The sequence below is a fragment of the Amycolatopsis regifaucium genome (assembly GCF_001613935.1).
In the GTDB taxonomy this organism is placed as follows: Bacteria; Actinomycetota; Actinomycetes; order Mycobacteriales; family Pseudonocardiaceae; genus Amycolatopsis; species Amycolatopsis regifaucium.
Genome location: NZ_LQCI01000003.1, coordinates 562,952 through 618,624 on the forward strand (window position 1 = coordinate 562,952; position 55,673 = coordinate 618,624).

55 protein-coding genes and 1 pseudogene (2 of these 56 running past the window's edge) are annotated in these 55,673 nt (G+C 69.5%); 24 read left to right on the forward strand and 32 right to left on the reverse strand.

Annotated features, from left to right (window positions below):
• Both AVL48_RS06475 and AVL48_RS06480 read left to right on the forward strand, forming a co-directional pair.
• A protein-coding gene (locus AVL48_RS06475; RefSeq protein WP_061986355.1) for a hypothetical protein crosses the window boundary here: on the forward strand, positions 1-125 show its 3' portion. Its footprint begins 436 nt before the window's first position; only the last 125 of its 561 coding nucleotides appear in the window; its start codon lies off the left edge, out of view; the stop codon is at positions 123-125.
• A 471-nt stretch (positions 126-596) separates the two neighbouring features.
• Positions 597-2,483 (forward strand): acyl-CoA dehydrogenase family protein, encoded by a 1,887-nt coding sequence (locus AVL48_RS06480; protein WP_061986127.1) that lies wholly within the window; start codon positions 597-599, stop codon positions 2,481-2,483.
• Here AVL48_RS06480 and AVL48_RS06485 read toward each other — a convergent pair.
• The 3 genes from AVL48_RS06485 to trhA all read right to left on the reverse strand — a co-directional run bounded on the left by AVL48_RS06485 (position 2,440) and on the right by trhA (position 4,570).
• Positions 2,440-3,186, reverse strand: coding sequence for a potassium channel family protein (locus AVL48_RS06485; protein ID WP_061986125.1), 747 nt, complete (start codon positions 3,184-3,186; stop codon positions 2,440-2,442). The two genes, AVL48_RS06480 and AVL48_RS06485, sit on opposite strands and share 44 nt — an antisense overlap.
• A gap of 36 nt (positions 3,187-3,222) precedes the next feature.
• On the reverse strand, positions 3,223-3,672 hold the full coding sequence (locus AVL48_RS06490) for a pyridoxamine 5'-phosphate oxidase family protein (RefSeq protein WP_061986123.1): 450 nt from the start codon (positions 3,670-3,672) through the stop codon (positions 3,223-3,225).
• Between the two features lie 256 nt (positions 3,673-3,928).
• Complete coding sequence (trhA, locus tag AVL48_RS06495; RefSeq protein ID WP_061986353.1) at positions 3,929-4,570, reverse strand: PAQR family membrane homeostasis protein TrhA; 642 nt, start codon at positions 4,568-4,570, stop codon at positions 3,929-3,931.
• Between the two features lie 132 nt (positions 4,571-4,702).
• Here trhA and AVL48_RS06500 point away from each other — a divergent pair, with 132 nt between their 5' ends.
• On the forward strand, positions 4,703-5,479 hold the full coding sequence (locus AVL48_RS06500; RefSeq protein ID WP_061986121.1) for an isoprenyl transferase: 777 nt from the start codon (positions 4,703-4,705) through the stop codon (positions 5,477-5,479).
• A gap of 60 nt (positions 5,480-5,539) precedes the next feature.
• On the opposite strand, the gene AVL48_RS06505 is transcribed toward AVL48_RS06500, so the two are convergent.
• Complete coding sequence (locus AVL48_RS06505) at positions 5,540-5,788, reverse strand: hypothetical protein (protein ID WP_061986119.1); 249 nt, start codon at positions 5,786-5,788, stop codon at positions 5,540-5,542.
• Between the two features lie 713 nt (positions 5,789-6,501).
• On the opposite strand from AVL48_RS06505, the gene phoH2 reads away from it, so the two are divergent.
• Positions 6,502-7,794, forward strand: a complete 1,293-nt coding sequence (gene phoH2, locus AVL48_RS06510; RefSeq protein WP_143104851.1) for an RNA 5'-3' helicase PhoH2 — start codon at positions 6,502-6,504, stop codon at positions 7,792-7,794.
• Between the two features lie 71 nt (positions 7,795-7,865).
• Here the strand turns inward: phoH2 and AVL48_RS06515 are convergent, their stop codons facing one another.
• Genes AVL48_RS06515 through guaB1 form a run of 3 tightly spaced genes read right to left on the reverse strand, consistent with a single transcriptional unit; the run spans position 7,866 to position 11,976 of the window.
• The gene (locus AVL48_RS06515; RefSeq protein ID WP_061986115.1) at positions 7,866-9,464 is read right to left on the reverse strand and encodes an alkaline phosphatase family protein; all 1,599 of its coding nucleotides are present in this window, start codon (positions 9,462-9,464) and stop codon (positions 7,866-7,868) included.
• The gene (locus AVL48_RS06520) at positions 9,461-10,504 is read right to left on the reverse strand and encodes a glycosyltransferase family 2 protein (protein ID WP_244162419.1); all 1,044 of its coding nucleotides are present in this window, start codon (positions 10,502-10,504) and stop codon (positions 9,461-9,463) included. The genes AVL48_RS06515 and AVL48_RS06520 overlap by 4 nt, the downstream gene beginning before the upstream one ends.
• A gap of 32 nt (positions 10,505-10,536) precedes the next feature.
• Positions 10,537-11,976: a GMP reductase gene (gene guaB1, locus AVL48_RS06525; RefSeq protein ID WP_061986113.1), complete on the reverse strand. Its 1,440-nt coding sequence runs from the start codon at positions 11,974-11,976 to the stop codon at positions 10,537-10,539.
• A gap of 35 nt (positions 11,977-12,011) precedes the next feature.
• Here guaB1 and AVL48_RS06530 point away from each other — a divergent pair, with 35 nt between their 5' ends.
• Together AVL48_RS06530 and AVL48_RS06535 are read left to right on the forward strand one after the other, a co-directional pair.
• Positions 12,012-12,485, forward strand: coding sequence for a DUF309 domain-containing protein (locus AVL48_RS06530; protein ID WP_061986111.1), 474 nt, complete (start codon positions 12,012-12,014; stop codon positions 12,483-12,485).
• Positions 12,486-12,559: 74 nt separating this feature from the next.
• Complete coding sequence (locus AVL48_RS06535) at positions 12,560-13,789, forward strand: NADH:flavin oxidoreductase/NADH oxidase family protein (protein ID WP_061986109.1); 1,230 nt, start codon at positions 12,560-12,562, stop codon at positions 13,787-13,789.
• Here the strand turns inward: AVL48_RS06535 and AVL48_RS06540 are convergent.
• The 3 genes from AVL48_RS06540 to AVL48_RS06550 form a co-directional block, all read right to left on the reverse strand.
• On the reverse strand, positions 13,733-14,446 hold the full coding sequence (locus tag AVL48_RS06540) for a Pr6Pr family membrane protein (RefSeq protein WP_061986107.1): 714 nt from the start codon (positions 14,444-14,446) through the stop codon (positions 13,733-13,735). The two genes, AVL48_RS06535 and AVL48_RS06540, sit on opposite strands and share 57 nt — an antisense overlap.
• A gap of 184 nt (positions 14,447-14,630) precedes the next feature.
• Positions 14,631-16,148: an ATP-dependent DNA ligase gene (locus AVL48_RS06545; RefSeq protein WP_061986105.1), complete on the reverse strand. Its 1,518-nt coding sequence runs from the start codon at positions 16,146-16,148 to the stop codon at positions 14,631-14,633.
• A gap of 94 nt (positions 16,149-16,242) precedes the next feature.
• Positions 16,243-17,085, reverse strand: coding sequence for a helix-turn-helix transcriptional regulator (locus AVL48_RS06550; RefSeq protein ID WP_061986103.1), 843 nt, complete (start codon positions 17,083-17,085; stop codon positions 16,243-16,245).
• 140 nt (positions 17,086-17,225) lie between these two features.
• On the opposite strand from AVL48_RS06550, the pseudogene AVL48_RS06555 reads away from it, so the two are divergent.
• Positions 17,226-18,056 (forward strand): annotated as a pseudogene (locus AVL48_RS06555) (DMT family transporter); the annotation flags it as partial.
• Here the strand turns inward: AVL48_RS06555 and AVL48_RS40790 are convergent.
• Complete coding sequence (locus AVL48_RS40790) at positions 18,054-18,509, reverse strand: SRPBCC family protein (RefSeq protein WP_425266095.1); 456 nt, start codon at positions 18,507-18,509, stop codon at positions 18,054-18,056. The pseudogene AVL48_RS06555 and the gene AVL48_RS40790 sit on opposite strands and share 3 nt — an antisense overlap.
• A 44-nt stretch (positions 18,510-18,553) precedes the next feature.
• Here AVL48_RS40790 and AVL48_RS06565 point away from each other — a divergent pair, with 44 nt between their 5' ends.
• Positions 18,554-19,135 carry a TetR/AcrR family transcriptional regulator gene (locus AVL48_RS06565; protein ID WP_061986097.1) on the forward strand — a complete coding sequence of 194 codons (582 nt, stop codon included), beginning with the start codon at positions 18,554-18,556 and terminating at the stop codon, positions 19,133-19,135.
• On the opposite strand, the gene AVL48_RS06570 is transcribed toward AVL48_RS06565, so the two are convergent.
• A complete protein-coding gene (locus AVL48_RS06570; protein WP_061986095.1) occupies positions 19,132-20,529 on the reverse strand; it encodes a class II fumarate hydratase in 1,398 nt (465 codons plus the stop codon). The two genes, AVL48_RS06565 and AVL48_RS06570, sit on opposite strands and share 4 nt — an antisense overlap.
• Before the next feature lie 113 nt (positions 20,530-20,642).
• Between AVL48_RS06570 and AVL48_RS06575 the strand changes: the two genes are divergently transcribed.
• The gene (locus AVL48_RS06575) at positions 20,643-21,632 is read left to right on the forward strand and encodes an NAD(P)/FAD-dependent oxidoreductase (protein ID WP_061986093.1); all 990 of its coding nucleotides are present in this window, start codon (positions 20,643-20,645) and stop codon (positions 21,630-21,632) included.
• Between the two features lie 110 nt (positions 21,633-21,742).
• Here the strand turns inward: AVL48_RS06575 and AVL48_RS06580 are convergent, their stop codons facing one another.
• The 6 genes from AVL48_RS06580 to AVL48_RS06605 all read right to left on the reverse strand — a co-directional run bounded on the left by AVL48_RS06580 (position 21,743) and on the right by AVL48_RS06605 (position 26,235).
• Entirely contained in the window at positions 21,743-22,516 is a 774-nt protein-coding gene (locus AVL48_RS06580) for a S1 family peptidase (protein WP_061986091.1), read from the reverse strand.
• Between the two features lie 9 nt (positions 22,517-22,525).
• The gene (gene glpX / locus AVL48_RS06585) at positions 22,526-23,596 is read right to left on the reverse strand and encodes a class II fructose-bisphosphatase (protein WP_037306507.1); all 1,071 of its coding nucleotides are present in this window, start codon (positions 23,594-23,596) and stop codon (positions 22,526-22,528) included.
• Between the two features lie 86 nt (positions 23,597-23,682).
• A complete protein-coding gene (locus AVL48_RS06590; RefSeq protein WP_061986089.1) occupies positions 23,683-23,916 on the reverse strand; it encodes an exodeoxyribonuclease VII small subunit in 234 nt (77 codons plus the stop codon).
• Positions 23,913-24,314 carry a hypothetical protein gene (locus AVL48_RS06595; protein ID WP_061986087.1) on the reverse strand — a complete coding sequence of 134 codons (402 nt, stop codon included), beginning with the start codon at positions 24,312-24,314 and terminating at the stop codon, positions 23,913-23,915. Before AVL48_RS06595 ends, AVL48_RS06590 begins: the two co-directional genes overlap by 4 nt.
• Positions 24,311-25,576, reverse strand: coding sequence for an exodeoxyribonuclease VII large subunit (xseA, locus tag AVL48_RS06600; RefSeq protein ID WP_061986085.1), 1,266 nt, complete (start codon positions 25,574-25,576; stop codon positions 24,311-24,313). The genes AVL48_RS06595 and xseA overlap by 4 nt, the downstream gene beginning before the upstream one ends.
• On the reverse strand, positions 25,573-26,235 hold the full coding sequence (locus AVL48_RS06605; RefSeq protein WP_061986084.1) for a lipid droplet-associated protein: 663 nt from the start codon (positions 26,233-26,235) through the stop codon (positions 25,573-25,575). Before AVL48_RS06605 ends, xseA begins: the two co-directional genes overlap by 4 nt.
• 151 nt (positions 26,236-26,386) lie before the next feature.
• Between AVL48_RS06605 and AVL48_RS06610 the strand changes: the two genes are divergently transcribed.
• Positions 26,387-27,400, forward strand: coding sequence for a 4-hydroxy-3-methylbut-2-enyl diphosphate reductase (locus AVL48_RS06610; protein ID WP_061986082.1), 1,014 nt, complete (start codon positions 26,387-26,389; stop codon positions 27,398-27,400).
• Between the two features lie 90 nt (positions 27,401-27,490).
• Here the strand turns inward: AVL48_RS06610 and AVL48_RS06615 are convergent, their stop codons facing one another.
• Together AVL48_RS06615 and rmuC are read right to left on the reverse strand one after the other, a co-directional pair.
• Complete coding sequence (locus tag AVL48_RS06615; RefSeq protein ID WP_063054087.1) at positions 27,491-28,357, reverse strand: DUF6542 domain-containing protein; 867 nt, start codon at positions 28,355-28,357, stop codon at positions 27,491-27,493.
• A gap of 198 nt (positions 28,358-28,555) precedes the next feature.
• Complete coding sequence (gene rmuC, locus AVL48_RS06620) at positions 28,556-29,470, reverse strand: DNA recombination protein RmuC (RefSeq protein ID WP_061986047.1); 915 nt, start codon at positions 29,468-29,470, stop codon at positions 28,556-28,558.
• Between the two features lie 179 nt (positions 29,471-29,649).
• Here rmuC and AVL48_RS06625 point away from each other — a divergent pair, with 179 nt between their 5' ends.
• Complete coding sequence (locus tag AVL48_RS06625; RefSeq protein ID WP_061986045.1) at positions 29,650-30,801, forward strand: exonuclease SbcCD subunit D; 1,152 nt, start codon at positions 29,650-29,652, stop codon at positions 30,799-30,801.
• Positions 30,798-33,749 (forward strand): AAA family ATPase, encoded by a 2,952-nt coding sequence (locus tag AVL48_RS06630; RefSeq protein WP_061986043.1) that lies wholly within the window; start codon positions 30,798-30,800, stop codon positions 33,747-33,749. Before AVL48_RS06625 ends, AVL48_RS06630 begins: the two co-directional genes overlap by 4 nt.
• Before the next feature lie 81 nt (positions 33,750-33,830).
• Here AVL48_RS06630 and AVL48_RS06635 read toward each other — a convergent pair whose 3' ends face one another.
• Positions 33,831-34,331, reverse strand: a complete 501-nt coding sequence (locus AVL48_RS06635; protein ID WP_061986042.1) for a methylated-DNA--[protein]-cysteine S-methyltransferase — start codon at positions 34,329-34,331, stop codon at positions 33,831-33,833.
• A gap of 16 nt (positions 34,332-34,347) precedes the next feature.
• Positions 34,348-35,793, reverse strand: a complete 1,446-nt coding sequence (locus tag AVL48_RS06640; protein ID WP_061986080.1) for a DNA-3-methyladenine glycosylase 2 family protein — start codon at positions 35,791-35,793, stop codon at positions 34,348-34,350.
• Between the two features lie 116 nt (positions 35,794-35,909).
• Here AVL48_RS06640 and ychF point away from each other — a divergent pair, with 116 nt between their 5' ends.
• Positions 35,910-36,992: a redox-regulated ATPase YchF gene (gene ychF, locus AVL48_RS06645; protein ID WP_061986040.1), complete on the forward strand. Its 1,083-nt coding sequence runs from the start codon at positions 35,910-35,912 to the stop codon at positions 36,990-36,992.
• A gap of 229 nt (positions 36,993-37,221) precedes the next feature.
• Here ychF and AVL48_RS06650 read toward each other — a convergent pair whose 3' ends face one another.
• Positions 37,222-38,583 carry a M20/M25/M40 family metallo-hydrolase gene (locus tag AVL48_RS06650; RefSeq protein WP_061986038.1) on the reverse strand — a complete coding sequence of 454 codons (1,362 nt, stop codon included), beginning with the start codon at positions 38,581-38,583 and terminating at the stop codon, positions 37,222-37,224.
• A gap of 114 nt (positions 38,584-38,697) precedes the next feature.
• The gene (locus AVL48_RS06655) at positions 38,698-39,162 is read right to left on the reverse strand and encodes a DUF2716 domain-containing protein (RefSeq protein ID WP_061986036.1); all 465 of its coding nucleotides are present in this window, start codon (positions 39,160-39,162) and stop codon (positions 38,698-38,700) included.
• Positions 39,163-39,212: 50 nt separating this feature from the next.
• Between AVL48_RS06655 and AVL48_RS06660 the strand changes: the two genes are divergently transcribed.
• Genes AVL48_RS06660 through AVL48_RS06670 form a run of 3 tightly spaced genes read left to right on the forward strand, consistent with a single transcriptional unit; the run spans position 39,213 to position 40,149 of the window.
• Positions 39,213-39,416, forward strand: a complete 204-nt coding sequence (locus AVL48_RS06660; protein WP_061986034.1) for a hypothetical protein — start codon at positions 39,213-39,215, stop codon at positions 39,414-39,416.
• Positions 39,413-39,793 carry a type II toxin-antitoxin system death-on-curing family toxin gene (locus AVL48_RS06665; protein WP_061986032.1) on the forward strand — a complete coding sequence of 127 codons (381 nt, stop codon included), beginning with the start codon at positions 39,413-39,415 and terminating at the stop codon, positions 39,791-39,793. Before AVL48_RS06660 ends, AVL48_RS06665 begins: the two co-directional genes overlap by 4 nt.
• Before the next feature lie 17 nt (positions 39,794-39,810).
• Positions 39,811-40,149, forward strand: coding sequence for a winged helix-turn-helix transcriptional regulator (locus tag AVL48_RS06670; protein WP_061986078.1), 339 nt, complete (start codon positions 39,811-39,813; stop codon positions 40,147-40,149).
• A 383-nt stretch (positions 40,150-40,532) separates the two neighbouring features.
• Here the strand turns inward: AVL48_RS06670 and AVL48_RS06675 are convergent, their stop codons facing one another.
• Complete coding sequence (locus AVL48_RS06675) at positions 40,533-40,823, reverse strand: 4a-hydroxytetrahydrobiopterin dehydratase (RefSeq protein ID WP_061986030.1); 291 nt, start codon at positions 40,821-40,823, stop codon at positions 40,533-40,535.
• Positions 40,824-40,896: 73 nt separating this feature from the next.
• Here AVL48_RS06675 and AVL48_RS06680 point away from each other — a divergent pair, with 73 nt between their 5' ends.
• The 3 genes from AVL48_RS06680 to AVL48_RS06690 are packed head-to-tail and all read left to right on the forward strand — an operon-like array spanning position 40,897 to position 44,599.
• Positions 40,897-41,949, forward strand: a complete 1,053-nt coding sequence (locus AVL48_RS06680; RefSeq protein ID WP_061986028.1) for a thiamine ABC transporter substrate-binding protein — start codon at positions 40,897-40,899, stop codon at positions 41,947-41,949.
• Between the two features lie 11 nt (positions 41,950-41,960).
• Positions 41,961-43,574, forward strand: a complete 1,614-nt coding sequence (locus AVL48_RS06685) for an ABC transporter permease (RefSeq protein ID WP_208616249.1) — start codon at positions 41,961-41,963, stop codon at positions 43,572-43,574.
• Positions 43,574-44,599: an ABC transporter ATP-binding protein gene (locus AVL48_RS06690; protein ID WP_061986027.1), complete on the forward strand. Its 1,026-nt coding sequence runs from the start codon at positions 43,574-43,576 to the stop codon at positions 44,597-44,599. Before AVL48_RS06685 ends, AVL48_RS06690 begins: the two co-directional genes overlap by 1 nt.
• Before the next feature lie 59 nt (positions 44,600-44,658).
• Here AVL48_RS06690 and AVL48_RS06695 read toward each other — a convergent pair whose 3' ends face one another.
• The 4 genes from AVL48_RS06695 to AVL48_RS06710 form a co-directional block, all read right to left on the reverse strand.
• On the reverse strand, positions 44,659-44,970 hold the full coding sequence (locus AVL48_RS06695; RefSeq protein ID WP_061986025.1) for a hypothetical protein: 312 nt from the start codon (positions 44,968-44,970) through the stop codon (positions 44,659-44,661).
• A gap of 107 nt (positions 44,971-45,077) precedes the next feature.
• The gene (locus AVL48_RS06700) at positions 45,078-45,947 is read right to left on the reverse strand and encodes an ABC transporter permease (protein WP_061986023.1); all 870 of its coding nucleotides are present in this window, start codon (positions 45,945-45,947) and stop codon (positions 45,078-45,080) included.
• Entirely contained in the window at positions 45,944-46,939 is a 996-nt protein-coding gene (locus AVL48_RS06705; RefSeq protein WP_061986021.1) for an ABC transporter ATP-binding protein, read from the reverse strand. Before AVL48_RS06705 ends, AVL48_RS06700 begins: the two co-directional genes overlap by 4 nt.
• A complete protein-coding gene (locus AVL48_RS06710) occupies positions 46,936-48,027 on the reverse strand; it encodes a LolA family protein (RefSeq protein WP_061986019.1) in 1,092 nt (363 codons plus the stop codon). The genes AVL48_RS06705 and AVL48_RS06710 overlap by 4 nt, the downstream gene beginning before the upstream one ends.
• Positions 48,028-48,173: 146 nt before the next feature.
• Between AVL48_RS06710 and AVL48_RS06715 the strand changes: the two genes are divergently transcribed.
• The 3 genes from AVL48_RS06715 to AVL48_RS06725 are packed head-to-tail and all read left to right on the forward strand — an operon-like array spanning position 48,174 to position 50,636.
• Positions 48,174-48,902, forward strand: coding sequence for a response regulator transcription factor (locus AVL48_RS06715; protein WP_061986016.1), 729 nt, complete (start codon positions 48,174-48,176; stop codon positions 48,900-48,902).
• Positions 48,899-50,236, forward strand: coding sequence for a sensor histidine kinase (locus AVL48_RS06720; RefSeq protein WP_061986014.1), 1,338 nt, complete (start codon positions 48,899-48,901; stop codon positions 50,234-50,236). The genes AVL48_RS06715 and AVL48_RS06720 overlap by 4 nt, the downstream gene beginning before the upstream one ends.
• Before the next feature lie 10 nt (positions 50,237-50,246).
• Entirely contained in the window at positions 50,247-50,636 is a 390-nt protein-coding gene (locus tag AVL48_RS06725) for a (deoxy)nucleoside triphosphate pyrophosphohydrolase (protein ID WP_061986074.1), read from the forward strand.
• Positions 50,637-50,687: 51 nt separating this feature from the next.
• Here AVL48_RS06725 and trpS read toward each other — a convergent pair whose 3' ends face one another.
• Complete coding sequence (gene trpS / locus AVL48_RS06730) at positions 50,688-51,653, reverse strand: tryptophan--tRNA ligase (protein WP_061986012.1); 966 nt, start codon at positions 51,651-51,653, stop codon at positions 50,688-50,690.
• Positions 51,654-51,999: 346 nt separating this feature from the next.
• On the opposite strand from trpS, the gene AVL48_RS06735 reads away from it, so the two are divergent.
• On the forward strand, positions 52,000-52,299 hold the full coding sequence (locus tag AVL48_RS06735; protein ID WP_061986010.1) for a YciI family protein: 300 nt from the start codon (positions 52,000-52,002) through the stop codon (positions 52,297-52,299).
• 21 nt (positions 52,300-52,320) lie between these two features.
• Here the strand turns inward: AVL48_RS06735 and AVL48_RS39480 are convergent, their stop codons facing one another.
• The gene (locus AVL48_RS39480) at positions 52,321-52,479 is read right to left on the reverse strand and encodes a hypothetical protein (protein ID WP_007028942.1); all 159 of its coding nucleotides are present in this window, start codon (positions 52,477-52,479) and stop codon (positions 52,321-52,323) included.
• A 221-nt stretch (positions 52,480-52,700) separates the two neighbouring features.
• Here AVL48_RS39480 and typA point away from each other — a divergent pair, with 221 nt between their 5' ends.
• Positions 52,701-54,623, forward strand: a complete 1,923-nt coding sequence (gene typA, locus AVL48_RS06740; protein ID WP_061986008.1) for a translational GTPase TypA — start codon at positions 52,701-52,703, stop codon at positions 54,621-54,623.
• A 264-nt stretch (positions 54,624-54,887) separates the two neighbouring features.
• On the opposite strand, the gene AVL48_RS06745 is transcribed toward typA, so the two are convergent.
• Positions 54,888-55,673 carry the 3' portion of an MFS transporter gene (locus AVL48_RS06745; protein WP_208616247.1) on the reverse strand. The gene runs 588 nt beyond the window's last position, so only the last 786 of its 1,374 coding nucleotides appear in the window; the start codon falls outside the window, past its right edge; it ends in the stop codon at positions 54,888-54,890.

The following is a 55,673-nucleotide window of genomic DNA, read 5'->3' on the forward strand; positions in this document are numbered from 1 at the left end:
GATCGGAGGCACTGGCCTGGGCGGTCCGGCTGGTCGGGGAGCACGCGGACGCGTGGCTCGCCGAACTCCGGGAGGCGATGACGAAGGTCGACGATCTCCGTTCACAGGGACCGGGCCTTTCCTGAGGCCGGGGTCCGCGAGTGTGTGGAATCGCTGGTGGTGAAGGGAATCCCGCCGAAGAAGCGGATTGTGCCCCACGCGCTCCAACGCCGACGTGCCGTGCCGGAACGCGATCACTCGCGGCAGCGAGCAGACCGGCGGTATCCGCGACGTCTACGCGTACCGGCTCACCGTCACCGGCGAGACTCGGTCGCGTACGTCCCCCGGTTCGGGCCGTTCACGATCAGCCACTCGTCCAGTACGAAGTGCGGGCGGGCGGCCTTCGATGTCCGAGGGTTGCCCAACTCACACGTTCGGGGGCTCCGGGTGAGTGATTGCCGCTCCGAAGGCTTCGCGAACTCGGAAAACACCCTCAAGCACGTCGATGACCTGCGGTTCGAGGACACGACGAGCAACGGGAGACCGAGCTGATTCGTGCTGCGGCCCCCGATGCGGTGCGGCAGGCTGAACGCAGACCGCACCGCATCGGAGGAATCGTGGACACACCAGGACTTCCCGCGAAGATCGACCCGGACGCGCTGACCACCGTCCTCGATGGACGGTGGGCGGAACTCCGCCGCGCGGTGCGGGCACAGATGGCGGCGGAGGACTTCAAGGACCCCTTCCACCTCGACGTCGAAGGGCACCGCGCCCAGGTCCTCGAATGGCTGCGCCTGCTCGCCCGCACCGACCGGCCGGGACTCGGTTTCGACCCGGCATACGGCGGTGGCGGCGACGTCGGCGGCTCGGTGATGTCGTTCGAGATGCTGGGCTTCGGTGACCTTTCGCTGATGGTCAAGGCCGGGGTCCAATGGGGTCTGTTCGGCGGTGCGGTGCAGCTGCTCGGCACCGAACGTCACCACGAGCGTTACCTGCGCGAGATCAAGGATCTGGAGCTGCTCGGCTGCTTCGCGATGACCGAGCACGGGCACGGCTCGGACGTCCAGCACCTGCGCACCACCGCGACCTACGACCCCGCCACCCGCGAATTCGTCGTGCACACCCCGGATCGCGGCGCGATGAAGGAGTACATCGGCAACGCCGCCCGTGACGGCGAAGTCGCGGTGGTGTTCGCGCAGCTGATCACCGGCGGTGAGTCGCGCGGCGTGCACGCGTTCCTGGTACCGATCCGCGGCGAGCAGGCCCGTGGTGTCGAGATCGAGGACTGCGGGCGCAAGGCCGGGCTCAACGGCGTCGACAACGGGCGGCTCACCTTCGACCAGGTGAGGGTTCCGCGCGAGGCGCTGCTCAACCGGTTCGGTGACGTCACCGAGGACGGGACGTACACGAGCCCGATCGAAAGCGACGGCCGCCGGTTCTTCACCATGCTCGGCACGCTCATCCGCGGCCGGGTCAGTGTCGCGGGCAGTGCCGGCAGCGCCACGAAACGCGCGTTGACGCTGGCTGTCCGGTACGGCGACCAGCGACGGCAGTTCGCGCGGCCGGAAGGCGAGGAGGTCGTGATTCTCGACTACCGCGCCCACCAGCGGAAATTGCTGCCCGCGCTGGCGACGTCGTACGCGCTGCACTTCGCGCAGGAAGCGCTCGTGTCGAAGCTGCACGACATCGCCGAAGACGCGCCGGAGGAGGAACAGCGGGAGCTGGAGTCGCGCGCGGCCGGGATCAAGGCCGTCTCGACCTGGCACGCGACGGCGACCATCCAGGCCGCCCGCGAGGCGTGCGGCGGCTCCGGCTACCTGTCGGAAAACCTGCTCGCCGGGCTGAAGGCCGACACGGACGTCTTCACCACCTTCGAAGGTGACAACACCGTGCTGCTGCAGCTGGTCGCGAAGGGACTCCTGACCAGCTACAAGGACCACTTCGAGGACCTGAGCCCACTCGCGACCGCGAAATTCGTGGCCGAGCAGTTCGTCGAGGCCGTGATCGAACGGACGTCCGCGCGGAAGGTCGTCGAGCGGCTCACCGAAGCCGACGACAGCGAGGTGCTGTACTCGCGCGAGTGGCACCTGAAGCTGTTCGAAGACCGCGAAGAGCACGTACTCGGCGGCGTCGCACAGAGGCTTCGTAAGGCCGCTTCGGACCCCTTCGGTGTCTTTAACGACGCCCAAGACCATGTCCTGCGCGCCGGGCGCGCACACGTCGATCGAGTGGTACTGGAAGCGTTCGTCGACGCCATCGAGCGATGCGCCGACGCCGAAGCGCGCGAGCTGCTGGAGCGAGTCTGCGACCTCTACGCGCTGGCGAACATCGAGGCGGACCGTGGCTGGTTCCTCGAACACGGCCGCTTGACCTCCGGGCGCTCGAAGGCCGTCACCGCCGCGGTGAACGCGCTGTGCGCCGACCTGCGCCCGCACGCGCGGACGCTCGTGGACGCCTTCGCTATCCCCGAGCAGTACCTAGCGGCTCCGATGCTGTGGGACTGAGTCCGGCCCGCTGCTCGGCGAGCTCGGCCCGCAACGCCTTGACTTCGCGGGTCAGCTCGTCGAGATGCTCGCGGGTGACGGCCTGCGCGTTCTCGTCGGCCTCGGTCACCCGGCGGATCAGCCACGACGCCAGCGTCGCGGTGACCACACCGAGCAGGGCGATCCCGGCCAGCATCAACCCGACCGCGACGACGCGGCCGGTACCGCTGATGGGGTAGCGATCGCCGTAGCCGACCGTGGTGATGGTCGTGATCGACCACCACACCGCGTCGGGGAAGTCGGTGATCGGCGCGTCCGGCGTGGCGCGTTCCGCGTCGAGGACGGCGAGCGCCGAACAGAACACGATGAGCGCCGTCGCGCCCACCGTGTAGACCACGACGCGGCCGCGCAACGACAGACCGGCGTTGCGGTTGAGGATGTTGAGCACCGTGACCAGCCGCAGCAGGCGCAACTGCCGGATCAGCGGGAGCACGATGATCAGCAGGTCGAAGATGTTGCTCTTGAGGAACGCGCGCTTGTCGTCCGCGTGCTTCAGGCGGACGCCGTAGTCCAAGGCGAAGACCCCCCAGGCGAGCCAGGTGACGACCTCGAACCAGAGGCGGCCGGTATCCCCGATCGAGGGTTGGAGGATCGGCCACGCGTAGGCGGCCAGGAACAGTACGGCGGCGGCGTTGAGCGGCCACTCCATCCGCTTTTCCCACATCGGGCGTCTCCTCACCTGGCCTTTTCCAGGTGCACGTTAAGCGATGTCGAGGGCCGTTCCATAGAGTTTGCCGGTTTTGAGGGTGATGTGGAGCCTGCGTTCGGCCGCGATGGTCTCGAGGAACTCGGCCTCGTCCTCGGGTTTTTGGCGCTGTGCGGCGAGATAGTCGAGCCCGGCCGTGTCACCGGGTGTCCGGGTGACTTCGGAGAGTTCCGCTTTTCCTTCCACCACGGCGAATTTCCAGTGATCGGCGCTGGAGACGTAGAGCGAGGCGGTGGGGTTGTTGCGGAGCTGTTTGACCTTGAGACGGTCTTCGGTCGTGCTGATCCGGATCTCGCGGGTTTCGGGATTCCAGTCGTAGACGACGGTGGAGAGATGCGGGCGGCCGTCACGCTTGATGGTCGCGAGGGCGCCGAAGGTGTGCTCGGCGAGGAACTCGCTGAGGGCGGCTTCGTCGAGTGCGCGGGGCGGGGCGTTCTTGGTCATGTGGCGATCATGGCCGGGGTACCGGAACGCCGGAAGAAGGCACTTTCTTGTGCCAGAGGGAACACGGGTGTGTCCGTCCTGGTCACGCTGCTCGTGAGTGGCGATTCGGATTAGAGCGTGAAGTACATTATGGCCCCCTTCCTTGCGCTAGGCGCAGTGAAGGGGGCCTTCATGTACTGGGAAAGGTGGGGAGGACTCCTGCGGGAACTCCGAGTCCGTCGCCCGTTGCTCAAGCTCGCGCCGACCGGCCACGCGGCTAGGAGTACATCGCCAGCCAGATCGCGACGTAGTGGGACGTCGCCGCGAGAACCGTGCAAGCGTGGAAGTACTCGTGGTAACCGAACGTCTCCGGGAAGTGGTTCGGCCATTTGACGGCGTAGAACACCGCGCCCAGCGTGTAGAACAGCCCGCCGACGCACAGCAGCACGAGCGCCGCGACACCGGCGTGGGAGGCCAGCTCGGGCAGGACGAAGACGGCGACCCAGCCCAGCGCGATGTAAATCGGCACACCGAGCCACCGCGGCGCGTTCGGCCACAGCATCTTCAGTGTGACGCCGCCGACCGCGCCGCCCCAGACGATGGCGAGCACGATGTACCCGGTCGGCTGGGACATCGCCAGAAGCGTGAACGGCGTGTAGGTGCCGGCGATGAACAGGAAGATCATCGAATGGTCGGCGCGCTTCATCCATTCGTATGCTCGTGGGCTCCACAAGCGACGGTGGTAGAGGGCGCTGACGCCGAAGAGGCCGAGCACGGTCAGCCCATAGACCGAAGTGGATAAAGCGGCTAAAGGCGACACAGTAGACGCTGCGAGACTGATCAAGGTCACGGCGCCGACGACTGCGACGAAGAAGGACCAGAAGTGGATGTGCCCACGCAGGCGAGGACGGGTGTCCACCAAGGGCGCGGGGCCGGACGGCTGCTGTTCGGACTCTACGCTCACCTTTATCAGGTTACGTCACCGTAGGTTTTTCGCCAGTGTCCGTGGCGCGTCCCACTGAGGCGCGAAGGGTGCGTACTCTCCGGTGGCGTGAGTCTTCGGTCCTTCTTGTCAGACGTCGTGTACAGCGCCTACGGCAGGCGCTTGATCCAGCAGGCGAAGGGGCGCCATCCACGCCATATCGCCATCATGCTGGACGGCAACCGTCGCTGGGCGCGCGAAGCGGGCTTCACCGACGTCGCCGACGGCCATCGCGCCGGCGCCAAGAAGATCGCCGACTTCCTGAGCTGGTGCAACGAGGCCGACGTCGAGGTCGTCACCATGTGGCTGCTCTCGACCGACAACCTCGGTCGCGCGGCCGAGGAACTGAGCCCGCTGCTGAAGATCATCACCGACGTCACCGACGAGCTCGCCGCACCGCACACGCCATGGCGGCTCCGCATCGTGGGGGCCCTTGACCTGCTGCCCCCGGAGGTCGCGAAAGCCCTCAGCGCGGCCGCGGAGCGTACGGAGGGGCGCACTGGGATGGAGGTCAACGTCGCGGTCGGTTACGGAGGGCGTCAGGAGATCGCCGACGCGGTCCGCAAACTCCTGCTCCAGCACGCCGACGAGGGCACCTCGATCCGCGAGCTCGCGAAGATACTGGACGTCGACCATATTTCCGAACACATGTACACCTCCGGCCAGCCTGATCCGGATTTGATTATCCGTACCTCGGGTGAGCAGCGGCTTTCCGGATTTCTCCTCTGGCAATCGGCGCATTCGGAATTCTGGTTCACCGAAGCGTATTGGCCCGCGTTCCGCCGGGTCGATTTTCTCCGCGCGATGCGTGATTACGCGTGGCGGCACCGGCGCTTCGGTTCCTGACCCTTGACGTGACGAAGGCCCCGGCGTGCACTCCGGGGCCTTCGACGTTCACGCTGAAGATCAGTGGTGGTGGTGCTCCAGCGAGTGGAGAATCAGCGCCGGGGTGGTGGCGATGCCCGTGTAGGCGCCGGCGACCAGCGAAGCCGCACCGGAGCCTAGCGCGCCACCGCCCTCGATGAAGGTGTGGTAAGCGTCGCCGAACGTCGGGTCCGGGGTACCGGTGGTGTCACCCGTCGCGGCGAACGCCGTTCCGCCGACCATCATGATGCCCGCGGCGACGGCGGAAACAAAACCAGCCTTCTTCAGCACTTCGCACACTCCTTGGTTGGGGACACCAAAATCCGGTGGGGGTGTCCCGCGGTGAGGAAATTACTCGCTGTCCAGGCTTTGTGACCGTCTCGTAAGCCCATTGTGTGAGACGAAAAAGCTGCGTTTCACTCTGTCCGGTTCTCTGTCTCGGTCACAAAATGCGCTCCGCTACCGCGCGTGGTAGAAGCTCGGATTTTGTCGAGTGAACGCCCTCTGTCGCGGTAATCCGGCCGGGTCGCGTCAACGGGCGTCCCGGAATGGAGATCATCACTACTCACCGTGATGGTTACCGATTGTCGGTGTCGGACGACCGACAGTGAGATGACGGTTTGGCGAATCACCGTGGTGGCTGCCTGCGCGATCGCCCGGACGCAGGTACCTTCCGGAAGTGAGGGTTCGCGTCCCATGCGGACTCTCACGGGAGGCCCTGGTCGTGGCGGTTGTCGACAGGGCGGCTCAGCCGCCCAGTGGATGCACGAGGGGGCCGGCACCCGGCCCTCGCGGCCGTACCGACTGACGCGCCGAGCGTCAGAAGGAGCGGTTGGCCAGGGAGGTGCCCGGCCCAGCGAGTGCGGGCGTGGTGCCACGCCCACGAGGGAGATGCCGTCGTGACTGCGCAGCGTTCACCCCGCAAGGCCTCTGGCCGTTCTTCGACCGGTGCCTCTGGCCCGGAGAAAGCCTCGATCTCGCCCGAATCCCAGCGCGCCACCTACGTGCTCGACACGTCGGTTCTGCTCTCTGACCCCTGGTCGGTGACCCGGTTCGCCGAACACGCGGTCGTGCTTCCGCTGGTCGTCATCAGTGAACTGGAGGCGAAACGTCACCACCCCGAACTGGGCTGGTTCGCGCGCGAAGCGCTTCGCATGCTCGACGACCTGCGTCGTCAGCACGGCAGGCTCGACGCGCCGATCCCGATCGGCGAGCACGGCGGCACCTTGCAGGTGGAGTTGAACCACTCGGACCCCACGGTGCTCCCGGTCGGTTTCCGCACCGACTCCAACGACCACCGCATCCTCGCCTGTGCGCTCAACCTGGCGGCGGAACGCGCGTCGGTCACGCTGGTGACCAAGGACATCCCCCTGCGCGTCAAGGCGGGCGCCGTCGGTCTCGAAGCCGACGAGTACCGCGCGCAGGAGGTGACGCCGTCGGGCTGGACCGGAATGGCGGACGTGGACGTACCGCAGAACCTGGTCGACGCGCTGTTCAGCGGGGCTTCGGCCGCCGTCGATCCGACGGAGTTCGGCATGCCCGAGGTCGGTGAACTGCCCTGTCACACCGGGTTGAGGCTGCTGGCGGGCAGTTCGAGCGCGCTGGGCCGGGTCACCGCGGACAAGCGGATCCGGCTCGTGCGGGGTGACAGGGAGGCGTTCGGGCTGCACGGCCGTTCGGCCGAACAGCGGGTGGCGCTGGATCTCCTGCTGGACTCCGATGTCGGCATCGTCTCGCTGGGCGGACGCGCCGGTACGGGTAAGTCGGCGCTCGCGCTCTGCGCGGGGCTGGAATCGGTGATGGAACGCCGCCAGCACCGCAAGGTCGTGGTGTTCCGGCCGGTGTACGCGGTCGGCGGCCAGGACCTCGGCTACCTGCCGGGCTCCGAGTCCGAGAAGATGCAGCCGTGGGCACAGGCGGTGTTCGACACACTCGGCGCGCTGGTCAGTCAGGACGTCCTCGACGAGGTCTTCGATCGCGGCATGCTCGAGGTGCTGCCGCTGACCCATATCCGCGGCCGGTCGCTGCACGACACGTTCGTCATCGTTGACGAGGCACAGTCTTTGGAGCGCAACGTGCTCCTGACCGTGCTTTCGCGGCTCGGCACCGCTTCGCGGGTCGTGCTCACGCATGACGTCGCGCAGCGTGACAACCTGCGGGTCGGGCGGCACGACGGCGTTTCCGCGGTGATCGAGAAGCTCAAGGGGCATCCGCTGTTCGCCCACGTCACGTTGACCCGGTCCGAGCGGTCACCGATCGCCGCACTGGTGACCGAGATGCTGGAGGACCACGGCTAGGCGCGTGCAATGAAGGGGCCTTTCATCGCAAAATTTGCGATGAAAGGCCCCTTCATCTCAGCTTTTCGCGCTCAGGTGACCGGTTTCGCCCAGGGGAGCGGCCGTCCGTCCACGTCGTCGGTGAGTTCGACGCCGAGCATGGCCGAAAGGGTCGCGCCCAGGTCGACGACGTCCAGGTCCGGCAGCTTCGCGCCCGGCTCGAAACCGGGGCCACTGGCGAGCAGCAGCCCGTCCGGGCGGTGGTCGCCGGTGCGCCAATGCTCGTCCGGTCCGTAGACGACGCCGGTCTTGGGCGACCAGACCGTCTCGATCGGCCCGGTGCGGGCCCAGTCGATCAGCAGATCCGGCAGGGTGTCATCGGCCTCGCGGTCGTAATGGTCGCTCGTCCGCGAGACCTCGCGCACGACGGGCTTGCCGGTCGCGACGTTCACCAGCGAAAGCAGGTCCTCGGTCAGCCGCGCGCAGACGGCCTCGTACTCGGCGCCAGGCCGGACGACGCCGTGCGGTTCGCGGCCGACCAGGTTGATCCGCACCCCGCCGAAGACGAAGTTGTTGGGAGAAAGGTAGAACCGTTGCTTCGACCGTTGTTCGGCGGTCGCCCAGTTCGGCACCGCGGGCAGCGGTGCCGCGGCCAGCCGCTTGCGCAGCAAGGGCATCGCGGCGGACGCCAGCGCCGTCCTCAACGGACCGGGTAGCGCGGAGTAGCCGCGTTTGGCCAGCGTCATCGGGGCACTGCCGCGCAACCCTTCCGACGCCACCCCGTCGAGCAGCCGCAGGATTTCGTGCAGCAGATGGCTTCCCTCGTACCTCGGCCCCATGCCGTGGCTCAGCAGCACGAAGACGGTGGTGTCCGGTCCGGACAGGGCGAGGTGTTCACCGATCGCGGTGTCGAGGCTCCGGTACACCGAGCGGATCGGATCCAGTTCGGCGGCGAGCGCGGCTTCGTGGTCACGGTGCGCGGGATCGTGCAGATGCCACTGCTGATGTCCGATGCTGTGGGATTCCCCATACACCGACAGGAAAAGATCCCAGCCGCCTTCGGCGAGGAGCTTGGTCGACACCTGGGTCTTCTGCGTGATCCCGGCGACGAGGCCGTGGGTCAGCGCGCGCTCCTCGTCGAGTGTCCGATGTGGACCTTCGCGGTGGAGGTAGTCATCCGGTGCCCAGTCGCGGACGAGATCCGGTTCGGCGGTGAGGATCGGGGTGAGCCCGACCTCGGCCTCGATCTCCTTCGCCAGTTCCGGCGGTGCGGTGTGGAAGCCGAAATGCCTGTCGTGGCAGGCGTATTCGCTGACCATGACGCCGTTGAGCGGTTTGTCCGCACGGGAATGCGGGACGTCGAGGACGGCGACGCGTTTGCCCGCCTCGGAGAGCGTCTCCCAGAACGGGGTGCCCCGGATTTCGAGCGGGCTGGTCAGCCGCCGTTCGTAGGTCTTGGTGTCGACCTCTTCCCAGCAGTGGAATCCGGTGCGCGCGGCCGTGCGGGCGGTGAAGAAACTGCTCCACAGTGAACCGACGAACAGGCCGTACGGGTTGTGCGTGGTCGCCGACGCGCTGCTTTCGAGCAGGCGCGCCAACGTCGGCACCTCGCCGGCCGCGGCAAGTTCACGGATCGTGCCGGGGTCGCAGGCGTCGAGTGCGACGACGAGGATCTTGGTGGGTTCGGTCACGGCTTGTCCTCGGTTCCGGAATGCTTGCGGCGGATGGCCGCGAAGTCGGCGTCGTAGGTCGGCCCGTGGGAAAGCCGGTCGTCGGACGCGGTCGAGTAGTAGCAGGCGATCGCCGGGACGACCAGGGGAGCGCGCTCCGCGGTCAACGCCAGGAGCAGGTCCCAGTCGCCCATCTCGACCAAGGACTCGTCGAATCCGGCTTCCTTCAGCCCCGCCCGATGCGCGACAGCGCCGATGTCGGCGAGATTCTCCTCCAGCAGCGTTTCCCGGTCGTACCGACGCAGGAACAGCGTCGGGAGACCGCCGATGTCGTCGATCACGAAACCGCCATAGGCCGCGGTGATCTCCGGATGCTCGCCGAACGCCCAGGCCAAGGCCTTGAGCCACAACGGATGCATGGTGTTGTCGTCGTCGAGGTAGGCGACGACGTCGCCGGTGACCTCGGCCAGCCCGGCGTTGCGGGCGGCGCAGACGCCGCCGTGCGCGACGCGGATCGACCGGATACGCGGATCTTCGAGGGCGGCGAGCACCTTGGGCGTGGAATCCGCGCTGGCGTCGTCGACGATCACCAGTTCCCAGTTGGGATAACGCTGTGCCTCGACCGAAGCGATCGCGCGGGGCACCAGTTCCGCGCGGTTGTGCGTCGGCAGGACGATCGAGATCTTCGGCGTGGCCGCGAGTTCGTGCTGATCGAGCCAGTGGGTGAAAGTGCGGACGTCGCGAGCCGCTTCGAGCTGCTCCGTCCGGATATGGAGCCCGTGGAACGCGGTGTCATGGCCGTCGAGCCAGCCGTCCAGCGCTTCCTGCCGCGCGTCGAGGGCGCGCTGCCGGGCTTCCACCGTGGTGGTGCGGGCATCGGCGTCGCGCAGCGCCCCGCCGTGGTCTTCGAGCCAGGCGGTGTGGTGCTCCAGCACCCCGCGCAACCGCTCCAGTTCCTCGGCCTGGGCCGCGATCCTGGACCGGAGTCCGGCGATTTCGTCATGGTCCGCGTGGCGGCGGCGGTCCAGCGCCGCCGCCACGATCCGTCTGAGGGGCCTCACCCGGTGCACCATAGTGCTATCCGGGCGCGGGATCACCAGCCCGCGGGCAGCGGCCGTCCCTCCGCGAACCCGGCGGCCGACTGGATGCCGAGCAACGCGCGCTCGTGGAACTCCTCCAGCGTCCGCGCACCCGCGTACGTGCAGGCCGACCGGACACCGGAACCGATCGAGTCGAGCAGATCCTCGACGCCGGGGCGGGCGGGGTCCAGCGCCATCCGTGACGCCGAGATGCCCTCTTCGAACAGTCCCTTCTTCGCGCGCTCGAAGACGTTGTCCGTCCGCGTGCGGGCACCGACGGCGCGCTTCGACGCCATGCCGAAGGACTCCTTGTACGGCTTGCCCTGCTCGTCGTAGCGCAGGTCACCGGGGGATTCGTGGGTGCCGGCGAACCAGGAGCCGACCATCGCCGCGGACGCGCCGGCGGCCAGTGCGAGCGCGACGTCGCGGGGATGCCGCACGCCGCCGTCCGCCCACACGTGTTTGCCCAGTTCGCGGGCCGCGGCCGCGCATTCGGCGACGGCGGAGAACTGCGGGCGGCCGACGCCGGTCATCATCCGCGTCGTGCACATGGCGCCGGGGCCGACGCCGACCTTGACGACGTCCGCGCCCGCGTGGATCAGGTCACGGGTGCCTTCCGCGGTGACCACGTTCCCGGCGACCACCGGGACCCGCGGATTCACCGAACGGACGGCCTTGAGCGCGGAGATCATCTTCTCTTGGTGGCCGTGCGCGGTGTCGACGACCAGCACGTCGACACCCGCCGCGAGGACGGCCTCGGCCTTCGCCGCGACGTCGCCGTTCACGCCGATCGCGGCGGCGACGCGCAGGTTCCCGCCGTCGTCGACGGCCGGGGTGTAGATCTCCGCGCGCAACGCCGCGATCTCGGTCAGGACGCCCGCGAGCCTGCCGTTTTCGTCGATGCCGAGGGCGAGGCGGCCGCCGTGGGCGTGCAGGCGCTCGAAGACCTCACGCGGCGGGGTGTCCAGTGGGACGGTGACGAGTGCAGGCTCCGCGACGTCGGCCAGCCGCGCGAAGCGGTCGACACCGGCGCAGGCCGCCTCGTCGACGACGCCGACGGGCTTGCCGTCCTCGTCCACCACGACGACGGCGCCGTGGGCACGCTTGCCGACCAGGTTGAGCGCGTCGGCGACCGCGTCGCCGCCGCCGAGCACGAGCGGGGTGTCCCACACCGTGTGACGGCTCTTGACCCAGGTGACGATGTCGGCGACGGCGGCGGTGTCGACGTCCTGCGGGAGCACGACGAGCCCGCCGCGCCGGGCGACCGTCTCGGCCATGCGGCGGCCCGCGACGGCGGTCATGTTCGCCACCACGATCGGGATCGTCGCGCCGGTGCCGTCCACAGTGGACAGGTCGACGTCGAAACGGGACTCCACGTCCGAACGGTTCGGCAAGAGGAACACGTCGTCGTAGGTCAGGTCGTGAGCGGGCCGATGCCCGTCGAGAAAGCGCACGAGTCGCCAGGATACCCGCGTGGGACACTGAGGGCATGACCGACCGGGACCGCGACGAAGCCGGACGAGCCCGCAACGCCCGCCCCCGGGACGGCCTCGGCAGGCCGCTTCCGTACGGCGCGGACGGGGTCGAACGGCAGCCAGAGGGCATCGAACGGACCCCCGAGGACACCATCGCGGAGGCCCAGCGCCTGCTCGACGCGGGCCGCCCGTTTCACGCGCACGAGGTGTTCGAGGACGCGTGGAAGACCACCGACGGACCCGAGCGGGAGCTGTGGCGCGGGCTCGCGCAGCTCGCTGTCGGGTTGACCCACGTGGCCAGGGGGAACGGGAACGGCGCGGTCTCGCTGCTGGAGCGTGGCGCCGTCAACATCGAGCCGTTCCGCGAGGCGCGGCCGCACGGGATCGACGTCCCCGGCCTTCAGGCGTGGGCGCGGGCGATGGCCGATGAGGTGAAGATGCGGGCCCGGGTGGCGCCGGCCGCGCCCCGGCTGCTCGGCTGTCCTTGAGTACGCGGTATACCGGGAGTAGGTTACTTCGAGTAGGAATACTGCTCAGTAGGTAACTGCCCGGAGGACGCGCGATGAGCGAGCCCAAGGAACTGCTGGCCGCACCGCTCACCCTCCGCTGCGGCGCGATCCTGCCGAACCGGCTGGCCAAGGCCGCGCTGAGCGAGCAGCTCGGGGACCGCCGCAACCGGCCCACCCCGGAACTGGCCGAGCTGTACCGGACGTGGTCACGAGGCGGCGCAGGGACACTGATCACCGGCAACGTCATGGTCGACCCCACCGCGCTCGGCGAACCGCGCAACGTCGCGGTACCGAGGGAGCCGGACCCGTTGGAGTTCAAGTCGTGGGCGCGCTCGGCCGACGGGACCGAGACCGGGTTGTGGGTCCAGCTCAACCACCCCGGTCGCCAGAGTCCCCGGTTCCTGTCCCGCCAGCCGGTCGCGCCGTCCGCGGTGCCCTTCGGCGACCGCGGCATCCGCTCGGTGTTCGCCACGCCGCGGGCGCTCACCGGAGACGAGATCGAAGCGATCATCGAGCGCTTCGGCGTGGCCGCGCGCACCGTCGTCGACGCCGGGTTCGCCGGTGTCCAGATCCACGGCGCGCACGGCTATCTCGTTTCGCAGTTCCTCTCACCGCTGACCAACCAGCGCACCGACGGCTGGGGCGGCGACGCGCGGCGACGGCGCCGGTTCCTGCTCGAAGTGGTCGCCAGGGTGCGTGCCGAAGTCGGCGACGCCGTGCCGATCGCGGTCAAACTCAACAGCGCGGACTTCCAGCGTGGCGGCTTCAGCGAGGAGGAATCGCTCGAGGTCGTCCGCGAACTGGGGGAAGCGGGCATCGACCTGCTGGAGGTCTCCGGCGGCACCTACGAGAAGGCCGCCATGATGGGCTCCGGCCGGGCGAGCACGGTCAGCCGTGAGGCCTACTTCCTCGACTACGCCGCGAAAGCGCGGCAGATCACCGACGTCGCGCTGATGGTCACCGGTGGTTTCACCAGTCCGGGCGGGATGGCGGACGCGCTGCGCTCCGGCGCGCTGGACGTCATCGGACTCGGCAGGCCGCTGGTCGTCGACCCGGCACTGCCCGGCCGTCTGTTGCGCGGCGACGACGCCCGCGCCGAGCGCAAGGCCCCGAAGACCGGCCTTTCCCTGGCCGACAGCCTGCTCGAAATCCAGTGGCACACCCAGCAGATGCACCGCGTCGCCGCCGGGAAACCGGTCGACCGGCGGCTCGGCGCGGTGCGGACGCTAGTGCGCGCCGGCGTCGCGGACCCGCTCAACGCTTTCCGCCGGGTCCGGGGCTAGTTCGTCGTCGAGCAGCTCGTCGCGTTCGTCGCGACGGGTGAAGGTGCGGTCGAAGCCGACCGCGGCCGCCGCGAGCCCGGTGAACAGCACGCCGATCAGCACGCAGTTGAACGCGACTCCGCCGTAGCCGTTGATACCCGGGTCGACGAACGGGTACGGGTAGAACCCGATCATCACGCCGCGCACCAGCGTGACCGCGAGCCAGCCCAGTGGATACAGCAGCGACCACCACAGTGCCCGCCACGACAGCTGGCCGCGCGGCCCGAACAGCAGCCAGCCCGCGACGCACATCAGGGGTGACACCTTGTGCAGCATCGTGTCGGCGAACACGGCCCAGCCGTGCAGTTCGTAGAGATCGGCGAGCGCGACCTGGAAGACGACGCCGGTCACGGTGATGCCGATGAGACCGGTCAGCCGCAGTACCCCGGCGAGGGTCGATCTGCCGGCGACGCCCAGCGCGAGCAGCAGGCTGCCGACGCCGACCAGGATGTTCGAGTCGATGGTGAAGAAGGCCAGCAGATTGGCCACCCGCCCGGCCGGGGTCTGGAAGGTGCCGCCCGTGGTGCCCGCCGAGACCGGGATCTGCGCGGCGAGACCGGCGATCACCACCAGCGCTGTCGCGCCGAACCAGGCACGCGCGATGTTGGAAGCCTGCATCCGCCTACTTTATGGGTGACCGGGTCGCGACGTCCCGTCACCAGCGCAATCCACCACTCGATCGGGGCGGGACGCCACCGGGAAATGCCGCACATCGGGTCCCGACGTGGCGGCGATGGACTGACCAGACGCGATTAGTCCTCTCCATGCGGTAGTTGCACGCGCAAGGACCGCATGGAGAGGACTAATTGCCGGGTTTGAGGAGGCCACGCACGGTGTCGATGGTGTCGGCGTCGGCGGCCTCCTTGTCGGGCCGGTAGCGCACGACCCGCGCGAACCGCAGCGCCAGCCCGCCCGGATACCGCGTGCTCACCTGGGCGCCGTCGAGTTCGATCTCGACGACGATCTCCGGCCGGACGTGCACCGTCCACTCCGTGCGGTGGGTCTCGATCTCCTGGAATGTCTTCGTCTGCCAGGCCAGCAGTTCGTCGGTCATGCCCTTGAACGTCTTGCCGACCATGATCGGCGGTCCGCCGTCGGGATCGCGCGCGCCGAGATGCAGGTTCGAGAGCGTGCCGGTGCGCCTGCCGTGCCCCCATTCCGCGGCCAGCACGACCAGGTCGATCGTGTGCACCGGTTTGACCTTGAGCCACGCGCGCCCGCGGCGCCCCGCCGCGTACGGCGACGCGAGATCCTTGACCATCACGCCCTCGTGCCCGGCGGCCATCGCCGCTTCCAGCACCTCCTCGGCCGACGCGGGCGCGACCTCGCCGGGGATGACGTGCTCTCCGGCGACCTTCCGCAGGGCGGCGTTCCGTTCGGACAGCGGCGCGTCCAGCAGGTCGACGCCGTCGAGATGCAGGCAGTCGAAGAAGTACGGCCGCAGCAGCAACGCCTTGACCTGCTCCTCGCGTGTGCTGCCGAACCGGCTCATCGTCTCCTGGAACGGCCTCGGCCTGCCGTCGTCGGTGAGTGCCAGCGTCTCGCCGTCGAGGACCACCGACGAACACGGCAGCGAACGCACCAGCTCCACCAGTTCGGCGACGCTGCCGGTGATCTCCCGCAGCGTCCGGGTGTAGACGTGCACCTCGTCGCCGTCGCGGTGGACCTGGATCCGCGCACCGTCCATCTTGTACTCGACCAGGGCTTCGGCGTGCTCGGTGATCGCCTCGTCCAGCGACTCCGCCGGGGACGCCAGCATCGGCCGGATGGGCCTGCCCAGAGCCAGCCTGAACTCCGCCAGCCGCTCTTGCCCGCCGGTCATCGCCGCGAGCGCCGTCACCGGGAGCTGTCCGGACAGCATGAACGCCCGCCGGACGTCCTCCACCGGGAGCTCGGCCGCCGCCGCGATGGCGTCCACCATGATCCCTTCGAGGGCGCCCTGCCGCAGTTCACCGGTGAGGAGCCGGAACAGGAACTCCTGCTCGGCCTTGGTCATCTTGGTGAACAGCGCCCGCAACGTCTCCGCGCGCAGCTTCACCGAGCCCGAACCGGAGGCGGCCCCGACCGTGCCGAGCGCCGTGTCGACCTCCGCCACGGTCAACGACGGTTCGGTGGCCGGGGTGGCGTTCAACTCGGCCAGCGTCCGCCAGCCGGTGCCTATCCGGCCCTGCGTCGGTTGTCCGGTGAGGAACGCGACCACGGCGGGCAGCTCCAGCTCACCGGCGGCGCGCAGCAGCGCGGCCAGGGTGGCGATCTTCGCCTTCCGGGACCTGGTGGCGGCCAGCTCGGCCGACGCGGTCACCACCGCGGTGAGCAACATGGGTCCATCATGACCCCGGACACCGACAGTTTTCGCGCTGAAGCCTGATCGAGGTACTGGGAAGGGGTGGACGAGCTCATGACCCGGCAAGTGCTCAGGCGTGGGCGGGATCCGCGACCCAGCTGGCGAGCAGACCGAGCGCTCGGTCGCTGTCGGAACCGGGCTCGGCGGTGTAGATCACCAGTGCCTGGTCCGGGTCGTCGGGCAGCCGCAGTGTCTCGTAGCGCAGCCGGAGTTCCCCCACGATCGGGTTGATCATCACCTTCCACGCGTGCGCCTTCTCACGCACGGTGTGCTTCGCCCACAGCTTCCGGAACTCCTCGCTGCCGAGGGAAAGCTCGCCGACCAGCTGCGCGAGATAGGGGTCATCCGGGTATTTCCCGCTCTCGGAGCGCAGGTTCGCCACGACCTCCTTCGCCACGGTCTCCCACTCCGGATGCATTTCCCGCGCGTTCTCGTCGAGGAAGAACATCTTCGGGATGTTGCGCTCGCCGGGAGCGCAGGCGGCGAAGTCGAACGACAGCGCACTGCCGAGCGAATTCCAGGCCAGGACGTCCAGATAGCGGCCGAAGACGAACGCGGGTGAGTGGAGCGCGTTCAGCATCGTCTGCAGTTCCGGCCGGACGCGCTGCGCTCGCGGCCGCGCGACGCGTTTGCGTTTCGGGGCGGCCAGGTTGCGGAGGTAGGTCTCCTCGTCGCGGTGCAGCCGTAGCGCCCGGCTCAGCGATTCGAGGACCGCATCGGAGACGTTGCGCGCCCGGCCCTGTTCGAGCCGCGTGTAGTAGTCGACGCTGATCCCGGCCAGTTGCGCCAGCTCCTCGCGCCGCAGTCCGGCGACCCGCCGCTGGTTGAACCCGGTCGGCAGCCCGAGGTCCGCCGGGTCCAGCGCGGCTCGGCGCGCCTTGAGGAAATCGCCCAGTTCGGCCGTGTCGGTCATGTCCACGAGTATCCCGGACGGGGCCGGGTGCGTGCCTGGTCCTGTCAGGCCCAGGCACGCGGTTGCGTCGACTTATGGCCCTATTGCTCTGACGTGTTCTGGCCCTGTGCCTCGGACCAATCGGCCGACATCGTGGAGGCATGGACAGCGAACGAAGAAGCGTGACGATCGGCGTACTGGGGGTGCTGGTCGTCGGCGCGTCCGTGCCGGTGACGGGAATGCTCGACGGTTATCCGGTGATCACCGGCCAGGCGCTGCGCTACGCGCTGGCGGGAGTCATCCTGCTGGCGTGGGCGCGGCTGAGCGGGCGCCCGTTGCCGCCGCCCGGCGCGCGCGACGCCCCGTCGCTGCTCGCCCTCGCGGCGACGGGGATGATCGGGTTCCAGGCTTGCCTGCTGTTCGCGCAGCGCTACGCCGAACCCGGTCTGGTCGCGGCGTTCCTCGGCGGCACACCGCTCGTGCTCGCGCTCGCCGGCCCGCTGGCGAAAGGGAAACGGCCCTCGTGGGCGCCGGTGACCGGGGCGGTGCTCGCCGGACTCGGGATCGCCGTCCTGTCCGGTGGCGGCGCGGCGCGCTGGCAAGGACTGGTGCTCGCGGCGCTGGCGATGGTGTGCGAAGCGCTGTTCACGCTGCTCGCCGTCGGCGTGCTCGAGCGGCTCGGGCCGTTGGCGACCGCGACCTGGAGTTGTTTCGCCGCCGGTGTCGGCGGCGCCGTCGTCGGCACGATCGCCGACCCGTCCGGCGCCTGGGCGTGGCCGGACGGGCGTGAACTGCTCGCGCTCGGCTACCTGACGGTCGTCGTCACCGCGATCGCGTTTCTTCTCTGGTACTCGGCGGTTTCCGCACTGGGCGCGGACCGGGCCGGGGTGCTGGTCGGGCTGATGCCGGTCTCCGGGCTCGCCGTCTCGCTCCTGCTCGGCATGCAGGATTTCCGGTTCACCCAGGTGATCGGGGTCGCGCTGGTGTCCTCAGGCGTCGTGATCGGCCTGCGCCGCCGCAAGCTCGACGAGCCTGGCGCATTTGACGTCGAAATGCTTCACGACGTCGCCGCCGATGACCGCGACCATGACCGAGCGCAGCGGCCCGTCGAAGGTGACCTTCTGGACGAACTCCGTCCCGCCGTCGACCGCGGTCAGACTCAGCACGAGAGTCATGGCGCCCAAGGGAATCGGCTGACGGAAGGCGATCTCGCGGTGCTTGGTCAGGGAGGTGATCGTGAACGGCTCGGCGACCCGTGAGTGCGCGCGGCCGCGCACTCCGGTCGGCACGAGGGATCCAGTGGAGCCCACCTCGGCGGGCCCGTGGAGTTCGACGGCGACGAGGTCGGGATCCCAGTCGGGCCACCGGGTGAAGTCGGCCAACGGGGCCCAGAGCGCGGACGGCGAGCAGGGCAGGATTTCGCGGGAGGTTCTGGTCCAGGTCATCCCCGGACAATATATGGAACTGGCAGTCTCGTAAACTGGGGTGCATGGTGCGAGGCAGGCCGAGAGAAGAGGGCATCGACGACGCGGTCCGCGAAGCCGTGCGGGCGCTGCTGGCCGAAACCGGTTACCAGCGCTGCACGATCGACGCGGTCGCGGCGCGGGCGGGGGTCGGCAAGGCCGCGGTGTACCGGCGGTGGCGGTCGAAGGCGGAACTCGTGTTCACCGCGGTGATCCATGCGGCGGACTTGGCGCCGCCGGAGGACACCGGTTCGCTGCGGGGTGACGTGGCGGCGGTCCTCGGGGTGATCGAGTCCTCTTTGGACGGTCCGGAACTGCGGCGGGCGCTGCCGTCGCTGCTCGCCGACGTCCGGGCGGATCCCGTGCTGGAAGCACGGTTCGGCGAGGTCTTCCTCGGGCGGGAACGCGGATATCTGGTCCAGATGCTGGATCGGGCCGTCGAGAGAGGGGAACTCTCGCGACGGCCCGATCCGGCGCTCGTGCACGCGATGCTGCTCGGCCCGGTGCTGACGTGGCTGCACCTTTTCCCCGAGCCGCCGCCATCCGGCGGATTGGCGGCTTCACTCGCCTCGCCGGTTTACGCGGCGGTGGTCGCCCTCGGTGCTTAACGGCCGCCGCGCGCCATGCGGAGCACGTCGAGTGCTTCGTCCAGCTGCGCTTCCGTCAGCTTGCCGTTGGCGACGTGACCGCGTTCGAGCACGACCTCGCGGATCGTCTTCAGCTCCTTGAGCGCCTGCTTCGCGATGGCGGCGGCTTCTTCGTAGCCGAGGTATTTGTTGAGCGGCGTCACGATCGACGGCGAACCCTCGGCGTACTCCCGCGCGCGGTCGGCGTTCACCGTCACCCCCGCGAACACCTTGTCCGCCAGCAGTCGCGAAACCGCCGCGAGCAGCCGCGCCGATTCGAGCACGTTGCGCGCGATCACCGGCAGGTTCACGTTGAGCTGGAAGTTGCCGGCCGCGCCCGCGAAGGCGACCGCCGCGTCGTTCCCGATCACCTGGGCGACCACCTGCAGTGTCGCCTCCGGGATCACCGGGTTCACCTTGCCCGGCATGATCGAGGAGCCCGGCTGCAGATCGGGCAGCGCGAGTTCGGCGAGCCCGGTGCGCGGGCCGGAACCCAGCCAGCGCAGGTCGTTCGCGATCTTGTTCAGCGACACCGCGACCGTGCGCAGATGTCCGGAGGTCTCGACGACGCTGTCCTGCGTCGCCTGCGCCTCGAAGTGGTCGCGCGCCTCCGTCAGCGGGAGGCCGGTGACCGAAGCCAATTCCTGCGAGACAGCGGCGCCGAAACCTTCCGGCGCGTTCAGCCCGGAACCGACCGCGGTGCCGCCGATCGGCAGTTCACCGAGCCGCGGCAGACCCGAACGCAGCCGCTCGACACCGAACCGGACCTGCGACGCCCACGCGCCGGCTTCCTGGCCGAAGGTGATCGGGACGGCGTCCATCAGGTGCGTACGGCCGGACTTCACGATGTCCGCCCACTCGGCCGCCCCCGTCTCGATCGCGGCGGCCAGGTACTCCAGCGCCGGGATGACGTCGGACAGCACGGCTTCCGTCGCGGCGACGTGGATCGTCGTCGGGAAGGTGTCGTTCGAGGACTGCGAGGCGTTGACGTGGTCGTTCGGGTGCACGTCGCGGCCGAGCGTCCTCGACGCGAGCGTCGCGATGACCTCGTTGGCGTTCATGTTCGACGAGGTCCCGGAACCGGTCTGGAACACGTCGATCGGGAAATGCGCGTCGTGCTTGCCCTCGGCGACCTCGTCGGCGGCCTTCGCGATGGCCTCGGCGACCTCGGCGTCCAGCACACCGAGTTTCGCGTTGACCCGCGCGGCCGCGGCCTTCAGCAGGCCGAGCGCGCGGATCTGGGCGCGCTCCAGGCCCCGGCCGGAGATCGGGAAGTTCTCGACGGCGCGCTGCGTCTGCGCGCGGTAGAGGGCGTCGACGGGGACGCGCACCTCGCCCATGGTGTCGTGTTCGATCCGGTATTCCTGTTCAGCCATGCCTCAAGTTTCGCGCAGGGACACCTGGCGCGCTCCGTGTCTTTCGGCACGCGAGGGCTAGGATCGATTGTGTTCTCGATCACGCCGCCCACCACTGGCCGGGAGAGTGCCGAATGAGCGAGTCCGCTGGGGAAACGTCGTACGACCTCGTCATCATCGGGGCAGGTCCGACGGGTTTGTTCGCCGCCTACTACGCGGGATTCCGCGGCCTTTCGATGGCCGTCGTCGATTCGCTGCCGGAGGCGGGCGGACAGGTCACCGCCATGTACCCCGAAAAGATGATCTACGACGTCGGCGGTTTCGCGGAGATCCGGGGCCGGGATCTGGTACAGGGTCTGCTCGACCAGGCCGCGCCGTGGAAGCCCACGTATCTGCTCGGCCGCAAGGCGGAAAAACTCGAAAGTGTCGAAGGCGGCATCACCATCACGCTCGATGGCGGACAGGTCCTGCGCGCCGGGGCGGTGCTGATCACCGCCGGAATCGGGGAATTCACCCCGCGTCCGCTACCCGCCGGGGAGGGCTGGCTCGGCCGCGGCATGGTTCATTTCGTCCCGTCGCTGCGGGCGCACGCCGGCCAGCACGTGGTCGTCGTCGGCGGTGGGGACTCGGCCTTCGACTGGGTGCTGGCCCTGCATCCGGTCGCCGCGAGCGTCACCCTCGTGCACCGGCGCGCGCGGTTCCGCGCGGCCGAATCGATCGTGCGGCAGGCGCGGGAACTCGGCGTGCGGATCATCACCGACGCCGAAGTCACCCGCTTCCTCGACCGCGACGGCGCGCTGGCGGAGGTGGAGGTCCAGGCCAAAGACGCCGAACCCGAGGTGCTGCCCGCCGATTCGGTGGTGGCCGCGCTCGGCTTCACCGCGGACCTGGGCCCGATCGAAAGCTGGGGGCTGCGGATCGACCACCGCGCGATCACCGTCGACTCGACCATGGCGACCCCGCGGGAGCGGGTCTACGCGGCGGGCGACGTCGCGGCGTATCCGGGGAAGGTCAAGCTGATCGCGACCGGTTTCGGCGAGGCGGCGACGGCGGTCAACAACATCGCGGTGCTGCTGGACCCGGACGCGCACCTGTTCCCCGGTCACTCCAGTAACGCGGAGTAGCGCGCGCAAGGCGAGGTCACGCCGGTGACGGCCAGTACATGATGGCCCCCTTCCTTGCGCTAGGCGCAAGGAAGGGGGCCATCATGTACTACGTCGGGCCTGCCACCCCCTCAGGCAGGCGGACCCGGAGGCGTGATCTTCTCCGCGATCCACTGCGCGTAAGCCACCACCGAGGTCGCGATCGACGGCGAGGTCGCGCAGACCGGGTCCGCGTTGCCCGGACGGCTGATCGTGCCCAGCAGGACCCACTTCTCGGCGACCTTGGCGATCTGCGGTCCGCCGGAATCGCCGTAGCACGAACCCGACTTCCCGCCGGGGTTGTCGGTGCACAATTCGACGGCGCCGTCGAACTTCGCGGTGCAGCGCACGCCTTCGACGATCTTCGTGTCCAGTTGCTGCAGCTTCGCCGTGCCCTTGTCGCAGCCCGAAGTCGGGCACATCTGGCCCCAGCCGAGCAGCCGCGTCGGCGTCTCCGGCGCCACGGTCGCGCCGATCGAGATCGGGGCCGACTTCACCGGCGCGGCCAGCCGCACCAGCGCGAGGTCACCGCCCGCGTGGTCGGGCACCGGGTTGTAGGACGGGTTCACGATGATCTCGGCGGGTTTCGCGATCTCGCCGCCCACGGTGTTGTCGTTGCTGCCGATCCGTGCGCTCAGCGTCGCGGCGTTCTTGCCTTCGACACAGTGTCCCGCGGTCACCAGCCAGTCCGCCGTGATCAGCGTCCCGGCGCAGAAAGCCTTACCGGAGGCCGAATGCAGCGACACGATGAACGAATACGGCTCGTCGGCCTCTCGGCCGCCGACGAGGTCGCCCGCGCCCGTGGCCTGCCCGGCCGGCGTCAAGACCATCGCCGCCAGCAGGACCACGAGCACGCGCTTCAGCACGGATTCTCCTTAGGGGAGCGGGGGAACGACGTCGTCTTCCAGCGAATCGTCGAGGTGGCCGTCGAAGTTGACGGACGAGTACGAGCGGAGCTTGGTCAGCCGGTGGTAGCCGTCGATCATCCGGACCGTGCCGGATTTCGACCGCATCACGATCGACTGGGTCGTCGCGCCGCCGGCGCGGTAGTGCACGCCGCGCAGCAGGTCGCCGTCGGTGACGCCGGTGGCACAGAAGAACACGTTGTCGCCGCGGACGAGGTCGTCGTTGCCGAGCACGCGGTCGAGGTCGTGGCCCGCGGCCAGTGCCTTCTCGCGCTCGGCGTCGTCCTTCGGCCACAGGCGGCCCTGCAGTTCGCCGCCGAGACATTTCATCGCGCAGGCCGCGATGATGCCTTCGGGGGTGCCGCCGATGCCGAGCAGCATGTCGACGCCGGTGGTCGGCCGGGCCGCGGCGATCGCGCCGGCGACGTCGCCGTCGGAGATGAAGCGGATCCGCGCGCCCGCGTCGCGGACCTCCTTGATCAGCCGCTCGTGGCGCGGCCGGTCGAGGATGCACACGGTGACGTCGGAAACGCTGGAGTTCTTGGCCTTCGCGACCCGTCGGATGTTCTCCGCGACCGGGGCGGCCAGGTCGACCTTGCCGGCGGCGTCCGGTCCGACGGCGAGCTTCTCCATGTAGAAGACCGCGGACGGGTCGAACATCGCGCCGCGTTCGGCGACCGCGAGCACGGCCAGCGCGTTCGGCATGCCCTTGGCCATCAGGGTCGTCCCGTCGACCGGGTCTACCGCGACGTCGCAGTCCGGCCCGTCGCCGTTGCCGACCTCTTCCCCGTTGAACAGCATCGGGGCTTCGTCCTTCTCACCCTCGCCGATGACGACGACACCGCGCATCGACACGGTCGAGACGAGCTGGCGCATCGCGTCCACGGCGGCGCCGTCACCGCCGATCTTGTCCCCGCGCCCCACCCAGCGGCCCGCGGCCATCGCGGCGGCTTCGGTCACGCGGACCAGCTCCATCGCGAGGTTGCGGTCAGGCGCTTCAGGGCGTCGAGAAGAGCCGGCGGACGAGGTGGGGGTGGGCATGAGGCCTCCCGGGTCAGGAAACTCGGCGGGGTCCCAGTCTCTCAGATACCCGCCGTGCATCGGCGACTCGGAGAGCATGGTGAACGTCACTGACCGTTGCTGGTCTCTTCTTCCACGGACGACAGCGCGGCCTCGATCCGCTCGCGCGCGCCTTCGAGGTGGTGTTCGCAGACCTTCGCCAGCTGCTCGCCCTTTTCCCACAAAGCGAGCGACTGCTCCAGGGACAGTCCGCCCGCTTCGAGCTCGCGGACGACCTCGACCAGTCTGTCGCGGGCCTGCTCGTAGCCGAGTTCGGCGGTCTCGCCACCGGGTTTGCTCACGCTGTGCTTCCTTCTACCGGACGTCGATGCTTGCCGATACCCGCGCACACTACCGCGCCGGCCATGGCGTTGTCGTAACCCACGAAGGCGAGAGCGAACTCCTGTCCGTCACCCTCCGCGATCGCCGCGACGAGGTTTTCCTGCGCTCGCGCCACCCGTTTGCGGTGCCCGGCCCCGTCCGCGAACCACCAACGGGTGCCGACGTGCTCGGCCGTGGCCTCCGACAGCTTGCGCAATCGGGCGTCGAGATCCCGCTTGGTCGAGAACTCACAGCCCGCCAGCAGCACCGTCCAGCATTCGGCGGCCGCACGGTCGGTGAGGAGGGCCTGGCGCAGCACCTCGGGGGCGTCGGCGCGCTTCGCGGCGTCGACGGTCAAAGGCAGGAAACTCCCCGTCAAAGCTTCTCCTCCGCCTCGGCCGCGACGACGGCGCCGATCGCGCCGTCGACCACGCGGACGCGCAGGCTCGCGCCGTCCGCGACTTCGGAGACGGACCGGAGTACCTGGAGGTTGCCTTCGGCGTCGGTGTACTGGACCACCGCGTAGCCGCGTTCGAGGGTCGCCGCCGGGCCGAGCGCGGTCAGCCGGGCGCGGGCGCTGGCGATCTCCGCCTGGTCCTTGGCGAGCAGGGTGAGCATCGCGCGGCGTCCGCGCTCGCGGTGGATCTCCACGTCGTCGGACCGCCGCTGGATCGGGCCGAGCGGGTCGGCGAGCACCGGACGGCTGCGCATCTGGTTCAGCAGCCTGACCTGCGTGTCCACCCAACCGTGCAGGGCGCGGCGACCGCGGTCGCGCAGCTGGTGGACGCGCTGGGTCTCCTCGCGGACGTCGGGCACGATCCGCTTGCTGGCGTCGGTCGGCGTCGAGCAGCGGAGGTCGGCGACGTGGTCGAGCAGCGGGGTGTCCGGCTCGTGCCCGATGGCGCTGACCACCGGGGTCCCGGCCGCGGAGACGGCGCGGCACAGCGCCTCGTCGGAGAACGGGAGGAGGTCTTCCACGCTGCCGCCGCCCCGGGCGATCACGATGACGTCGATGTCCGGGTCACGGTCCAATTTGGACAGTGCATGCAGGATCTGCGGAACGGCGAGCGACCCCTGCACGGCGGTGTTGATCACCTTGAACGCGACATGCGGCCAGCGGGCCTGCGCGTTCACCAGCACGTCGCGCTCCGCCGCCGAGGCGCGGCCGGTGATCAACCCGATTCCCCTCGGCAGGAAGGGAATCTTGCGTTTGCGCTCGGGCGCGAACAGACCTTCGGCGGCGAGCAGCCGCCGCAACCGCTCGATCCGCGCGAGCAGTTCGCCGATGCCGACCGCGCGGATCTCGTTGGCGCGCAGGCTCAGCGAACCGCGGTTCATGAAGAAGGTCGGCTTCGCGTGCACCACGACACTCGCGCCCTCGCGCAGCGGCGGTTCGATCGTGCGCAGCAGGCCCATCGGGCAGGTCACCGACATCGAGACGTCCGCGGACGGGTCGCGCAGCGTCAGGAAGGCGGTGTTGGTGCCTTGGCGGGCCGAGATCTGCGTGACCTGACCTTCCACCCAGACCGCGCCGAGCCGGTTGATCCACTCGCCGACCTTGCGGGCGACCGTGCGGACCGGCCAAGGGTTTTCGGCGGTGGTGGACGGACCCGCCGCCGCGGCGGTGGGTTCGGCGCTCACTGGCCTTCCGCGCTGTCGCCGTCGCTCTCGGTCTTCTTCACGTTTCCGATGCGGCGCGCGAGCATGCCGACGAACGACGGCCTGTCGGCGTTCGCGCGTTCGTAGGTCAGCAGCTCTTCCAGCTGGCTCAGATCGAACCGGCGCAGCCGGGCCCGCAGCTGCGGCAGGGTGAGCGTGTCGTAGTCGTCCAGCCCGGCCGGACCGGAGGTCACGGGCGCCTTCACGCTGTCGAACTCGCCGTCGGCGTGGTCCTCGGCGAGCGCGCGCTCCTCCTCGGCCCACGGGTCTTCGGTGAGCTGTTCGAGGTCGCGGAGATGCCCGTTCGCCTCGGCACGCGGCTCGGGGACCTCGGCCTCCTCACGCAGCGGGACCACACACGAGTCACGTTCGTACCGGCGCTCGTTCACCTCGGGCGGGAGGTCTTCGTCGAAGGTGGCCCAGCTGGGGGTGTCTTCGACCGGGCGAAGGCCCGACAGCACGTCGTCGCCCTTGATCGCGAGCTCGGTGACGTGCTGCTGGACGCGCATGGAGAACTGGAGCACCTGGCTGACCACCGTGACGGGGAGCCCGGTGAGCTGCTTGGGAAGTTCGCGAACCCGCTCGGCGGTGGTGACGGCGAGGCCCGCGGCGACCCGGAGGGGGAGCGGGAGAGGCTTCATACGTCTAGCCTGCCGTATCCGGTCCATCCTGCCCAACCGAACGGGTGGGTCGGTTCACCGGACGTGATGCCACGCACATACTTTCGAGGGGTTCGCAGGTCACCTGAACGTGAGTGCGAGTTGCCCCGGGGCCAGCCCGTACCCTGGGGGCATGAGTTCTGCGAGTCCCGGAATCACGCCCGCCGGCAGTCCGACGATCACCGAGTCCGGTGTGCCGGCAGGTGGCAAACGTGTCCTGCTCGCGAAGCCTCGCGGCTACTGCGCCGGGGTCGACCGCGCGGTCATCGCCGTCGAAAAGGCACTCGAGCTCTACGGTGCGCCGGTGTACGTGCGCAAGGAGATCGTGCACAACCGGCACGTCGTGGAGACCCTGCGCGAACGCGGGGTGATCTTCGTCGACGAGACCTCCGAGGTGCCGGAAGGCGAGCTGGTGGTGTTCTCCGCGCACGGCGTCTCGCCCGCGGTGCACGCCGAGGCGGCCGAGCGCAACCTGCGGACCATCGACGCGACCTGCCCCCTCGTGACGAAGGTGCACAAGGAGGTCAACCGGTTCGCGAAGGACGACTACGACATCCTGCTGATCGGCCACGAAGGCCACGAAGAGGTCGAAGGCACCGCCGGCGAAGCTCCCGACAAGGTGCAGCTGGTCGACACCGCGGAGGACGTCGACAAGGTCGAGGTCCGCGACCCCTCGAAGGTCATCTGGCTTTCGCAGACCACCCTTTCGGTTGACGAGACCATGGAGCGCGTCGACCAGTTGCGGGACAAGTTCCCGGGCCTGGCCGACCCGCCCAGCGACGACATCTGCTACGCCACCACGAACCGTCAGGTCGCGGTCAAGGCGATGGCCGCCGAGTGCGACCTGGTGCTGGTGGTCGGCTCGACGAACTCGTCCAACTCGAAGCGGCTGGTCGAGGTCGCGCTGAAGGCGGGGGCGCGCGCGTCGCACCTGGTCGACTTCGCGCACGAGGTCGACGAAGCGTGGCTCGAAGGTGTCGAGACCGTCGGTGTCACGAGCGGCGCTTCGGTGCCGGAAGTGCTGGTCATGGACCTGCTGGCGTGGCTGGCCGAGCGCGGCTGGGACAACGTCGACGAGGTCACCACGGCGAACGAGAAGATCGCGTTCGCGCTGCCGCACGAGCTGCGTAAGGCCGCGAAGGCCTGACACCCGCTACGCGAAAAGGGCCGCCCGAGAACTTCTCGGGCGGCCCTTTTCGCTGTTCAGCAGCTCAGGCGAGAGCAAAGGTCCCTTGCTTCACCGCTCGTCGTCCCACGGGCGACGGCGAGGCGGCGGACCACCGCGGCGCGGATCGTCCCCACGCGGCGGACGGCGGCGCGGGGCACCGGGAGCGCCTTCGGCACGCGGGTCGCGGCGACGGGGCTCGCCGTCCTCGGGAGGCCGTGGCCGACGGGGCTGACGTCCCGGGGGCGGCGGTTTGCGGGCGCCGGGCTCGGCGTCGCGGCGAGGACGGCGCTCGTCGTCGACGGGACGGCGGCGCGGTGGCGCGTCGTCCCGCGGCGCACCACGGCGCGACGGCGGGGGCGGTGTCTGGCCGGTCCGGGAGGCCGGACGGCCACGGCCCGCGGCGGCGGGCTTGGCCGGGGGCTTGGCCTCGTCGCGGCGTTCCGGCTTCGCGCTCGACTTCAGCTTCACCGGGGCGTCGGGATCGCGCTCGCGATAGATCCGGAAGATCCCGATCGCCAAGGTGACGCCGGTGGTGATGGCCATCGTCGGGAAGCCGTTGATCAGCGGGCCGCCGACGTCGACGGCTCTGGACAGCAGGTCGGTACCCTTGCTGCCGTCCGAGGTCAGGAGGATGACCCCCGGGACGGTCACGGCGAGGACCAGGGGCGGCTGCACCATCGGGCCGAACAGCCCCCGGCGCTGCACGGCCACCACGGCGGCCACCGCGCCGAGCGCGTAGCACGCCTTGAACAGCAGGCCCAGGTCCTTCTGCAGCATCATGTCGACGAAGGCGCCAAGAATGGCGAGCCCGAAGCCCACCAGGACGGCCGCCCACCAGGGCAGCCCACGCCTGGCGCCGACGAGCGGACGCTCGTCCCAGGCAACGGGGACGTCGTCGGCATCAGGATCGCTCTGGCGATCGCGAATCGCGGTCACAGGCCCCACCGTATATCCAAGCTGCGGACATACCGCCAACAGGCGGTATGTCTATCGCCTGGTAGTGGTCATTCCGGACCACCCGGACGGACTGCCCGGGCTCTTCCTGGAGGGAGTACGCGTGAGGGTGCGACAAGGTTGTCACCGGGGGCGAAATGGAGCCTCCGGTTCCGGAAACCGCAGGTGGTGAAGGTTCACTCAGGAGGCAGGAAGTTCGTCCGCCTTCCTGATGAGCGGCACCTGTGCCGGGCTGCCGGCCGCGTCCGTCAACGGGGAGACCGTGCTCCGGAAGCTCTCGAGCGCCTCCAGCTCCCGCCGTCGTGCCGAGATGAAGCGCTGCAGATGGGTACTCGACAGGTTCAGCGCGTCGACCGCGTTGCCCGCGGCCCGGTGCGCGGCCGCGGCGCCGGCGCGGACCTGCTCGACGTCCTCGACCAGTGCCCGCTCGGTCGCGGCGAACAGCGCGGCGGACGCCAGTACGGCGAACCCGGTCGGCCCGCAGAGGAAGACCCGCCGGTCCAGCATCCAGCGCAGCAGTTCCGGATCGGTGTCCAGCGCGGCGACCACGGCCGCGTCGGAGGGGACGAACATGATCGTCCCGTAGATCGCGTCGGCCCAGCGCTGGTAGCCCTTGCCCGCCAGCTCGGCCGCCCGGGACCGTAGTTGCCGGACGTGGACGCGCAACGCGTCCAGCCGTTCTTCGGGATCGTCGGTCTCGACCGCTTCGGCCCAGCAGGCCATGCTCGCCTTCGCGTCGACCGGCACCGTCCGGCCGCCGCCGACCCGCAGCACCATGTCCGGTTTCGCCGCGCCGCCGCCCGCGAGATCCGTTTGCAGGGTGAAGTGCAGTTCCTCGCGGAGCCCGAGCGCGCGGGCGGTCTCCAGCAGCACCTGTTCGCCCAGTTCACCGCGTCCGCTGATCGAGGCGAACGCCACCTCGTACCGGCGCAGCGCGAGCTGCTGCTGGTCGAGCTTGGACCGCTCGGCGGCGACCAGTTTCGCCGCCGCGTCCGCCCGCCGCATCCCGTCGTTGTACAGCCGCCACAGCAGCGCGACGGCCACGAGCAGCAGCAATGCGAGCACGACGGCCGCGGTGGTGATCACCGTCGCCACCGGTACCTCCCTTCCGGATCCGAGTCGGGGGACATCATGGCGGAACCCACCGACAAAAACCGGACGGCTCCGTCGCGCTCCGTATCTGACCTGCGCCGTCCCCGGCGTGTCGGAAACCTCGGCCGCACCAAGGGCGCGCCTCCGCCCTCCGGCCGGTGCGCGGCCCTACCTTGGGCTGCGTGAAGCTCCTGCACACGTCCGACTGGCATATCGGCCGTACCTTCCACGGCGCCGATCTGCTCGCCGAACAGGAAGCCGTGCTCGGCCACCTCGCCGAACTCGTGGTCACCGAGTCGGTCGACGTCGTGCTCGTGTCCGGGGACATCTACGACCGCGCGGTGCCGTCGGCGGAGGCCGTCCGCGTGGCCACCACCGCGCTGGGCAGGCTCCGCCAGGCCGGGGCCAAGCTGGTGATGACGCCGGGCAATCACGACTCCGCGCCGCGGCTGGGCGCCTTCGCCGAATTCGCCGCGGCGGGCGGGCTGTACCTGCGCGCCACGATCGACGGCCTCGCCGAGCCGGTGCTGCTGCCCGACGAACACGGCGAAGTCGCCCTCTACGGCATTCCGTACCTCGAACCGGAGCCCGCGCGTCACGCGCTCGGCGTGCCGGAGTCCCGCGGCCACACCGGCGTCCTCACCGAGGCGATGCGGCGGATCCGCGCGGATCTCGCCGGGCGGCCGTCCGGCACGCGGTCCGTGGTGCTCGCGCACGCCTTCGTCACCGGCGGCGAGCCGACCGAATCCGAGCGGACCATCGCGGTCGGCGGCGTCGAGCAGGTGTCAGGGTCGGTGTTCGACGGCGTCGATTACGTCGCACTCGGCCACCTGCACGGGCCGCAGACCCTCGCCGAGCATCTGCGCTACTCGGGCAGTCCGCTGGCGTACTCGTTTTCCGAGACACGCCAACGGAAATCGGTGTGGCTCGTGGACCTCGACGCCGACGGCCTCGCCGAGGTCCGGCGCCACGAACTGCCGGTTCCGCGGCGGCTCGCGATGCTCCGCGGCGAGCTGGCCGACCTCCTGTCGGATCCCGCGCACGACGATCTCACCGAACATTTCCTCTCCTTCACGGTCACCGACCGGGTCCGCCCGATCGACGCCATGCGCAAACTGCGTGAGAGGTTCCCGTACGCCGTGCACATGGACTGGCAGCCGGAAGGCGGGCACGACGGCGCGGTGCTGAAGTACGCCGAAGCCGTCCGAGGACGATCCGACGTCGAGATCACCCGGAGTTTCCTCGAAGACTGCCGCGGCTCGGCGCCGTCGGAGAGGGAGGAGCGCCTCGTCTTGGCCGCTCTCGGCGCCGCGGGCAGGGAGCGCGAAGTATGAGGTTGCACCGGCTGGAGGTCGCCGCTTTCGGCCCGTACGCGGGCCGTGAGGTGGTGGACTTCGACGCGCTCGGCGCCGACGGCCTGTTCCTGCTGCACGGCGACACCGGCGCGGGGAAGACGACGCTGCTCGACGCCATCGCGTTCGCGTTGTTCGGCACGGTCCCCGGCGCTCGCGGCGAGGTCAAGCGGCTGCGCTGCGATCTCGCCGAGCCCGACCAGGTCACCGAGGTCGTCCTCGAACTGACCGTGCAGGGCCAGCGGATGCGGATCGCGCGCAACCCCGAGTACCAGCGGCCCAAGCGGCGCGGCGAAGGAATGACCGTCCAGCAGGCGAAGGCGGTGCTGAACTGGGTCGGGACGGTGCCCGCCGGGCATGTCGCCGAAGGCATCACCCGCATCGACGAGGTCGCGCGCACGGTCGAGCGGCTCATCGGCATGACGCACGAGCAGTTCTTCCAGGTGGTGCTGCTCCCGCAGGGTGAATTCGCGCGCTTCCTGCGCGCGAACACGGCCGAACGGGAGGAGCTGCTGGAGCGGCTGTTCGGCACCGAGCGCTTCGCCGACGTCGAAGACTGGTTCGCGAACCTGCGCGCCGAACGCGGCCGGGAGTTGCAGGCGCGGCAGCAGTCGTTGCGGGAGTGGGTCGCGCGGTTCGCGCAGGTCGCCCAGCAGGAAGCGCCCGAAGAGGGACAGGCCGAGTGGATCGACGCGGTCCTCGCCGAATCGGCCCAGCGCGTCGCCGAGGCACGGGAACGGGAAGCCAAGGCGAGGACGGCGGCCAAGACCGCCGAGGCGATCTGGCAGGAGAACCGGTCCACCGCCGAACGCATCCGCCGGGTGCGGACCGCGTACACCCGGCTCGCGGCGATCGCCGAACAGGCGGGGCAGCGCGCGGAGTGGGCGGAAGAGGTCGAGGCGGCCCATCGTGCGGCAGGCGTGGTCGCGGAGGCCGATCTCCTCGAACGCAGACTGGAGCAGCTCGCGGAGGCCGAGGCCACGGAAGCCCTCCGGGCCCGCGAAGTGCCTGATGCCGAGGACAGCTCCGCCGTCGAACTTCGCGCGCGTGCCGGTGGTTTGCGCGAGGAGGCCGGGGCGCTCGCCGAACTCGTGGCGGAAAGCGAGCAGCAGCAACGGGATCTGGTCCGCCGGGAGCAGCTGAACGCCGCCGCGGAAAAGGCGAAGAAGCAGGCCGAAAATTTCGCCGGCGAACTCGATTCGGCACCGGAGAAGGTCGCGGCAGTGCGTGCCGAGGTGGCCGCGGCCGCGGAAGCCGAAGCGAAACTCGACGGCGTGCGTACCCGCGTCGACGAGCTGTCCGCGCTGCTCCGCGACGCCGACGAGCTGCCGAACGCGCGGCAAGCCGTCGAGCGAGCCCGTATGACGGTCAGCGAAGCCGTGGACGTCCACCAGCGGGCCCGTCAGCATCGCCTGGATCTTCGCGAGCGCCGTCTCGACGGGATGGCGGCCGAACTCGCCGCCGGGCTGCACGCGGGCGAGAACTGCCCGGTCTGCGGCGCGACCGAACATCCGACGCCCGCCAAGCACACCGGCGGACTGGTCGATCCCGAAGACGAACGTCGCGCCGAACTCGCGGAGCAACAGGCCGACGGGCGGCGCGAGAAGGCGAAAGCCGCGTTGCTGGAAGCCGAAAACCGGCTGACGGTCCTGGTCGAGCGGCTGGGTGAGCACACCGCGGAGACGGTGCGGACCGGCCTCGGCGAGGCGCGGGAACTGGTCGCGTCGCTGTCGGAGTCGGCTCGTCGCAAGCCTGCTCTCGAGACGCGACTCCTCGAACTGGAGAAGACGATCGAGCGGCTGACCGATCAGCGCGGGGTGGCCGAGCGGCGGGTGGTCGAGGTCGCGACCGAGCTCCGAGGCCTCACGGAACGGCTGGCCGAACGGGAACGACGGCTGGAAAGCGCCCGAGGCGAGTTCGCCGACGTCGCCGCGCGACGGCGGCACCTGCTCGGCTTCGCGAGCCGCCTCGACGCGCTCGCCGAAGCGCGAATCGGCGTCGCCGGTGCCCGCGAACGCCGCGACGAGCAAGCGAAGCTGGTCGAGAAAGCGTTGCGTGCCAAGGGCTTCACGGATTTGGACGAGATGCGTGCCGCGGCTCGGCCGGAAGAACAGATCACGAAACTGGAGACCAGCCTCGCCGACGCGAAGGTGATGGAGGAGACCGAGCGGCGCGCGCTGGCCGAACCGGAACTCTTCGGCATCTCGCCGGAGGATGAAATCGACGTCGCCGCCTCCGAGGAAGCGGCGCGGGACACGCGGGGCGAGGCCGAACAGGCTTTCGTGGCACTGCGGACGGCCACGGCGCGGCACACGGACCTGACCGGACTGTCCGAGCGGATGGCGTCGGTCATGGCGGAACTGGCGCCGGTCGAGGAGCGGTACCTCGAACTGAAGGCGCTGGCCGAGGTGGTCAACGGACGCGGGCAGAACGCGCGGAAGATGTCGCTGCGCTCGTACGTCCTCGCCGCCCGGCTGGAAGAGGTCGCGGTCGCCGCGACCCACCGCCTGCGGACGATGAGCCAGGGCCGCTACTCCTTCGTGCACTCGGACGCGGCAGGCGCCCGCGGCACCCGTGGCGGGCTCGGTCTCGACGTGCTCGACGACTATTCCGGCACCGTCCGGCCCGCGAAGACGCTTTCGGGTGGCGAGTCCTTCCTCGCGTCACTCTCGCTAGCGCTGGGGCTCGCCGATGTCGTCGCCGCCGAAACCGGCGGCGCGCTGCTGGACACCTTGTTCATCGACGAGGGCTTCGGCACCCTGGACGCCGAAACGCTCGATATCGTCATGAACATCCTCGACGAGCTTCGCGCCGGAGGGCGCGTGGTCGGGCTGGTCTCGCACGTCGAGGAGCTGCGGCAGCGGATCCCGACGCGGCTGCGGGTCCGGAAGTCGCGTACGGGCTCTTCGGTGGAGATCCACGCCGCCTAGACCCGTTCTCTCGTGACATGAAAGGCCCCTTCATCGCAAAATTTGCAATGAAGGGCCTTTCATGTCACTTGAGGGACGAGTTCAGGCGGCTTCGTGGGTCAGCAGCCACTGCTTCGCCGGAACACCCCACCGGAAGTTTCCCACCGCCCCACCGGTCCGCACCACCCGATGGCAGGGCACGAACAGCGCCGCCGCGTTCTTCGCGCATGCCGAGGCGGCCGCCCGCACCGCCGAGGGACTCCCCGCCAGCGCCGCGTATTCCGCATAGCTCACCGGCTCACCGGCTGGCACCTTCCGAAGGATTTCCCAAGCGTGCTCACGGAAAGCGCCGGACCGCTGCCGAACCTCGATGTCGGCGACGACGTCGAGATCACCGTCGTGGTACCGGCGGATCGCCGTGCTCACCGGCCCCAGATCTCGTCGTTGCTTCACCTCGCCGGGAGCCAGTGACGGCGAGATCAGCGACGTCAGCTCGCCGACGTCGCCGGTCCAGCCCGAGGCGAGCACGGCCCCGTCACCCGCCACCACGGCGGTGAACGGACCGATCTTCGTGTCCATTGTGGACCAATACGCGATACTCATCAGTTCCCTTTCGAGGTCAAGCGCGCCACAGGTACATGCCGGCGTACGAGGACCATGGCTGCCAGGCCCGTCCGCGTTCGGCCAGCGTCTTTTCGTCGTCGGCGATGCCCAGCGCGGCCGCTCCCCGGCGCAGCGCCGGATCACCGGTCAGGAGGACGTCCGGCGCGCCCAGCACACGCATCAGGACGTAGTCCGCGGTCCGCGGCCCGATTCCGGGCAGATCGAGCAGCTCAGCTCGTAATTCCATCGGGTCACGGCCGACGTGGACCGAAACGTCCTCCGCCAGCGCCCGGGCCACCGCGGCCACTCGCCCAGGGCCGTGTTCGGCGACCTGCGCGGCCGTCGGGAACACCGTGGTCACCCCTTCCAGCGACTCGTCGCAGCTGGGCACGCGTTCGCCGAGGGCGTCGGCGAGTGACGCCGCCTCGGCGGTGGACAGCAGCGCGCGCAGCACGAGTTCGTCCCCGTCGACCGCGCCGGGCACCCGGATTCCCGGGATCGCCTCGACCAGCGGCGCGAGCGCCGGGTCGGCCCCGAGGACCCGTGTGACCGCCTCGGGGTCGGCGTCGAGATCGAACAGCCGCCGCACCCTGGCCACCGCGCTGCTCAGATCGCGCAGGTCGGTGAGCCGCAGGTCGCAGAGGATGTGGTCGTCCTTCGCCGTCAGCCACACCACGCCGGAGCCGTGCGCCAGCCGCAGCGTGCGCCCGTAGCCGGTCACCCCGGTCTCGTCACGCGTCAGGTGCTCGACGCCGGGTACCGCCCGATCGGCCAGGAAGTCCAGCACCCCGGCGGCGTCGAAGGGTCTGCGGAACGGCAGCCGCAGGCTCAGGCGGGTCCCGGTCGGCAATTCCTTGGCCCTGCGACGGCGCAGGCTCGCGGCCCGAAGCTGCGAAGGCGTCGTCGCGAACACCTCGCGGATCGTCTCGTTGAACTGGCGGACACTGGAGAAGCCCGCCGCGAACGCGACGTCGGTCAGCGGGAGCCCGGACATCTCGATCAGCAGCCGGGCCGAATGCGCCCGGTGCGCCCTGGCCAGCGCGAGCGGTCCGGCCCCGAGTTCCGCGGTGAGGACGCGCCCGAGCTGGCGTTCGGAATAACCGAGCCGCCGCGCGAGCCCCGGGACGCCGTCGCGTTCGACGGTCCCGTCCGAGATGAGCCGCATCGCCCGTGCGGCGAGGTCGGCCCGGATGTCCCAGTCGGGTGAGCCGGGGACGGCGTCGGGGAGGCAGCGCCGGCAGGCGCGGAAGCCGTTGGCCTGCGCGGCGGCCGAGGTCGGGTAGAAGCGGACATTCTGTGGTTTCGGCGTCGACGCGGGGCAGGACGGGCGGCAGTAGATCCCGGTGGTGCGCACGGCCATGATGAACTGTCCGTCGAAGCGGGAATCACGGGCGGCGACGGCACGGTAACACCGTTCGGTGTCACGCCACACGGCCCGCTCGGCCAGCGTCTGCTCGGTCATGACGTCGATCGTGCCACCAGGTCGAGGGCCCGGCTGGCGGAAATCCGACACGGCGATCCGGGCCTCGGCGACCGGCACCGGGAGCGGGCGGCGGGCGGCACGTAGACTTCTGGCCCGTGAGTCTCACCCTCGGTATCGTCGGCCTGCCCAACGTCGGCAAGTCCACCCTGTTCAACGCGCTGACCCGCAACGACGTGCTCGCCGCGAACTACCCGTTCGCGACGATCGAGCCCAACGTCGGCGTCGTGCCGCTGCCGGACCCGCGGCTGGACGAGCTCGCCAAGGTCTTCGGCTCCGAGCGGACCGTCCCGGCCGTCGTGTCCTTTGTGGACATCGCGGGCATCGTGAAGGGCGCGTCGGAAGGCGCGGGGCTCGGCAACAAGTTCCTCGCGAACATCCGCGAGGCGAACGCGATCTGCCAGGTCGTCCGCGTCTTCGACGACCCGGACGTGATCCACGTCGACGACCGGATCGACCCGGCGAGCGACATCGAGACGATCAACACCGAGCTGATCCTCGCCGACCTGCAGACGCTCGACAAGGCGCTGCACCGGCTCGAGAAGGAGGCGCGGACCAAGAAGGAAGCCAAGCCCGCCCTCGACAACGCGGTCAAGGCCAAGGAGATCCTCGACTCGGGCCGGACCCTGTTCCAGGCGCAGAAGGAGGTCGACTTCGAGGCGCTGCGCGAGCTGAGCCTGCTCACCACGAAGCCGTTCCTCTACGTCTTCAACGCCGACGAAGGCATCCTCACCGACGAGTCCCGTCGCGACGAGCTGGCCAAGATGGTCGCCCCGGCCGACGCGGTGTTCCTCGACGCCAAGGTCGAGTCCGAGCTGCTCGAACTGGACGACGAAGAGTCCGTGCGCGAACTGCTGGAGTCCGTCGGCCAGCACGAACCGGGCCTCTATTCGCTGGCGCGCGCCGGTTTCCACACCCTCGGCCTGCAGACGTACCTCACCGCCGGGCCGAAGGAATCACGCGCCTGGACGATCCCGAAGGGCGCGACGGCCCCGCAGGCCGCCGGTGTCATCCACACCGACTTCGAACGCGGCTTCATCAAGGCCGAGGTCGTCTCGTACGCGGACCTGATCGAGCACGGCTCCATGGCCGCCGCCCGGTCCGCGGGCAAGGTGCGCATGGAGGGCAAGGACTACGTCATGGCCGACGGCGACGTGGTCGAGTTCCGCTTCAACGTCTAGAGATGTCGTGGTACGGCGGGTGAGCCCGGTAGCCGCATGGCCGTGAAGGACTCTTGGGCGGAGGCCCTCAAGGAGTCCTCCACACCTTCCCCGTACATGAAGGCCCCCTTCCTTGCGCCTAGCGCAAGGAAGGGGGCCATCATGTACGTCACGCGAGCAAGACCGCAGGTGGCGGGTAGGTATCTAAGAGAGGGTTCGTTCTAACGACCCAAATCACTCACGAGTCCTTCTACTTTCGCAGCAGACTGTACGCCGCCGACCCGATCAGCTCCAGCGAGACCTGAAGCCGCTCAAGGGAAACGTTGTCCTTGATGGTGTCTTCCGGCGTGTGGTAGGTCGGCTCCAGCAGTGCCGGGCCGGCCTCGCCGCGCCAGCTGAAGTTGCCCGACGCGATCCCGCGCTCGAAGAACGGCACGTGGTCGCTCGAACCGCGTGCGACCGGGCCCTTGACCCGCGGGTCGTAGCCGAGCCGCTTGGCGGCGGCGTTGACGGCCGCGGTCGTGGCGTTGTCGGCACCGTCGACCGAAAGCAGCCAGTAGGTGATCGCCGGGTCCCAGCTGGTGGCGACCATGTCGTTCTGGAAGCAGCCCGCGATCCGCTTCGCCTCCGGATCGGACAGCTGCGACACGTAGTGCCGCGAACCGATCAGCCCGTACTCCTCCGAGCCCCACAGCGCGAACCGCAGCGTCTTGTTCGTCGGCAGATACCGCAGGACGCGTGCGAGTTCGAGGCACAGCACGGTGCCGCTGCCGTCGTCGTTCGCGCCGGGAGAGCCGGGGACGCTGTCGTAGTGCGCGGTCACCATGACCACGCCGTCGTCCTTGCCGGGGAATGTGGCCGGGCGTTCGGCGATGATGTTGTGCGAGGTCAGGTTCTTGTGGTGGACGGCCGACGCCTTCACCGTCACCGAGCCCTTGGCCAGGCGTTCACGCAGGCGCTCCACCTGGACCTGGGCCAGCCCGAGCACCGGGATGGTGACCGGGGTGGCGAGCGTCGGGGAGAACGCCGACAGCTTGCGTGCCGGGTCGGCGCCGATGCGGCCGAGCAGTACGGCGACGGCACCGCGCTGCGCGGCCGTCAGGTAGGCGTCCGCCTTGTTCGCCACGGCCGCGATCAGCACGATCTTGCCGGTCAGGTCATCGGGCAGGGTGGTCCCGTCTCCGGCGTCGACGACGACCGCTTCGCGCGTGACGTCCTGCGCGCCCTGCGGCGACGAGCCGGTCTGCCAGCTGTCGCGTCCGATCGACAGGGCACCCAGGAACTTGTCGGCGATCGGGAACGGCTGCACCGTGACCTGGTAGCGCAGGTCACGCAGCACCTTCGCGATGTAGTCCTTGGCACGCAGTTCGCCTTCGGTGCCGGCGATGCGCGGACCGATCCGGTCGCTGAGCACCCGCAGATGCTCCAGCGCCCGCCGCGACCGGACCCGGGCGACCACGGGATAGTCGCCGAAGTCCAGCGACGGCGGGAACTGCGCGCCCGGACGCTGTTGCGTGGCCGCGGCGGCGGTGCCGGGGTTCAGCCCGATCGTCGCCGCGCCCGCCAGTGCCACCGCGCCCGCGAGCACCTCACGCCTGCGCAGACCTGCCATGGAACACCCCTCACTTCTCGGGAAACCTTCGTTCGAGTAGCTAAGAGACGCGCGGCCCGGAGAGCAACCTCCGATCGTCCCCTTTTTCCGCTTCAGCGAGGGCGCCGATCACTCCTACGCGGACCTGCGTAGGGGTTCGCCGAGGACTGCGGTGAGTTCCGCCGAAATCGCGGTCACCAGTTCGTCGCCGAATACGCAGAGCGTGTACTCCCACGGATGCCCGAACGTGCCGAGCCGGAAGTCCGGCGTGAGGTAGATGTAGTAGTCGCCGTCCGGGAACGGGCTGAGCGGCCAGTCTTCCGCGGCGGTCGGGAACCGGTACGCGTCGTGGTGCCAATCGAGCGCGTACAGCTCGTCGGCGCAGGCGGTCAGACCCCGTCGGACCACGGAAACCAGCCGGTCCAGCAGCAGGTACTCCGGGTCGTCGTCGAGGGCGGTCAGGCTCCAGGTCACCGAACCCGGCGGCTCGCTGATCCCGGGCCACTGGAACCGGTTCGTGCTGGGCCGGAAGGCGAAGTCCGCGTAGAAGCGGTGCCATACCTGGCGGTGGTCGGAGTCTCCGAGGGTCTCGACGCTCACCCGGGGAAGATACGCGCAGCACGTGCTACCAGAGTGGTATCATCGACGGCGTGGCCATGACCCTGAGGTTGAACGACGAGCAGGAGCGCGCGCTCGCCTTGCTGGCCGAGGCCGACGGCGTGAGCAAGCACGAAGCCACGGTTCGCGCCATCATCGAGGCCGCCGGACGCCGCGTTCGCGATGATCGTGTCCGCGCGCTGTCGAAGGACGGCCGAGAGCGCTATGCCGCACTGCTCGACCGCCTCGCCCAGTGATCGAGTATCTCACCGTCGAAGACCTCCTGACGCTCGCTGAAGATCTCCGGGTGCCCAAGGTTCGTGACCTCGGGTTGCTCGACTCCGCCGCGCATCGTCCGCAGGCTTCGTTGATGGGCCGGGACGCGTATCCGACGCTGCACGAAAAAGCCGCGGTCCTGTTGGAGTCGGTCGTTCGCAACCACCCGCTCATCGACGGCAACAAGCGTCTTTCCTGGATGGCGACGTTCGTCTTCTACGGGCTCAACGGCCACGATCTCGACGCGCCGGAAGACGACGCCTACGACCTGGTGATCGCGATGTCCACCGGCTCGCGTACCTATCGGGAAGCCGCGGCCGAACTGGCGGCGTGGACGAGGGTAACTTCGAACGGGTGAAGCCGTTGAGTCCCGACATGTTCGCGCCCGGTTGCCCGTCGAAGCTGACGCCGTTCCGGATCGGCGACAAGTGGGCGGGTCTGGTCGTGCTGTGCCTGGAGGAAGGATCGCGCCGGTTCTCCGAGCTGCGGGTGCCGCTGCGGGGCGTCACATCGAAGGTTCTCACGGAAACCCTGAGGGCCTTGGAGCGCGACGGCATGATCACGCGGACGGCGTACGACGAGACGCCGCCGCGAGTGGAGTACGAGCTCACCTCGCTCGGCCGGACGTTGTTCGAGCCGATCGAGGCGTGCCGCGAGTGGGCGGCGAAGCACCTTCCGGAGCTTGTCGCCGCCCGCGAGGCGTACTCAGGATAAAAAGCTAGCCGAGAAGACCCAGCACCAAGATCGTCAGCAGCGTGATCGCGGTGGCGAAGGCGGTCACCCAGGCGCGCTGGGCGGCGGTGATGGAGGCGTTGTTCACGGCGGTTCCCCGGGGGAGAGAAGCGACAGGTCCGTCGTGAACAGCGCGTTGATCAGGCTTCGCGTTACCTTCGGCAGGCCGCTGTGATCAAGATCACTGATCCTGCTGGTGATGCCGCCCTCGCGCCGTGTACCAGAGCACTCCGGCCGCGGCCGCCACCATCGTGCCGAATGCCGAGAAGCCCACCACGATCGCTTGCGTCATCACTCGTCCTTTCTCGTTGTTCCTACTGGAAGGACGTCCGAGAAGCGGCGACGTGGCGTGATCGTCGCGGACGTCACACGGCGGCGAGTACCCCGTCGATCTGCGACGCAAGCGCGAAGTCCTTCTCCGTCAGCCCTCCGGCGGAATGGGTGCTGAGTCGGAACGTCACCGTCCGCCAGCGGATGTCGATGTCGGGATGGTGGTCGGCCGCCTCCGCCAGTTCGGCCACCTTGTCCACCGCTTCGATGGCCTTCGGGAAGCTCGGCAGCTTCGCCGTCCGCTCGATGGTGACACCGTCGCGGGTCCAGCCGGAGAGCTGCGTCACGGCTTCGTCGGCCTGCGTGTCGTTCAAGATTTCCGCCATGACTCCATGGTGGTACGCCGTCGGCTACGCTGCACGTTTGCCACGGGTCCCCCAGGAAAACGCAGGAGGCTAGATGAAACGCGCCCTCCGCACGCTCGTTGCGGCTGGCACGGTGGCCGCCCTCGTCGCGGGCTGCTCACTCTCCGGGAACTCCGGAGAGGACCCGCAGGGACCGACGACGGTCACGCTCGTGACGCACGATTCGTGGCTCGCCCCGCAGGAGGTCCTCGACGCCTTCGAGCGGCAGTCCGGGATCAAGATCTCCGTGCTCAAGCAGGGCGACGCGGGCGCGCTGACCAACAAATTGGTGCTGACCAAGGCGAACCCGATCGGCGACGTCGCGTACGGCATCGACTCGACGTTCGCCTCCCGCGCGCTCTCCGAGGGCGTTTTCGAGCAGTACACCAGCCCGGAAGCCGATCGCGGCCCGCAGCGGTACTCCATCGACCCCGGGCACCGGCTCTCCGCGGTCGACCTCGGTGACGTCTGCGTCAACATCGACACCCGCTACTTCGCGGACAAGGGCCTCCCGGAGCCGAAGTCGTTCGCGGACCTCGCCGACGCCAAGTACAAGGACCTGATGGTCGCCGAGAGCCCCGCGACGTCGTCGCCGGGCCTGGCGTTCCTGCTCGGCACCGTCGCCCAGTTCGGGGACCAGGGCTGGGAGGGGTACTGGACGCAGCTGAAGGCCAACGGGCTCAAGACGGTCAGCGGCTGGGAAGAGGCCTACACCAAGGAATTCTCCGGTTCCTCCGGCAAGGGGCCGCGGCCGATCGTCGTCTCCTACGCGTCGTCGCCCGCCGCCGAGCTCGGCGAAGACGGCAAGCCGCGCACGAAGGCGCTGCTGGACACCTGCTACCGCCAGGTCGAGTACGCGGGCGTGCTGGCGGGCGGCAAGCAGGTCGAGAAGGCCCGCAAGGTCGTGGACTTCCTGCTGTCCCAGCAGTTCCAGGTGACCGTGGCGAGCAACATGTACGTCTACCCGGCACGCCAGGGCGTCGAACTGCCGCAGGGCTGGGCGCAGGCCGCGCCGCTGCCGCAGCAGCCGAAGACGCTCGAACCGGCCAAGATCCAAGCCGGGCGTGAGCAGTGGATCGCCCAGTGGCGCACTCTCTTCGAGGGCTGAAGACTGCTGGGCTGACTTCCCGCGGAGCCGGGTTGGCCGCACTCGCCGTGCTGCCGCTCGGCTTCCTCGTGGTCTTCTTCGCCTGGCCGGTCGCGGCGATCGTCGCCCGTGGTTTCGGCTCGGGCGGGGTCGGCGCGACCATCGGAGACCCGCTGACCTGGAAGCTCGCCGGGTTCACCGTCGCCAGTGCCGGCGCGTCGACGATCGTCGCGGTGCTGGCGGGTCTGCCGGTGGCGTTCCTGCTGGCCCGGGTGCGGCTGCCCGGCGTGTCGCTGGTCCGGACGCTGGTTCTGGTGCCGTTCGTGCTGCCGACGGTCGTGGTGGGCCTGGCGTTCCGCGCGCTTTGGCCGGACGGCGGACTGCTGCCGTTGGTGCTGGCCAACGCCTTCTTCAACGTCGCCGTCGTCGCGCGCACGGTTTCGGGTCTGTGGAGCCATCTCGACCCGCGCACCGTCGACGCGGCGCGGGCACTCGGCGCGTCGCCGTGGCGCGCCTTCCGCGTAGTGACGCTGCCCGCGCTCGCGCCTGCCGTCGCGTCGGCCGCGGCGGTCGTGTTCCTGTTCTGTGCCACCAGTTTCGGGGTCGTGCTCATTCTCGGCGGGGCGAAGTTCCGGACCCTGGAGACGGAGATCTACCTGCGCACGGTCGAACTGCTCGACCTTTCCGGCGCGGCCGCGCTGTCGCTGGTGCAGTTCGCCGCCGTCGTCGCCGCGCTCGTCGTCGGCGCACTGGCCAGGCGTCGCCGCGAGAACGCGGTGCGGCTGCGCTCCCGGAGTGAGACCGTCCGCCGTCCTCGCGGTGGTGAATGGTGGGCCGTCGGCGCGGGGCTGGCGGTGATCGCCTTGCTCATGACGCCGATCGTGGCGCTCCTCGTCGAATCCGTGTCCACTTCGGACGGTTGGAGCCTGGCGGGGTACGGAGCGCTCGGCGGTCGAGGATCCCGTGGCGCGCTCCAGGTTTCGGGCTGGGACGCGGCGTCGATGTCGCTGCGGACGGCGTTCGACGCGACGATGCTCGCGATGATCGTCGGGGTGCTGGCTTCGGTCGTGCTGGTGGCCCTGCGGCGCACGCCGGGCAGGCTGGCGCGGGGGATGGGCGAGACGATGGACGCGGCGTTGATGCTGCCGCTGGGCGTGTCCGCGGTGACCGTCGGTTTCGGTTATCTCGTGACGCTCGACGCGCTTCCCGGCGACCTGCGGACGTCGCCGCTGCTGGTCCCGCTCGCTCAGGCCCTGGTGATCATCCCGCTGATCGTGCGGATGGTGCTGCCGGTGCTGCGCTCGGTCGACGTCCGGCTGCGGCAGGCCGCCTCGACGCTCGGCGCGAGCCCCGCCCGGGTGTGGCGCGAAATCGATCTCCCGTTGACCGCGCGTTCGCTGGTCGCGGCGGCGGGCTTCGGTTACGTGGTCGCGCTCGGCGAATTCGGCGCCACGAGTTTCCTGGCCAGGCCGGACGCGCCGACGTTGCCGGTGGCCGTCGCGACGCTGATCTCGCGGCCGGGCGAACTGAACAACCAGATGGCCTACGCGGCCTGCGCGCTGCTCATGATCGTGACCGTGGCGGCGGTGGTGCTGATCGACCGGTTCGGCGCGGTCCGCGGGCAGAATTCGGTAGGGGAGTTCTAGTGTCGCTGTCGGTACGGGATCTGACCGTCAACTATGGACCTTTCGCGGCGGTGAAGGAGGCCGCGCTGGACATCGCCGACGGGGAGGTGCTCGCCCTGCTCGGCCCGTCCGGCTCGGGGAAGTCGACGCTGTTGCGGGCCATCACCGGGCTGGAGCCGCTGACTGCGGGCACTGTGCGCTGGGACGGCGAGGATCTCGCCAGGGTGCCGGTGCACCGGCGGGGGTTCGGGCTGGTGTTCCAGGACGGGCAGCTGTTCCCGCACAAGGACGTGGCCTCGAACATCGCGTTCGGCCTGCGGATGCACGACGTCCCGCGCGCCGAGCACGCCGAGCGGGTCCGCGCCCTGCTGGACCTGGTCGGGCTGAGCGGGTATGAGCGACGGCGGGTGACCGAGTTGTCCGGCGGGCAGGCGCAGCGAGTGGCGCTGGCCCGGGCACTGGCGCCCGAACCGCGGTTGCTGCTGCTGGACGAGCCACTGTCCGGTTTGGACGCCGGATTGCGGGAGCAGCTCGCGATCGACCTCGCGGCGTTGCTGAGGCGCAGCAAGATCACCGCGCTGCTGGTCACGCACGATCAGGAAGAGGCGTTCACGCTCGCCGACCGGGTCGCCGTCCTCGACGGCGGCGAGATCCGGCAGGAGGGCGCGGTGCGCCGGGTCTGGCGGCAGCCGGTGGACGAGGGAGTGGCGCGGTTCCTCGGCGTGACGACCTTCGTCGACGGTGAGGCGTCCGGCGGCACGGTGCGGACCGTACTCGGCGACGTCATGCTTCCCGACGTCAAGGACGGCGCGGTGCGGCTAGGGTTACGGCCGCACGGCCTGCGGGTTTCGGAAACCGGGGTCGAGGGCGAGGTCACGGCGGTGGTGCACCGGCGGGAACACGTCCGGCTCGTGATCGCGCCCGGCGGCGATCTGTCCACTGTGGACGCCGTCGCGCCGGTGACGGCCGACCTGCGTCCCGGCGACACCGTCCGGCTCGCGCTGGACCCCGACGGCGTCGCCCAACTCCCGCGTTTCGTCCTCTGAACGCGGTAGTTCGCTTACCCAACTACCGCATTTAGAGGACGAAACGCGGGGTCGCGTGGTCAGACGGCGACTAAGCGGATGAGCAGGACCAGGCCGAGGGTCAGGGCGGCGCATGCGATCGCCAGCCACGCGTAGCCCTCCATCGGCGAATCGTAGAGGGTGTGCACGGTGCCGTACCTGTTCAGCCTGCGGCCGATCACCCGGATCAGGATGGCGCTGAGTACGAATCCCGCCACCCACGCTATGTCGGTGACCAGGGTCTTCCCGTCGAACAGTCCCTGGAAGACGACGCCGACGGCGAGTCCGAGCAACAGCAAGGGCCCGACCAGGCAGCCTGCCCCGGACCACTTGACGGCTCCTACCTCGAACATGTCACGCTCCCTCGCAAGAGGAACTCAGATCCTACCGCGCCTCAACGCCGTGAAGGCCTCCTTCCCTACCCTGAAGGTAGTGAAGGAGGCCTTCACGGAACGACGGGTCAGCCGTCCCGCGTCGTCAGGCGCGCGTAGGCGATCGACAGGCCGATGGCGATGTAGCAGGCGGCGCGCAGCGCGCCCTCGCCGAGCATCGCGGTGTCGATGGGGTCCATCAGCACAGAAGCCGGTGCCTGGGACCAGTTCTCGTTGAGCAGGAACGGATGCAGCCACGAAACCGCGTCCAGCACGCCGAGGATGGTGAACACGATCGTCCCGGCCAGCACCGAAGCGACGACCAGCATCGGATGTTCGGTGAACGACGAGATCGCGAGCGCGACCGCGCCGACCGCCCACAACTGCAGGATCACCCACGCCGCCACGAGCAGGATGCGGCCCAGCGCGTCCCAGACGCTCAGTGTCGAGCCGGTGAGGGTGAACATCGAATCGGTACCGCTGATGATGAGCCCGGTGACAAACCCGGTGAAGGTCATGGCCAGCACGGCGATCGTCGAAACCGTCGCGACGCCGAACGCCTTGATCGCCAGCAGCCTGCCGCGGCCGACCGGGGCGACCAGCCAGCCACGCAAGGTGCCGTGAGCCGCTTCGCCGGCGATCGCGTCCGCCCCGGCCATCGCCGAGGCGAGCGGGAGCAGCAACGCCAGCGTCATGGTGAGCGCGGCGACCGGCAGGATGAACCCGTTGTTGACCGCGGAGGCGAGCAACGCACCGTCCTGCCCGCCGCTGGTTTCCGAAGCGTCGACGAGCGTGAGCGCGACGCCGATGATCACCGGTATCAGCGCGAGCAGTCCCAGTACGGCCAGGGTGCGGGGCCGCCGGAAGATCCAGCGCAGTTCGGCGCGGTACAACCGGAGCAGGCCGACACTGTCCTGGCCGGTCCGTGCCGCGGGTGCCGCGGCCAGGGCGTGGGTCACGATTCCCCCTCGGTGTCCACAGTGGACTCGGGCTGGGTCAGCCTGGCGAACAGGTCCTCGAGTCCGGTCCGTGCCCGTGCCGCCTCGTGGACGGCCACCCCGGCCGTCACGAGATGCCGCAGCACGTCGGGAGCTTCGGCGGCGGTGAGGTCCACCCGGACGCCGTCCGGTGTGAGCCTGCTGCCGATCCTGTTCTCCCGCAGCGTTTCCACCGCGAGTTCGGCGTCCGGCGTCCGCACCAGCAGCGCCGCGTTCCCCGACTCCAGCAGTTCGGCGAGCTCGCCCTGGGCGATCACGTTCCCCGACTGGAGCACCGCGACGTGCGTGCAGGTCGCTTCGACTTCGGCCAGTAGATGCGACGACACCACGACGGTGACGCCGTCGGCGTGCAGTTCGCCGATGATCCGGCGGATCTCCCTGGTCCCGGCCGGGTCGAGGCCGTTGGTCGGCTCGTCGAGCACGACCATCCGCCGCGGTACGAGCAGCGCGCTCGCCAGCCCCATCCGCTGTTTCATGCCCAGCGAATACCCTTTGTAGCGCCGGTTCGAGGCGGCGGTCAGGCCGACCCGCTCAAGCGCCGCGTCGACGGCGCCGGGGATCCCGGCCGACGCCAGTCTCGGCTCGGCCGCGGCCACGCGCAGCAGGTTCTCCCGTCCGGAAAGAAAAGGGTGGAAGCCCGGCCCTTCGACCAGGGCCCCGACGTCGGGCAGCGCGTGCGCCGCCTCGTCGGGCATCCGCTTGCCGAAGAGTTCGACCTCGCCCTCGGTCGGGCGGACCAGGCCGAGCAGCATCCGGATGGTCGTCGTCTTGCCCGAACCGTTGGGGCCGAGCATCCCCAGCACGGCGCCGTCGGGAACGTCGAGGTCGACGTGGTCCACGGCCACCGTGCGGCCGTAGACCTTGCGCAGGCCCCTGGTGCGGGCCGCCATGGGTACCGCCGGAGCGGACGCCTCCGTGGAGACGTCCGCCCCGGCTTCGAACGTGGTGGTCACTTCGCGGCCAATGCCTCGAAGAGAACCTGCTCCGGCACCGCGCCGACGGCGTAGCGGCCGTCGTCGGTCAGCACGCCGGTGCCGACCTTGGTGGTCACCAGCCAGCCACTGCCCCAGGCACCGCTGACCGGCTTGGCGAACCGCGAGAGCAGCGCCTTCGGGTCGACCTGGTTGCCTTCGCCGTCCTTCGCGGTTCCGACCTTCGCCAGCGCGTCGGCCGGGATCTTGCCGGTGATCGCGGTGTCCCAGCCGTCGCCGACGGCCTTGACCTCGCTCTTCGCCTGCGCGGCGAGCTCACGGTCCTTCGGGTCGATCTCGGCGGTCTTCTCGGTCACCTTCGCGCCCTTCGGCGGGGTGAACTCGAAGTTCGACGCGGGCTGGTTCGCGAAGTTGATCTCGCTGAACGAAGCCTCGAACGCCGGCGAAGAGGTGCCGTTGGCCAGCACCGTCACGCGCAGCGGCATCCGCGTCTGCTCGTCGATCGCGACCCGGATCTCACGCAGGAGCGTCCGCTCGGTCGGCTTCGGCGTCAGCACCAGTTCGTACGCGGCGCGGTTGGCGACCGACGACGTCCCGTCGACGGCGATCGTGCTGCTCTCCCGCACCTTGCCGAGCAGTTCCGAGGCAACCGTGGCCGGGTCGACGGCCTGACCGTCGGACTTGTTCTTGTGCTCCTTGGCCAATTCCGGCGGAATCGTGATCTTGGTGGCGGAGTTGTCCTTGGAGTTGTACTCCCAGACGGTCTCCCCGTTCCGGACGATGGTCTGCTGGCTGGAGCCCTCGGTGAGCGACATCTTGCTCTTGCCCGCGCCGTCGGTCGAGACCTGCGCCGAGTCGATGCTGAGCGCCGACGCGCCGGGCAGCGTCCTGCCGACCGCGGGCAGGCCCAGGTCGTTGTCGACCTTGACCTTCCCGTCGAATGCCATCGGTTTCGCGTTGAGCGTCGACCGCACCAGCTCTTCGGCGCTGATCTGCGGCAAGACGGGCGCGTCACCCGCGGTGGCCGGCATCGCGACGACGGCGAGCCCGCCGACGCCCAGCGCCGTCCCCACCACCGCCGCGGTGATGGCCTTCCTCTTCGGATCCATGCTGTCTCTCCCTGTTTCCCCGAACTCCGAGTGTGCCCCGGGTCCTGGCGACAACGCTTCCCCGGAAACGCTGAGATACCACTCAGACTCCACCGCCGGAGCTGAGATGGCGCTGAGAGCTCGCGCGTGAGCTGGTGAAACCGTGAATGATGAGTGACGTGAAACCTCGAGTACTGGTGGTCGACGACGAACCCGGTGTGCGCAAAGCCCTGCAGCGCGGATTGCGCGCCGAGGACATGGACGTGGTCACGGCGGCGGACGGGCCCAGCGGCCTGCGGCTCGCCCAGACAGGCTCCTTCGACGTCGTCCTGCTCGACATCATGCTTCCGGGGCTTTCCGGCTACCGCGTGCTCGAACGGCTGCGCGCGGTCGGCGTGACCACGCCGGTGCTGATGATCTCCGCGAAGGACGGCGAGGTCGACCAGGCCGACGGTCTCGACCTCGGCGCCGACGGATATCTCGTGAAGCCGTTCTCGTTCGTCGTCCTGGTCGCGCAGGTGCGCGCGGTACTGCGGCGTGCCTCGCCGGACGCGATCCGCGGCCCGCTGCGGATCGGCGCGCTCGAAGTCGACCGAAGCCTGCGGCAGGTCCGCTACGACGGCGTCGAGGTCGCGTTCAGTCCCCGCGAGTTCGCGCTGCTCGAAGTGCTGGCGGGCCGGGCGGGCACGGTGGTGACCAAGGACGAGCTGCTCCGCGCGGTCTGGGGTGACGAACAGGCCGCGACCCGCAACGTCGTCGAGGTCTACGTCGGTTACGTGCGCCGCAAACTCGACGCCGTCGGCGCCGGCGCGCTGGTCCGGACCGTGCGCGGTCACGGTTACCTCGCTTCCGACGCGCAGCTCGACGAAGTCATCGCTCCGGCGGGACAGGGGTGATCGGCTCGCCGTCTTGGTGGCGCCGCCGTTCGCTCCAGGTCCGGATCACCCTGCTCGCGGCCGCGGTCACGCTCGGTTTCCTGCTCGGGCTGGCGGCGGTCGCCGGTGACAATCTCCGGCCGCTGCTCATCGGCTCGGTCGACGACGAACTCGGTGCCCAGCTGGCGACCGCGACCGCCGACGTCGCCGCGGGCAGGACGCCGTCGGGATCGGCGGTCACCGTCCGCGTCCTCGACACCGGGGGCGGGCCGGTGGACGGCCTGCCGCCCGCGAAACTCGGTCCCGCCGAGGTCCGCGCGCTGAAGGCGGGGGAGTCGGTCACGACCGGCGGCGAGCACAGCTGGCGGTGGGCCGGGACCGTGGTCACCGCGCCCGACGGCCAGCAACGGCTCGTCGTCGCGGGGGCGGGCCTGGTCGGTTTCGCGACGGCCGTGCACTCAGGTGGTCTCTGGCTGTTCGTGGTCGCGTCCGTCGGCGCGGTGGGCGCGGGGATCGCGACGTGGCTGCTGGTGCGGTTCGCGCTGCGGCCGGTGGCCCGGATGCGCGGGTCGGTGCGGGCGCTCCCGCCGGGCGCGCGGCTGCCGCTGCCGGATTCGCACGACGAACTCCGCGCGCTGGCCGAAGAGTTCAACGCGCTGCTGGCCCGGCAGGAGGAGAGTGCCGGACGGCTGCGGCGCTTCACCGGGGACGCGGCGCACGAACTGCGGTCGCCGGTCGCGTCGATCCGCGTGCAGGCCGAGGTCGCCGTCACCAACCCCGATCCCGACCTCGCCCAGGAGACGCTGTCGGACATCCTCGAGGAAGCGGAACGGCTTTCCTCGCTGCTCGACGGGTTGCTGGCGCTGGCGAGGTCGGACGCGGGGGAGGTCCCGCCCCCGGAACCGGTCGAGCTGGTGAGCGAGGTGCGGGCGGTGGTCGCGCGGCTGGCGCGGTCGTCTCCGGACGCGCCGGACATCCGGGTCACCGGAACCGTCGGGACCGCGTGGGCGCTGGCCACGCACGCCGAGGTCGAACTGGTGCTGAGCAACCTGCTGCGCAATGCCTGCCGGTACGCGCGCGGGGAGATCGTGGTGTCGGTGCTCGCGACGCGCTCCACCGTGCGGGTGGTGGTCGACGACGACGGGCCGGGTATCGAGCCGGAACACCGGGAGCGCGTCTTCGACCGGTTCTATCGCGTTTCCGATTCGCGGGCGCGGTCCTCCGGCGGCACCGGGCTGGGGCTGGCGATGGTGGCGGAGGCCGTCCGGCGGCGCGGTGGCCGGGTGCGCGTCGGCGAATCACCCGACGGCGGGGCGCGCTTCCAGATCGTCTGGCAGGCGGCACGGCCACACTAGGGTGTGGCGCGTGGTGATCGTGGGCGCCGCCATCGTGCGGAACGGACAGCTGCTGGCGCAGCAGCGGGCTTGGCCCGCCGACCACGCCGGGCAATGGGAACTGCCCGGCGGACGGGTCGAAGACGGCGAAGGCGACGAGGCCGCTCTGGCGCGTGAATGCCTGGAGGAACTCGACGTCGCGGTGACGGTCGGGGGCCGGGTCGGCGACGACGTCCCGTTGCCGGGCGGGAAGGTGCTGCGGATCTACGCGGCTTCGCTGCTCTCGGCGGCGGACGAGCCGCGGGCGGTGGAGCACAAGGACGTCCGATGGATCTCCGCGCGCGAACTCGACGACCTGGACTGGCTGCCCGCTGATCGGATCCTTCTGCCCGCGCTGCACGCCCTGCTCGAAGGTCCGTGAAGGCCTCCTTCCCTACTTTGAGGGTAGGGAAGGAGGCCTTCACGGACCTCTTCAGCCCGCGCCGATGAGCCGTAGCGCGGACTGGAGCCGGTGCTCGCCCCGCTCCGCCGCCCGGACGGCACCCGCCTTGCGGACCCGCTCCAGTTCACCGGGGTCGGCGAGCAGCGCCAGGGCGCGCTCCCGAACCGGCCGGAGTTCCTCGATCAGCGCTTCCGCCACGGCCTCTTTCACCTGGCCGTACGAGGCGTACTGATCGGCGAGGACGTCGGGTTTCTCCTTGACGCAGGCCGCCAGGACGTCCAGCAGGTTCGCCATCCCCGGCCGGGTTTCCGGCGCGTAGACCGGCTTCGACCCGCCGTCGGTCACCGCGCGTTTCACCTTCCGCCTGACCTGGTCGGCCTCGTCGAGGACGAAGACCACCCCGGCCTCCTCACGTGTCGACTTCGACATCTTCCGCGTCGGCTCGGAGAGGTCCATGATCCGCGCCCCGGCGGGCGGCAGTACCGCCTTCGGCATGGTGAACACCTCGCCGTAGGTGGAGTTGAACCGTTTCGCCAGTGTCCTGGCCAGTTCGACGTGCTGCCGCTGGTCCTCGCCCACCGGGACCTCGTCCGCGCCCTGCAGCAGGATGTCCGCCGCCATCAGCACCGGATAGGTCAGCAGGGACAGCCGGACCCCGGCGCGGCCCTTCGACTTCTCCTTGAACTGGATCATCCTGGCGGCCTCGCCGTAGTTGCAGGTGCATTCGAGGACCCAGTTGAGCGCGCCCAGTTCGCGGGCGATGTCCGATTGCACGAACACGCGGTCCGGTTCGATCCCGGCCGCGATCAGCACCGCGAGCTGCTCGGCCGCCATCGACCGCAGTTTCGCCGGGTTGTGCGACGTCGTCATGGCGTGCAGGTCGGAGACGAAGTACAGGTCGTCCGGCCCGCCCTCGTCCGCCCAGCGCCGGATGGCCCCCAGGTGGTTCCCGACGTGGACGTGGCCGGACGGGGTGATCCCGGACAACCTGATCATCTGCCTTCTTCCTTCCGGATTCGGGCCGCCCCAGGGTCCGGGCACGAAAAAGGCCGCCCGGTGGGGCGGCCTGGTGGTGCGCTCGTCTGGTTCAGCGCAGGACTTCGAGGCCGCCGGAGGGCGGCCACCACTGAGCGTTCTGCGCGCGCATGCCGTCGATGCTAGCGCACCCCTCGCGGGTAGTCCTCTGATCGCGGTGGTTCGACGCCGAACCACCGCGATCAGAGGACTACACGCGGAGTGCAATAAGGGGTGAGCCACTCATTCCGGGCGCGTCGCGTCAACACTTCATATCGGCCGGGGCAGTACGGCTGTCACAGTGGAGATCCGGGTCTACCGTCATCTCATGTATGTCGTCCTGCTGACCTACACCGCACCCATCGAAGAAATCGACTACGTGCTCCCTGATCACGCCGACTGGCTGACCAAGCAGTACGGGCACGGCAATTTCCTCGCCTCCGGCAGGCGTAATCCGCGCATCGGCGGGGTCATCATCACCAGGCCCATGACCAGGGGAAAGCTGGACGCGATCCTCGCGACCGACCCCTTCTCGGTCAAGCACATGGCCGCTTACGAGGTGATCGAGTTCTCGCCGACCCGTACCGCTCCGGAACTGCGGGCGATCAATGAGGCGGTGGTGCACTGAGGATCTTTCACGACGACGAGGTCAAGCCGCTTTCGCGATCTTCGTCTTCGCCTTTTTCAGTGCGAGAACGGGGCATTTTCCGCACCTTGATTTGGATCGGCAGCATTTCTTCTTGACCTTGCCGGACTTCATCCACTTGCGGACGAGCTTGTGCGGGTCGTCGGGTAGCTTCTTGCCCACTCGATGCTCCTCGTCGGACTTCGTCGGCGACGCCCGCCTCGACTCCTCACGTTAGGTGAGCCTAACCGATCTTGGGGCGTGGGGGTGCTCACAGTTCGGCTACAGGTACCCTGGTGTGGTCCGCGTATGGCCAAAGTCGGCCGACGTTACTCGATCGCGTGAGTAAGCCTTCGAGGCGGCGCGGGCACCACACCCGAACTTGAAACCTTTGGAGCCTTCGCGTGCCCGCAGCCAGCGCCACCGCAGTCGATGCCGGCCGCCATTCCGGCAAGACACGGCCCGACCTGCGCAACGTCGCCATCGTCGCACACGTCGACCATGGCAAGACGACCCTCGTCGACGCGATGCTCCGGCAGTCCGGAGCCTTCGAGGAGCGTGCCGAACTCGTCGACCGCGTGATGGACTCCGGGGAGCTCGAGCGGGAAAAGGGCATCACCATTCTCGCGAAGAACACCTCCATCCACCGCGAGACCGAGAACGGCCCGGTGACGATCAACGTCATCGACACCCCCGGCCACGCCGACTTCGGCGGTGAGGTCGAACGCGGCCTCGCCATGGTCGACGGCGTCGTCCTGCTGGTGGACGCCAGCGAGGGCCCGCTCCCGCAGACCCGGTTCGTGCTGCGCAAGACCCTCGAGGCCGGTCTGCCGGTGATCCTCGTGGTCAACAAGACCGACCGCCCCGACGCCCGGATCTCCGAGGTCGTCGAGGAGACCCACGACCTGCTCCTCGACCTCGCCGGTGACATCGAGGACGCCGACCTCGACGCGATCCTCGACCTGCCGGTCGTGTTCGCCTCCGCGCGGGCGGGCAAGGCGAGCCTCGAGCAGCCCGCCGACGGCGCGGTGCCCGAGAGCGAGAACCTCGACCCGCTGTTCGAGACCCTGCTGCGCCACGTGCCGCCGCCCTTCGCGGACAAGGAAGGCCCGCTGCGCGCACTGGTCACCAACCTCGACGCGTCGAACTTCCTCGGCCGGATCGCGCTCATCCGCATCCACTCCGGCAACCTCCGCAAGGGCCAGACCGTGGCCTGGATGCGCGAGGACGGCACCATCCAGAACGTCCGCATCTCCGAGCTGCTGGTCACCGAGGCGCTCACCCGCGTCCCGGCGACCGAGGCCAGCGCGGGCGAGCTGGTCGCCATCGCCGGCATCCCCGAGATCACCATCGGTGACACGCTGGCCGACGTCGAGAATCCCGAGGCGCTGCCCCGGATCGCGGTCGACGAGCCCGCGATCTCGATGACCATCGGTGTCAACACCTCGCCGCTGGCGGGCCGCAGCGGTGGCGACAAGGTCACCGCGCGGCTGGTCAAGGCCCGGCTGGACCAGGAGCTGATCGGTAATGTCAGCATCAAGGTGCTGCCGACCGAGCGTCCCGACACCTGGGAGGTCCAGGGCCGTGGCGAGCTGGCGCTGGCGATCCTCGTCGAGCAGATGCGCCGTGAAGGGTTCGAGCTGACCGTCGGCAAGCCGCAGGTGGTCACCCGGATGATCGACGGCAAGCTGCACGAGCCGTTCGAGCGCCTGTCGATCGACGCCCCGGAAGAGCACCTCGGCGGCATCACGCAGCTCCTCGCCGCCCGCAAGGGCCGCATGGAGCACATGGGCGGGCACGGCTCGGGCCGGATCAAGCTCGACTACGTCCTCCCGGCGCGTGGCCTGATCGGTTTCCGCACCGACTTCCTCACCGAGACCCGCGGCACCGGTATCGCGAACCACGTGTTCGAGGGCTACTTCCCGTGGGCGGGCGAGATCCGCACCCGCCACTCCGGTTCCTTGGTCGCCGACCGCTCCGGCCCCATCACCGCGTACGCGATGATCCAGCTGGCCGACCGCGGCACCTTCTTCGTCGAGCCGGGCGCCGAGGTGTACGAGGGCATGGTCGTCGGCGAGAACCCGCGCGCCGAGGACCTCGACATCAACATCACCAAGGAGAAGAAGCTGACCAACATGCGTCAGTCCTCCGCCGACGTGATGGAGACGCTGGCCCGGCCGCGCAAGATGGGCCTGGAAGAGGCGCTCGAGTTCTGCTCCGTCGACGAATGCGTCGAGGTCGCGCCGGACGTCGTCCGCATCCGCAAGGTCACGCTGGACGTCAACCAGCGCGCCAAGGAGCGCAACCGCAACAAGAACCGCGGCTGACTCACGAAGCCGTAACGAGCCGTAGGGGCGTCTCCTCACTCAGCGTGAGGGGGCGCCCCTATTCGTGTCCTGTGGCCCGGCTGGCCATCATGTCCTTGGGAAGGGGCCTCGTCGCCGCGGAGCGTGAGCGCGGCGGTCACGGCCAGTGTCACTGTTCGCGCGTTCCGCCGCGATAGTCTAGTCACGCTAAGTAGTCACCCGGGCTCTTAATGTTAAGAATCGCTTTTTCCGTCGATTTCTTCCACTCCTTTTCAGGACCGGCGTTCACAACACCGGAACGGCTTCCCGTCGCGGCGAGAGGGCGGCCGCGGACACCGTACCGAGAACGCCGACACAACCCAGCGCGAAACAAACGATCCGAAATGCGTCGGTATAGGACTCGCCGGAGAGCTGCCCACCGGTAATCGACGCGAGAACGGCACCGACAACCGCGATCGCGATCGTTTCCGTCGCCAATCGTGCGGTGGTGAACATTCCGGCCGCCGTTCCGGAATGTTCCGGGCCGACGGAACCTATCGCCAAACCGTCCAGCAATCCCATCGTCAATCCCGTGCCCGCCCCCACCAGAACGAGCGGGGCGAGCAGCGAGAGCACCCCGGACGAGGAGTTCATGGTCATCAGCAGAAAGGCGCCCGCCCCGCTCACGGCCACCGCTCCCGCGACGAACCACGACGACGGCAGCCGCCGCGCCAGCGCGGCGCCCACGGTCGGGAACAGCACGGTCGGCGCGGTGAGCATCAGCAGCCACAGCCCGGCCTCCCCGGCGCCGAGCCCGACCACCTCGATCAGGTACGAGGGCAGGTAGACCAGCAGCGGCACCAGGATGGTCACCAGGGCGCCCGCCGCGACGGCGAGGGAGGTGAAGCCGCGGTTGGCCAGCAAGGCGAGATCGAACAGTGGATCGGCGCGCCGTCGCTCCACGAACGGGAAGACCGCCGCGAGCACCACGGCCAGCGACAGGGCGCCGACGACGAGCGGATGTCCGAAGCCGAGATCGCCCGCTTCGACCAGTCCGAAGATCAGCAGCATGATCGCGCCCGTGAAGAGCGC

What these genes read in the sequence shown, in the direction of transcription:
- AVL48_RS06535 (WP_061986109.1), top strand. Translation starts at nt 12,560, where the DNA reads ATGAGCGAGCCCAAGGAACTGCTGGCCGCACCGCTCACCCTCCGCTGC.
- AVL48_RS06605 (WP_061986084.1), bottom strand. Translation starts at nt 26,235, where the DNA reads ATGAAGCCTCTCCCGCTCCCCCTCCGGGTCGCCGCGGGCCTCGCCGTC.
- AVL48_RS06680 (WP_061986028.1), top strand. Translation starts at nt 40,897, where the DNA reads ATGAAACGCGCCCTCCGCACGCTCGTTGCGGCTGGCACGGTGGCCGCC.
- AVL48_RS06635 (WP_061986042.1), bottom strand. Translation starts at nt 34,331, where the DNA reads ATGAGTATCGCGTATTGGTCCACAATGGACACGAAGATCGGTCCGTTC.
- AVL48_RS06670 (WP_061986078.1), top strand. Translation starts at nt 39,811, where the DNA reads ATGTTCGCGCCCGGTTGCCCGTCGAAGCTGACGCCGTTCCGGATCGGC.
- AVL48_RS06735 (WP_061986010.1), top strand. Translation starts at nt 52,000, where the DNA reads ATGTATGTCGTCCTGCTGACCTACACCGCACCCATCGAAGAAATCGAC.
- AVL48_RS06485 (WP_061986125.1), bottom strand. Translation starts at nt 3,186, where the DNA reads ATGTGGGAAAAGCGGATGGAGTGGCCGCTCAACGCCGCCGCCGTACTG.
- AVL48_RS06695 (WP_061986025.1), bottom strand. Translation starts at nt 44,970, where the DNA reads ATGTTCGAGGTAGGAGCCGTCAAGTGGTCCGGGGCAGGCTGCCTGGTC.
- AVL48_RS06575 (WP_061986093.1), top strand. Translation starts at nt 20,643, where the DNA reads ATGAGCGAGTCCGCTGGGGAAACGTCGTACGACCTCGTCATCATCGGG.
- AVL48_RS06650 (WP_061986038.1), bottom strand. Translation starts at nt 38,583, where the DNA reads ATGGCAGGTCTGCGCAGGCGTGAGGTGCTCGCGGGCGCGGTGGCACTG.
- AVL48_RS06530 (WP_061986111.1), top strand. Translation starts at nt 12,012, where the DNA reads ATGACCGACCGGGACCGCGACGAAGCCGGACGAGCCCGCAACGCCCGC.
- AVL48_RS06540 (WP_061986107.1), bottom strand. Translation starts at nt 14,446, where the DNA reads ATGCAGGCTTCCAACATCGCGCGTGCCTGGTTCGGCGCGACAGCGCTG.
- AVL48_RS06675 (WP_061986030.1), bottom strand. Translation starts at nt 40,823, where the DNA reads ATGGCGGAAATCTTGAACGACACGCAGGCCGACGAAGCCGTGACGCAG.
- AVL48_RS06545 (WP_061986105.1), bottom strand. Translation starts at nt 16,148, where the DNA reads ATGTTGCTCACCGCGGTGGTGACCGCGTCGGCCGAGCTGGCCGCCACC.
- glpX (WP_037306507.1), bottom strand. Translation starts at nt 23,596, where the DNA reads ATGCCCACCCCCACCTCGTCCGCCGGCTCTTCTCGACGCCCTGAAGCG.
- AVL48_RS06570 (WP_061986095.1), bottom strand. Translation starts at nt 20,529, where the DNA reads ATGGCTGAACAGGAATACCGGATCGAACACGACACCATGGGCGAGGTG.
- AVL48_RS06490 (WP_061986123.1), bottom strand. Translation starts at nt 3,672, where the DNA reads ATGACCAAGAACGCCCCGCCCCGCGCACTCGACGAAGCCGCCCTCAGC.
- AVL48_RS06565 (WP_061986097.1), top strand. Translation starts at nt 18,554, where the DNA reads ATGGTGCGAGGCAGGCCGAGAGAAGAGGGCATCGACGACGCGGTCCGC.
- AVL48_RS06710 (WP_061986019.1), bottom strand. Translation starts at nt 48,027, where the DNA reads ATGGATCCGAAGAGGAAGGCCATCACCGCGGCGGTGGTGGGGACGGCG.
- AVL48_RS06640 (WP_061986080.1), bottom strand. Translation starts at nt 35,793, where the DNA reads ATGACCGAGCAGACGCTGGCCGAGCGGGCCGTGTGGCGTGACACCGAA.
- AVL48_RS40790 (WP_425266095.1), bottom strand. Translation starts at nt 18,509, where the DNA reads ATGACCTGGACCAGAACCTCCCGCGAAATCCTGCCCTGCTCGCCGTCC.
- AVL48_RS06610 (WP_061986082.1), top strand. Translation starts at nt 26,387, where the DNA reads ATGAGTTCTGCGAGTCCCGGAATCACGCCCGCCGGCAGTCCGACGATC.
- AVL48_RS06715 (WP_061986016.1), top strand. Translation starts at nt 48,174, where the DNA reads ATGATGAGTGACGTGAAACCTCGAGTACTGGTGGTCGACGACGAACCC.
- AVL48_RS06550 (WP_061986103.1), bottom strand. Translation starts at nt 17,085, where the DNA reads ATGACCGACACGGCCGAACTGGGCGATTTCCTCAAGGCGCGCCGAGCC.
- AVL48_RS06630 (WP_061986043.1), top strand. Translation starts at nt 30,798, where the DNA reads ATGAGGTTGCACCGGCTGGAGGTCGCCGCTTTCGGCCCGTACGCGGGC.
- trpS (WP_061986012.1), bottom strand. Translation starts at nt 51,653, where the DNA reads ATGATCAGGTTGTCCGGGATCACCCCGTCCGGCCACGTCCACGTCGGG.